General features: G+C 68.6%; 53 protein-coding genes and 1 other RNA gene (1 of these 54 only partly in view). 16 read left to right on the top strand and 38 right to left on the bottom strand.

Annotated features, from left to right (window positions below; genetic code table 11):
* Window positions 1–128: the end of a macro domain-containing protein gene (locus VNO22_14535; GenBank protein HXG62583.1), read on the top strand. 478 nt of this gene lie to the left of the window's left edge; the window shows 128 of its 606 coding nt (coding positions 479–606); its start codon lies off the left edge, out of view; the stop codon is at window positions 126–128.
* A gap of 230 nt (window positions 129–358) precedes the next feature.
* On the opposite strand, the gene groL is transcribed toward VNO22_14535, so the two are convergent.
* The 17 genes from groL to gyrA all read right to left on the bottom strand — a co-directional run bounded on the left by groL (window position 359) and on the right by gyrA (window position 20,454).
* Entirely contained in the window at window positions 359–1,996 is a 1,638-nt protein-coding gene (gene groL / locus VNO22_14530; protein HXG62582.1) for a chaperonin GroEL, read from the bottom strand.
* 16 nt (window positions 1,997–2,012) lie between these two features.
* Entirely contained in the window at window positions 2,013–2,303 is a 291-nt protein-coding gene (groES, locus tag VNO22_14525; GenBank protein ID HXG62581.1) for a co-chaperone GroES, read from the bottom strand.
* Window positions 2,304–2,466: 163 nt separating this feature from the next.
* Complete coding sequence (locus VNO22_14520; GenBank protein ID HXG62580.1) at window positions 2,467–2,811, bottom strand: hypothetical protein; 345 nt, start codon at window positions 2,809–2,811, stop codon at window positions 2,467–2,469.
* 45 nt (window positions 2,812–2,856) lie between these two features.
* The gene (locus VNO22_14515; protein HXG62579.1) at window positions 2,857–3,879 is read right to left on the bottom strand and encodes a DUF420 domain-containing protein; all 1,023 of its coding nucleotides are present in this window, start codon (window positions 3,877–3,879) and stop codon (window positions 2,857–2,859) included.
* A gap of 34 nt (window positions 3,880–3,913) precedes the next feature.
* Window positions 3,914–4,708 (bottom strand): hypothetical protein, encoded by a 795-nt coding sequence (locus tag VNO22_14510; protein ID HXG62578.1) that lies wholly within the window; start codon window positions 4,706–4,708, stop codon window positions 3,914–3,916.
* Window positions 4,709–4,910: 202 nt separating this feature from the next.
* A complete protein-coding gene (locus VNO22_14505) occupies window positions 4,911–5,648 on the bottom strand; it encodes a carboxypeptidase regulatory-like domain-containing protein (GenBank protein HXG62577.1) in 738 nt (245 codons plus the stop codon).
* A 24-nt stretch (window positions 5,649–5,672) separates the two neighbouring features.
* A complete protein-coding gene (locus VNO22_14500; protein ID HXG62576.1) occupies window positions 5,673–9,731 on the bottom strand; it encodes a c-type cytochrome in 4,059 nt (1,352 codons plus the stop codon).
* A 1-nt stretch (window position 9,732) separates the two neighbouring features.
* Complete coding sequence (locus tag VNO22_14495; GenBank protein ID HXG62575.1) at window positions 9,733–10,863, bottom strand: hypothetical protein; 1,131 nt, start codon at window positions 10,861–10,863, stop codon at window positions 9,733–9,735.
* 39 nt (window positions 10,864–10,902) lie between these two features.
* Window positions 10,903–11,697, bottom strand: a complete 795-nt coding sequence (locus VNO22_14490; protein HXG62574.1) for a cytochrome b N-terminal domain-containing protein — start codon at window positions 11,695–11,697, stop codon at window positions 10,903–10,905.
* Between the two features lie 4 nt (window positions 11,698–11,701).
* The gene (locus VNO22_14485) at window positions 11,702–12,313 is read right to left on the bottom strand and encodes a ubiquinol-cytochrome c reductase iron-sulfur subunit (protein HXG62573.1); all 612 of its coding nucleotides are present in this window, start codon (window positions 12,311–12,313) and stop codon (window positions 11,702–11,704) included.
* A 7-nt stretch (window positions 12,314–12,320) separates the two neighbouring features.
* Window positions 12,321–13,250, bottom strand: coding sequence for a HEAT repeat domain-containing protein (locus VNO22_14480; GenBank protein HXG62572.1), 930 nt, complete (start codon window positions 13,248–13,250; stop codon window positions 12,321–12,323).
* 167 nt (window positions 13,251–13,417) lie between these two features.
* Window positions 13,418–13,876: a tetratricopeptide repeat protein gene (locus VNO22_14475; GenBank protein ID HXG62571.1), complete on the bottom strand. Its 459-nt coding sequence runs from the start codon at window positions 13,874–13,876 to the stop codon at window positions 13,418–13,420.
* Between the two features lie 80 nt (window positions 13,877–13,956).
* Window positions 13,957–14,934, bottom strand: a complete 978-nt coding sequence (sppA, locus tag VNO22_14470; protein HXG62570.1) for a signal peptide peptidase SppA — start codon at window positions 14,932–14,934, stop codon at window positions 13,957–13,959.
* A gap of 72 nt (window positions 14,935–15,006) precedes the next feature.
* Window positions 15,007–16,323 (bottom strand): sigma-54 dependent transcriptional regulator, encoded by a 1,317-nt coding sequence (locus VNO22_14465; GenBank protein HXG62569.1) that lies wholly within the window; start codon window positions 16,321–16,323, stop codon window positions 15,007–15,009.
* A gap of 6 nt (window positions 16,324–16,329) precedes the next feature.
* Window positions 16,330–17,604, bottom strand: coding sequence for an ATP-binding protein (locus VNO22_14460; protein ID HXG62568.1), 1,275 nt, complete (start codon window positions 17,602–17,604; stop codon window positions 16,330–16,332).
* Window positions 17,605–17,668: 64 nt separating this feature from the next.
* Window positions 17,669–17,830, bottom strand: a complete 162-nt coding sequence (locus VNO22_14455) for a hypothetical protein (protein HXG62567.1) — start codon at window positions 17,828–17,830, stop codon at window positions 17,669–17,671.
* A gap of 62 nt (window positions 17,831–17,892) precedes the next feature.
* Window positions 17,893–20,454 carry a DNA topoisomerase (ATP-hydrolyzing) subunit A gene (gyrA, locus tag VNO22_14450; protein HXG62566.1) on the bottom strand — a complete coding sequence of 854 codons (2,562 nt, stop codon included), beginning with the start codon at window positions 20,452–20,454 and terminating at the stop codon, window positions 17,893–17,895.
* Between the two features lie 167 nt (window positions 20,455–20,621).
* Between gyrA and VNO22_14445 the strand changes: the two genes are divergently transcribed.
* The 4 genes from VNO22_14445 to pruA are packed head-to-tail and all read left to right on the top strand — an operon-like array spanning window position 20,622 to window position 24,380.
* Window positions 20,622–21,626: a trypsin-like peptidase domain-containing protein gene (locus VNO22_14445; GenBank protein HXG62565.1), complete on the top strand. Its 1,005-nt coding sequence runs from the start codon at window positions 20,622–20,624 to the stop codon at window positions 21,624–21,626.
* A 52-nt stretch (window positions 21,627–21,678) separates the two neighbouring features.
* Complete coding sequence (locus VNO22_14440; GenBank protein HXG62564.1) at window positions 21,679–22,209, top strand: NUDIX hydrolase; 531 nt, start codon at window positions 21,679–21,681, stop codon at window positions 22,207–22,209.
* A complete protein-coding gene (locus VNO22_14435) occupies window positions 22,193–22,789 on the top strand; it encodes a hypothetical protein (GenBank protein ID HXG62563.1) in 597 nt (198 codons plus the stop codon). The genes VNO22_14440 and VNO22_14435 overlap by 17 nt, the downstream gene beginning before the upstream one ends.
* 49 nt (window positions 22,790–22,838) lie before the next feature.
* Window positions 22,839–24,380, top strand: coding sequence for an L-glutamate gamma-semialdehyde dehydrogenase (gene pruA, locus VNO22_14430; GenBank protein ID HXG62562.1), 1,542 nt, complete (start codon window positions 22,839–22,841; stop codon window positions 24,378–24,380).
* Here pruA and VNO22_14425 read toward each other — a convergent pair.
* Window positions 24,361–24,780 (bottom strand): hypothetical protein, encoded by a 420-nt coding sequence (locus VNO22_14425; GenBank protein HXG62561.1) that lies wholly within the window; start codon window positions 24,778–24,780, stop codon window positions 24,361–24,363. The two genes, pruA and VNO22_14425, sit on opposite strands and share 20 nt — an antisense overlap.
* 29 nt (window positions 24,781–24,809) lie before the next feature.
* On the opposite strand from VNO22_14425, the gene pabB reads away from it, so the two are divergent.
* Both pabB and VNO22_14415 read left to right on the top strand, forming a co-directional pair.
* Entirely contained in the window at window positions 24,810–26,174 is a 1,365-nt protein-coding gene (gene pabB / locus VNO22_14420; GenBank protein HXG62560.1) for an aminodeoxychorismate synthase component I, read from the top strand.
* A complete protein-coding gene (locus VNO22_14415; GenBank protein HXG62559.1) occupies window positions 26,171–26,947 on the top strand; it encodes an aminotransferase class IV in 777 nt (258 codons plus the stop codon). The genes pabB and VNO22_14415 overlap by 4 nt, the downstream gene beginning before the upstream one ends.
* On the opposite strand, the gene VNO22_14410 is transcribed toward VNO22_14415, so the two are convergent.
* From VNO22_14410 to VNO22_14360, 11 genes are all read right to left on the bottom strand, one after another.
* Complete coding sequence (locus VNO22_14410; protein HXG62558.1) at window positions 26,922–27,191, bottom strand: hypothetical protein; 270 nt, start codon at window positions 27,189–27,191, stop codon at window positions 26,922–26,924. The genes VNO22_14415 and VNO22_14410 overlap by 26 nt on opposite strands.
* An 87-nt stretch (window positions 27,192–27,278) precedes the next feature.
* Window positions 27,279–28,439, bottom strand: a complete 1,161-nt coding sequence (locus tag VNO22_14405; protein HXG62557.1) for a trypsin-like peptidase domain-containing protein — start codon at window positions 28,437–28,439, stop codon at window positions 27,279–27,281.
* A gap of 18 nt (window positions 28,440–28,457) precedes the next feature.
* Window positions 28,458–29,216 carry a PDZ domain-containing protein gene (locus tag VNO22_14400; GenBank protein HXG62556.1) on the bottom strand — a complete coding sequence of 253 codons (759 nt, stop codon included), beginning with the start codon at window positions 29,214–29,216 and terminating at the stop codon, window positions 28,458–28,460.
* 84 nt (window positions 29,217–29,300) lie between these two features.
* Complete coding sequence (locus VNO22_14395) at window positions 29,301–30,278, bottom strand: S1C family serine protease (GenBank protein ID HXG62555.1); 978 nt, start codon at window positions 30,276–30,278, stop codon at window positions 29,301–29,303.
* 20 nt (window positions 30,279–30,298) lie between these two features.
* A complete protein-coding gene (locus tag VNO22_14390; GenBank protein HXG62554.1) occupies window positions 30,299–30,871 on the bottom strand; it encodes a zf-HC2 domain-containing protein in 573 nt (190 codons plus the stop codon).
* 50 nt (window positions 30,872–30,921) lie between these two features.
* A complete protein-coding gene (locus VNO22_14385) occupies window positions 30,922–31,506 on the bottom strand; it encodes a sigma-70 family RNA polymerase sigma factor (GenBank protein HXG62553.1) in 585 nt (194 codons plus the stop codon).
* Window positions 31,507–31,681: 175 nt separating this feature from the next.
* Window positions 31,682–32,986 (bottom strand): PDZ domain-containing protein, encoded by a 1,305-nt coding sequence (locus VNO22_14380; GenBank protein ID HXG62552.1) that lies wholly within the window; start codon window positions 32,984–32,986, stop codon window positions 31,682–31,684.
* Window positions 32,987–33,062: 76 nt separating this feature from the next.
* The gene (locus VNO22_14375; GenBank protein ID HXG62551.1) at window positions 33,063–33,689 is read right to left on the bottom strand and encodes a hypothetical protein; all 627 of its coding nucleotides are present in this window, start codon (window positions 33,687–33,689) and stop codon (window positions 33,063–33,065) included.
* A 59-nt stretch (window positions 33,690–33,748) separates the two neighbouring features.
* Window positions 33,749–34,216, bottom strand: a complete 468-nt coding sequence (locus VNO22_14370) for a PDZ domain-containing protein (protein HXG62550.1) — start codon at window positions 34,214–34,216, stop codon at window positions 33,749–33,751.
* Between the two features lie 32 nt (window positions 34,217–34,248).
* Window positions 34,249–34,769: RNase P RNA component class A (rnpB, locus tag VNO22_14365), an RNA gene on the bottom strand.
* Between the two features lie 68 nt (window positions 34,770–34,837).
* The gene (locus VNO22_14360) at window positions 34,838–35,587 is read right to left on the bottom strand and encodes a hypothetical protein (protein HXG62549.1); all 750 of its coding nucleotides are present in this window, start codon (window positions 35,585–35,587) and stop codon (window positions 34,838–34,840) included.
* 144 nt (window positions 35,588–35,731) lie between these two features.
* Here VNO22_14360 and VNO22_14355 point away from each other — a divergent pair, with 144 nt between their 5' ends.
* Window positions 35,732–38,419 (top strand): PQQ-binding-like beta-propeller repeat protein, encoded by a 2,688-nt coding sequence (locus tag VNO22_14355; GenBank protein HXG62548.1) that lies wholly within the window; start codon window positions 35,732–35,734, stop codon window positions 38,417–38,419.
* Window positions 38,420–38,447: 28 nt separating this feature from the next.
* Here VNO22_14355 and VNO22_14350 read toward each other — a convergent pair whose 3' ends face one another.
* Window positions 38,448–39,287: an aldo/keto reductase gene (locus tag VNO22_14350; protein ID HXG62547.1), complete on the bottom strand. Its 840-nt coding sequence runs from the start codon at window positions 39,285–39,287 to the stop codon at window positions 38,448–38,450.
* A gap of 85 nt (window positions 39,288–39,372) precedes the next feature.
* On the opposite strand from VNO22_14350, the gene VNO22_14345 reads away from it, so the two are divergent.
* Window positions 39,373–41,118, top strand: a complete 1,746-nt coding sequence (locus VNO22_14345; GenBank protein HXG62546.1) for a serine/threonine-protein kinase — start codon at window positions 39,373–39,375, stop codon at window positions 41,116–41,118.
* A 63-nt stretch (window positions 41,119–41,181) separates the two neighbouring features.
* Window positions 41,182–42,609, top strand: coding sequence for a class II fumarate hydratase (locus tag VNO22_14340; GenBank protein ID HXG62545.1), 1,428 nt, complete (start codon window positions 41,182–41,184; stop codon window positions 42,607–42,609).
* Here VNO22_14340 and VNO22_14335 read toward each other — a convergent pair.
* From VNO22_14335 to VNO22_14315, 5 genes are read right to left on the bottom strand one after another with little or no spacing between them, the layout of a single operon-like run.
* Complete coding sequence (locus tag VNO22_14335) at window positions 42,606–43,382, bottom strand: succinate dehydrogenase/fumarate reductase iron-sulfur subunit (GenBank protein ID HXG62544.1); 777 nt, start codon at window positions 43,380–43,382, stop codon at window positions 42,606–42,608. The two genes, VNO22_14340 and VNO22_14335, sit on opposite strands and share 4 nt — an antisense overlap.
* Window positions 43,382–45,295 carry a fumarate reductase/succinate dehydrogenase flavoprotein subunit gene (locus VNO22_14330; protein ID HXG62543.1) on the bottom strand — a complete coding sequence of 638 codons (1,914 nt, stop codon included), beginning with the start codon at window positions 45,293–45,295 and terminating at the stop codon, window positions 43,382–43,384. The genes VNO22_14335 and VNO22_14330 overlap by 1 nt, the downstream gene beginning before the upstream one ends.
* A 7-nt stretch (window positions 45,296–45,302) precedes the next feature.
* Window positions 45,303–45,962, bottom strand: a complete 660-nt coding sequence (locus VNO22_14325) for a succinate dehydrogenase cytochrome b subunit (protein ID HXG62542.1) — start codon at window positions 45,960–45,962, stop codon at window positions 45,303–45,305.
* A 46-nt stretch (window positions 45,963–46,008) separates the two neighbouring features.
* Window positions 46,009–46,821, bottom strand: coding sequence for a hypothetical protein (locus VNO22_14320; GenBank protein HXG62541.1), 813 nt, complete (start codon window positions 46,819–46,821; stop codon window positions 46,009–46,011).
* Entirely contained in the window at window positions 46,818–47,996 is a 1,179-nt protein-coding gene (locus VNO22_14315) for an amidohydrolase (GenBank protein HXG62540.1), read from the bottom strand. The genes VNO22_14320 and VNO22_14315 overlap by 4 nt, the downstream gene beginning before the upstream one ends.
* Before the next feature lie 132 nt (window positions 47,997–48,128).
* Between VNO22_14315 and VNO22_14310 the strand changes: the two genes are divergently transcribed.
* Genes VNO22_14310 through pdxA form a run of 3 tightly spaced genes read left to right on the top strand, consistent with a single transcriptional unit; the run spans window position 48,129 to window position 51,118 of the window.
* Window positions 48,129–49,514 (top strand): CAP domain-containing protein, encoded by a 1,386-nt coding sequence (locus tag VNO22_14310; protein HXG62539.1) that lies wholly within the window; start codon window positions 48,129–48,131, stop codon window positions 49,512–49,514.
* 42 nt (window positions 49,515–49,556) lie between these two features.
* Window positions 49,557–50,294: a YebC/PmpR family DNA-binding transcriptional regulator gene (locus VNO22_14305; GenBank protein ID HXG62538.1), complete on the top strand. Its 738-nt coding sequence runs from the start codon at window positions 49,557–49,559 to the stop codon at window positions 50,292–50,294.
* Window positions 50,294–51,118, top strand: a complete 825-nt coding sequence (gene pdxA, locus VNO22_14300) for a 4-hydroxythreonine-4-phosphate dehydrogenase PdxA (GenBank protein ID HXG62537.1) — start codon at window positions 50,294–50,296, stop codon at window positions 51,116–51,118. Before VNO22_14305 ends, pdxA begins: the two co-directional genes overlap by 1 nt.
* On the opposite strand, the gene VNO22_14295 is transcribed toward pdxA, so the two are convergent.
* Complete coding sequence (locus VNO22_14295; protein HXG62536.1) at window positions 51,115–52,005, bottom strand: histone deacetylase; 891 nt, start codon at window positions 52,003–52,005, stop codon at window positions 51,115–51,117. The two genes, pdxA and VNO22_14295, sit on opposite strands and share 4 nt — an antisense overlap.
* A 110-nt stretch (window positions 52,006–52,115) precedes the next feature.
* On the opposite strand from VNO22_14295, the gene VNO22_14290 reads away from it, so the two are divergent.
* The 3 genes from VNO22_14290 to VNO22_14280 are packed head-to-tail and all read left to right on the top strand — an operon-like array spanning window position 52,116 to window position 55,044.
* On the top strand, window positions 52,116–53,426 hold the full coding sequence (locus tag VNO22_14290) for a hypothetical protein (GenBank protein HXG62535.1): 1,311 nt from the start codon (window positions 52,116–52,118) through the stop codon (window positions 53,424–53,426).
* Window positions 53,423–54,415: a glycerate kinase gene (locus VNO22_14285; GenBank protein HXG62534.1), complete on the top strand. Its 993-nt coding sequence runs from the start codon at window positions 53,423–53,425 to the stop codon at window positions 54,413–54,415. Before VNO22_14290 ends, VNO22_14285 begins: the two co-directional genes overlap by 4 nt.
* 29 nt (window positions 54,416–54,444) lie before the next feature.
* Window positions 54,445–55,044, top strand: a complete 600-nt coding sequence (locus VNO22_14280) for a peptidoglycan recognition family protein (protein HXG62533.1) — start codon at window positions 54,445–54,447, stop codon at window positions 55,042–55,044.
* Window positions 55,045–55,053: 9 nt separating this feature from the next.
* On the opposite strand, the gene VNO22_14275 is transcribed toward VNO22_14280, so the two are convergent.
* Window positions 55,054–56,262 carry a tetratricopeptide repeat protein gene (locus VNO22_14275; GenBank protein ID HXG62532.1) on the bottom strand — a complete coding sequence of 403 codons (1,209 nt, stop codon included), beginning with the start codon at window positions 56,260–56,262 and terminating at the stop codon, window positions 55,054–55,056.
* Window positions 56,255–56,830, bottom strand: coding sequence for a Holliday junction branch migration protein RuvA (gene ruvA, locus VNO22_14270; protein ID HXG62531.1), 576 nt, complete (start codon window positions 56,828–56,830; stop codon window positions 56,255–56,257). Before ruvA ends, VNO22_14275 begins: the two co-directional genes overlap by 8 nt.
* Window positions 56,831–56,871: the final 41 nt, after the last annotated feature.

Raw genomic sequence — 56,871 nt, 5'->3', positions numbered from 1 at the left:
AGATCTTCGAGGAGCGTTTCAAGCAGAAGGTGCCGCCGGAGTTCGGCGGACCCGAGGCGCCTCCCCCCGCGGAGCCGCTGAGCCCCGCGGCGCCCAAGGGCGAGACGTCCCCTCCCCCGGCGCGCTGAGCGTCCCGGAGCGAAAAAAAGGCGTCTCTCCCGGTCGCCCGGAAGAGACGCCCGAAGGAACTTCCCTGGCCCAAGAACAGGGCCGGCGGCTCCGCCGCGGAGGCGGAACCCCTAACCTCCCCTCCTATCCGGGGCCCCCCGACACCGCCCGCAGGGGTCGGCGCCTGGAAAAGCGCCCCATCCGGGGGGATGGGGCGCTCTCACCGTCGTCGGAGTGCGAATCGGCCGGACTAGAACTCGTCCTCCATGCCCGCTTCACGCGGAGGCGCGGCGGGCTTCTTCTCCGGAATCTCGGCGATCACGGCGTCGGTCGTCAGCAGGAGCGACGCGACGCTCGCGGCGTTCTGGAGGGCGCTGCGGACGACCTTGGTGGGGTCGATGATGCCCATCTTGAGCATGTCGCCGTACTCCAGGGTCTCCGCGTTGAAGCCGAAGGTGGCGTCCTTGGACTCGCGCACCTTCTCGATGACGATCGCGCCGTCCACGCCCGAGTTCTGAGCGATCTGCCGGATGGGGGCCTCGCAGGCGCGGCGGATGATGTCCACGCCGACCTTCTCGTCGTCGCCCGAGGCCTTGACCTTGTCGAGCGCCTTGGCCGCGCGCACGAGGGCCACGCCGCCGCCGGGCAGGATGCCTTCCTCCACCGCGGCGCGGGTGGCGTGCAGCGCGTCCTCGACGCGGAGCTTCTTCTCCTTCATCTCCACCTCGGTGGCGGCGCAGACGTTGATCTGGGCCACCCCGCCGGCGAGCTTGGCCAGGCGCTCCTGGAGCTTCTCGCGGTCGTAGTCGGAGGTCGTCGTCTCGATCTCCTTCTTGATCTGGGCGATCCGGCCCTGGATGGCCTTGGTGTCGCCGGCGCCTTCGACGATCGTGGTGTTCTCCTTCTCGACGACGACCTTCTTGGCCCGGCCGAGGAGGGAGATATCCACCTTCTCGAGCTCGATGCCCAGATCCTCGAAGATCGCCTTGCCTCCGGTGAGGACGGCGATGTCCTCGAGCATGGCCTTGCGGCGGTCGCCGTAGCCGGGGGCCTTGACGGCGCAGACCTGGAGCGTCCCGCGCAGCTTGTTGACGACCAGCGTCGCCAGGGCGTCGCCTTCCACCTCTTCCGCGATGATGAGGAGGGGCTTGCCCGTCTTGGCGATCTTCTCGAGCAGCGGAATGAGATCCTTGACCGCCGAGATCTTCTTCTCGTGGATGAGGATGTAGCAGTCCTTCAGGGTGCACTTCATCTCCTCGGGCTCCGTCACGAAGTACGGGGAGAGGTACCCCTTGTCGAACTGCATGCCCTCGACCCACTCCACGTAGGTCTCCAGGCCCTTGCCTTCCTCGACGGTGATGACGCCGTCCTTGCCCACCTTCTGCATCGCCTCGGCGAGCATCTTTCCGATTTCCTCGTCGCCGCCGGCGGCGATGGTGCCGACGTTGCGGACCTCGGAGATGTCGTCGAGCCGGACCGGCTTGGACAGCCGCTTGAGCTCGGCGACGACGGCCTCGACCGCCTTGTCGATCCCGCGCTTGAGGGCGATCGGGTTGGCGCCGGCGGTCACGTTCTTGAGGCCCTCCTCGAAGATGGCCTCGGCCAGCACCACGGACGTCGTCGTCCCGTCGCCGGCCACGTCGTTGGTCTTGGAGGCGACCTCCTTGACCATCTGGGCGCCCATATTTTCGTAGGCGTCCTTGAGCTCGATCTCCTTGGCGACCGTGACGCCGTCGACCGAGACGACCGGGGCGCCCCACTTCTTCTCCAGGAGCACCGCGCGGCCGCGCGGGCCGAGCGTGACCTTCACGGCGCGGGCCAGCTGCCGCACGCCGCGGCGGACCGCCTCGCGCGCCTCCTGGTCGAACGCAATTCGCTTCGCAGCCATGGCTTCTCCTAAATATCTATCCGACCACCGCCAGAATCTCGTTCTCGCTCAGGATCAGGTACTCCTTGCCGTTGAGCTTCACCTCGGTCCCGGCGAACCCGCCGAAGAGCACCCGGTCCCCCTTCTTCACCTCCAGGGGCTTGACCTCGCCGTTCTCCAGAAGCCGCCCCGGCCCCACCGCGATGACCGTCCCCTGCTTGGGCTTGTCCTTGGCGGTATCGGGCAGCACGATTCCTCCCGCCGTGCGCTCCTCCGCCTCGCTGCGCTCCACCACCACCTTGTCCCGCAAAGGCTTAAGCGACGCCATCTCTAGACCTCCATCTGCAGCAATAAACGTGGACGCCTTGAGACTTGCAAACGGTATGCCAGGAGGGCCGACAAAACGCGATTATAAGATGCTTGGAATCATGATTTTACATCAATCTATCCACTGACTTTCGAAGTCCTGTTGGGTTGACAGGAGGGAGGCGTCACCTTGGCAGGCGTTCCTCGGGCGGCGGGCCGGATGTGCGCCTTTCCACGTAGAAGTCCGCCGCCCGCCACAGGGATCGGGAGTGCCTAAAAAAAAGAACGGGAAACACGACCCCGAAGATCATCAGACCCGCCACCACGCCTCGAGCATCCATCCGCGTCAATAGAAAAAGCCCCGCCGCCAGGCCGAGCGCCGCCGTTACCCCGTAATTCAAATACATCGCTCCGACATAGTATCCCGGCTCGGGTTCGAACGGCAACCCGCACGAAACGCAGGCCGCATGCATCCGAAAGGCGCGCGCGAAGAGCCGCCCCAGCCCGCAACGGGGACAGCGAAGCTTCATCCCCCGCGCCAATATCCGTGCGAAGGACAAATCCCCCACCGCCGCCTATCCGCCGACGCCGTAGAGCATCCCGTAGATCGCCACCCCCGTCACCGAGACGTACAACCACAAGGGAAGCGTCCAGCGGGCGATCCCCCGGTGACGCTCGAAGTCGCCCCGAAACGCCCGGTAGAGGGTGATCCCGGCCAGGGGCAGAATGAACGCCGCCAGAACCGAGTGACTCGCCAGAACGGCGAAATACAGCGGCCGCGTCCAATCCCGTCGCGGATACGGCGTCGAACCCAGATAGTAGTGCGCCGCCAGATACCCGGCCAGAAAGAGCGCCGAAGCCGCCAATGCCCCCACCATGCAGGCCCGGTGCGCTCCGACACGCTTCTTCCGGATGAAGACGAATCCGGATATGAGCAGAAGCGTGCTGACGGCGTTGAATCCGGCGTTCACCGCCGGCAGCTTCTGGACGGGCAGCCGGCGCTCCCCCAGCAGGCGCCGCAGATCCTGCTCCAGCCGCGCCAGCGCCGCCTCGTCCCTCCGCAGCGAAAGCCCGTCCACCACCGAGTACCAGCCGCGGATCCGCCCATAGCGGTCCACGAGGACGAACTTCTCGCTGTGCAGGATCGCCATGCGGGAGTCGGTTTCCGGGGCCCGTCCCGTCGGAAGGAGAAAGCCCCGCGCGATCCGCCCCATCTCCTCCTCCGACGCCCCCGAGAGCCAAAGCCATCCCTCGCGGGCCACGCCCATCGTCGCGGTCCACCGGGCCAGATGCTCGGGAGTGTCGTGCGACGGATCGACGGTGAAGGACACGTACCGAGCCCCCGGCACGCGCTCGGCCAGCGTCGCCATCGCGGACGTCATGGCGGGACAGGTGAGCCGGCAGCGGGTGAAGACGAAGTCCGCCACCCAGACTTCGCCGAGAAGGTCGCGCCGCGTCACCGGCCGCCCTTGCGCGTCCACGAGCGCGAACTCCGGCGCGCGGTCGCGCGCCGCCCGGCGCAACCACAGCCCCAGAACGGCCGCCACCGCGCAGGCGGCCAGGACGACGAAGAGCGCCCAGAGCGCCTTTTCCTTCATGCGTGCGCCATTATAGGCATCCGCCGCGGCGGATCTATTGCTTCCTTTTCTCCAGCACGAACTCCTCGACCCGCGATTCTCCGCCCTTGAGTTCCACGTCCCTCAGGACCGGCTCGAACGCCTCGTGCCAGACTTCCAGGACGTACCGGCCGTCGGGCAGCCCTTCGATCGCGAAGCTCCCGTCGGGACCCGTGACCGCGAAGAAGGGGTGCTCCAGCACGCCGATCCACGCGCTCATCCAGGGATGGATGTCGCATTTCATCCGGATCATGACCTCCGGCACCTGAAGCGTGATTTCGTTTTCCGTCCCCTTGCGCGGCTGACCCCAGTTCCATTCGCGGTTGGCGAACGGAAGTCCGTGCACGTTGTGCAGGAGATCGTCGCTGTTGGTGACCTTCAGCCGCTGGCCGGCGACGAGCCCGACCACGTGAGGTTCGTACCGGCAGCCGCGCTGATCGATGACCACCGGCGCGGCCGGCGGCGGATAACGGCGTCCCTCGAGACCTTTCCGGACGTAGACGAACGCCCATTGCAGGCGACCCTGCGCGTCGGCGACGATATCGTCCAGGAGAATCGGCCCGGCGTGAAGCGCCGCGCAGTCGTCGCTGGGCCGCGCCTTGCCGCGTGCCGGCGTGCCCGTCACGCGCACGACGCCCCGGATCGACGCCGTGCCCTTCGGGGCGTCGCCCGAAGGCGGCGCCGGCCGGGACTCGGCCGCGCCCGGAGCGGGGGCCGGCGAAGGGGAAGCGGCCCCCGATCCACCGGGCGTCTCGGACCGGCCGCACCCCAGAACAAAAACACTCATCAGGGTCGCCGCAAGTCGTTTCATCGCGCCCTCCTGTTTCCCGTGACCCCAAGCAAACGGCATGCCGCCCACGCCTGACGGGCGGAACTTCGACCGGCGCGCCGGAATCGGGATCGGATTGGGACATTCTGTCCCGCTTCAATTTTCCGCGCCGCAAGAGGAATAAAAAGAAGCCCCGGGCGACCTCCGCCCGGGGCTTCGCGAATTCCGTCCGAAGAGGGAACGCTTACTCCTTCTTCTCCGTCAGCTCGAAGTTGACGGTCGTGGCGGCCTTGACTTCGACCTCCTGGGAAACCGCCTTGTACTTCTCGTGCCAGACTTCGATCGTGTACTTGCCGGCGGGCAGGCCTTCGATCTTGAAGTTGCCGTCGGGACCCGTAACCGCGTGGAAGGGGTGCTCGAGAACCCCGACCCAGGCGCTCATCCACGGATGAATGTCGCACTTCACCTTGACCATGATTTCGGGCGTGGTGAACTGCTTCTTCTCCTCCATCCCCTTCTGCGGCTGCCCGAAGTTGAACTCTCGGTTGTTGAAGGGCAGCGCATGGATGTTGTGGAGCAGATCGTCGCTGTTGCGGATCAGAAGATCCTGTCCGACCATGATTCCCAGAACGTGCGGGTGATACTGGCACCCTTTCTGGTCGATCACGACCGGGGTCTTGGGCGCTTCGAACTTCTTGCCCTCGAGCCCCTTCTTCACGTAGACGAACGCCCACTGGACGTTGCCCTGGGCGTCGGCCACGACCTCCTCCGTCAACGGAGGCTCCGCGTGGAGCGCGGCGCACTTCGGATCCGCGTCCATGCGGATCTTCTTCCGCTTGGGGATGTCGCCCTTGATCTTGACGTTGCCCGTGACCGCGAAGCCGTCCTGGGCCGTCGTGCCGCCGGTCCCGGCCGACGCCCGCCGGTCGCCGGACGCGCCCAGCGCGACCGCGACGGCCGCCATCATCGCAAGCGTACGCATGTCCCTGTCACCTCCATTCTCTTTTTATTTCTTCTCCTGCGTCTCCGCGCCCTTCGCGGAGGTCAGTTTCCGGAAGTTCAACAGCGCCTCCACGGCCGCCCGGATCTCGTCGGCCTGTTTCGGATCCTGCGGGTTCGACCAGAAGGACGTCATCGTCGTGCGCGGATAGATCGAAGCCGGGACGGCCACCCACGGGTAGAGCCACCGGGGGCGGAGCCGTTCCTCCACATGGGCCAGATCCGGCGCGTGCTTGAAGGGGTCGCCGGGCGGCGCCTGGCCGGCCACCCAGTGGCAGCTTGCGCACCCCTTTTCGCGGTCCAGAATCACGCCGCGAAGAACCTTCTCGTGGATCTCCCGGCGGGCGGCCAGAAGGGCCGGGTCCCGCTCCGGGAAATTCGTGTAGGGGTAGACATCCACCCCCGGCAGATGGTCCCGGACGGCGAACCACCGCACAAGCGACGCCGCCTCCTCGTCGGACAGTCCGAACGTGGGCATCCGAATGTTGAGATCCGGCATCGTCCTGGCGCCCGGCGCCACCGGGAAAATGTTCGGCCGGATCGGCCAGGGATTCTTGAGGAAGCGGTAGAGCCAGTCGGCCTGGGTCTTGACGCCCTGGGTCCGCAGCATCGGAGGATAGCGCGCCTCGAGCTGCCCGGGGTCGCTCATGTCGCCGATGTCCTCGTCCGATTCGTCGGCGAGCTTCTTCTTGAAGGCGGCGATCTTGGGCAGGATGTCCCCTCCGTCCTGGGGGATCCTCCGGCGAATCGGCCGCTTGAGGGGCTGGCCTTTTTCGTCCGTGTCGAGGTACCACCAATCGTCCCCGTCGAAGGCCACGAACTTGTTGCCCCCGGCCACGACGCCCGGGATCCGGAGCGTGCGATGATCGGACGCCCAGTCGATCGAGTAAACCTCGTACCGGGCGAGCTGCTCCTTTTTGACGTCGCCGGAGATCAGCCCCCAGCGCCGGAGGATCGCCTCGGCGTTGTCCGCCCCCGCGCGCCCGAGGTTGCGCCCTTCGACCCACTCCCAGGTGGTCACGACCTTCTTCTGAGCCGGGTCCAATCGCGTCCACTCCGTCTCGAAGCGATCGAGGGACATCCGGTGGCAGGCCCGGCAGTTGTTGTCCCGCACAAGGCGCTCTCCGCGGTTGAGCGCCTTCTCGTCGGGGGAAAACCGCTTCTCCGCCGACGCCACCAGCCCGGCGACCCGATGGTCCGTGAAGGACAGGACGAACGTCTGAAGCAGCTCGATCTCATAGTCGGTCAGGCCGAAGTGGGGCATCCGCAGAAGCTCGTCCCAGGGCTTCGACTCCATTTTGCCGCCGTCGAAGATCCGGGGATTGCGCAGCTTCCACTCCAGCCAGTCCTGGCGGGTTTCGTGGACGCGGGCGGTGATCTCCTGACCGGTCACTCCGTGCTTGAACGTGACGCCGTGATGGTTGACCCCGTCGTCCATCGTGAAGCCGAAGTCCAGCCGGTCGTAATGCTTGGAACCGAACGGTTGCGCTCCCGTCAGCTCCACGCCGATGCCCTCGGTGTTGAGCCAGTCCGGCTCTCCGTCCTTGCGGGGCAGCCGGTGGCAGGAGTAGCAGCCGAAGTTGGCCGTCATCTTGCGCCCGAGCCACCGCACCCGGCCGTCCAGGTCCTTGAGCTCCGGATCCCCGCCCTGGAGCAACCGGCGGGCGTTGGCGTCGGAGGTCGCCTTGCGCAGCTGCTCGAAGACGAGGTCATTGACGAGCTCTTCCCGCACCGGCGGCGGGCCGGGGCGGCGCTCCCATTCCGGCTTGCGGAGCGTCATCAGGTATTCCACGACGTCCAGCGCTTCCTGTTCCGTGAGGCGCAGGCTCGGCATCGCGGAATCCGGGAAGTGCTTCTTGGGGTTGCGCACCCAGTGGTACAGCCAGGTTTTGGACTTGATCTTGCTCCCCACGCCCGCCAGCGCCGGAGCGAATTCCTCCAGGTACCGGCTCCGATCCGTCCAGGCGCGGAATTCGGATTCGGGGGTATCCTCGACCTTGTGGCAGGCGGTGCATCCCACCTGTCGGACGATGAGCTCCCCGCGTTTGGGATCGCCCTTGAGAGAAGCCGGAGGCGGGGCGTCCTCTTGGGTCTCCGACAGGCTCCAGATGTACCGCAGGATCGACCAGGCGAGGGTGCCGTCGATCTCCTCGGGCTTGTAGGGCTTCTTGCGGACTTCCCCCTTCTCGTCAAGCCCGGTGACGAAGTTTCGCGCGTTGGACTGCAGGAAGAAATGCGGCATGCGGGTGGTGGGGCGGAAGTCGCGGGGGCCCATGAGCCACTTCCAGGCCCATTCCGGCGTGACCTTGGTGTCGATCCGCGTGAGCGGCGGCCCGGGACGGCGCGCCTTGCGGTTGGGATCCAGCGAAGGATTGGCCTGATCCTTTTCCAGAACCTGGTAGGTGTCCGTGCGGTGGCAGCCGTAGCAGCCGGCGCGCTCGAAGAGCTTCATGCCGGCCACGTACTTCTCCGCCCCGTCCAGCTCCACGGCATCCACGTGGCAGCGCCGGCACGACGCCTGGACGAACTTCGAGGGGATCATCGGGAGATCCCACAGCTCCCGGTAGTTCCAGTTGTAGCGTTCCTCGCCGAAGGGAGTGCCGTGCCGGCGGCGCCAGGCGGCCGCTTCCTGGCGGTCGTCGGGCGTGTGAACGACGCGCGTGAAGTCCGTGTCCCGTCCGTCTCCCTCGTGGCAGATCGTGCAGCCGAACCGCTGCATCGGGTGGCGGGAGGAATCGGCCACGTACAGGTCCAGGCGCGGATGGGCCATGAAGGCTTTCGTGAACCGGATCGCGTCGTCCGAATCCCAGGAGCCGTGGGGCGTAAGCGGGGCGGCCATTTCCGCGTTCTTGCGCCCTTCCGGGTCGCAGACCTTGCAGTCCTTCGGCTCGAAGGGCCGGCCGTCCCTGAGGCCCCGCGCGTGGGCCACGAACTCCCGAAGGAAGGGATCCTTGAAAACGTACCGGTCCTCCTCCTTCTCCGCCGAACGATGGATGCGCACCTCGTAGACGGGATTGGCGATGCCCACGTGGCAGGTATGGCAGCGGTCCACCTTGTCGACGCGCGTGAAGTTGAGCTGATCCTTGAGGTCGGGGAGGATCACCTGCTGGACCTTGTACTGCGGGGCGAAGAAGTCCAGCATGGGAAGGTTGCGCACCCGGTTGGCGAAGCTGGGGCGTTCCTTCTGGAAGCGCGTGCGCTTGTCTTCCAGGTCGCGGGTGATGAGGGCGATCTCTTTCTGCAGCTCCGCCAGGGACGGGCGCCCCTCCCAGAGTCCCGGCACCGAGCGGCTCTCCAGGGCCGTCACGAAGTCCTCGTAGAAGGTCTTCAGCGCGTCCACCTCGTCGAACTCGCGTTTGCGGAGATCCACCTTGGCGTTCACCGCCTCCCAGGCCTTCTTGGCCTCGAGATAGGCGCGCTCGTGCTCGGGAAGCCGGGCGTCGCCGGACTTCCGGGCCTCCTCGTAATGGCGGCTCGCTTCCTCGAAGCGGTACCGGACGGCCCCCAGCTCGTCCTTGGCGAAGTTGAAAAGCTGCTGCTTGTCGTAGTGCTCCCCGCGGATCTTTTCCTGCTCGGCCAGAAGGAGCTTCTTTTTCTCCTCGTCGACGAGGACCGTGACGGTCGGCGCGGACTTGAGCCGCGCGACTTTCTCGGCGGCCTGAGGGTCGAAAAGCGTGACCGGAACCGTGCGGCCGCGGACGATCTTGAGGAAAGCCTCGATCTGGCGTTCGAGCTCGCGCTTCTTCTGGTCGTGAGCCGCCTCCGCCTTGCGCAGCTCGTTCATTTCGAACCAGAGCTTCTCGAAATCCATCTCGGCGAACTGGCGCTGGTACTCCTTCCAGGGCCGGGCGTGGTCCTTGCGGAACATGAGGAGGAACGACGCCAGCAGGCCGAGCGAAGCGGCGAAGAAGACGATATGGGTGACCTTGACGTCGTAGAAGTACTCCGCCTGGTCCGCGGGAGTTCTCTTGGGACGGCCCATGAACTTCTGGACCTGGGCCTTCCCTTCGAGCTCCTTGGGGGGCTCGTGCTTCACGGGGGCGTCGGGCTTGGCGGCGTCGGCCATATCAGATGTTGAAGAACCACTCGGGGATGAACACGACGTATTTCAGGTTCACCGTCCAGCGGAGAACCATCTTGATGACCATCCCCACCATGACGAGGAGGTGGAGGATGACGAGGTTATACCGGATGAATCCGATCTGCCGGTAAAGGCCCCGGAACACGGTGAAGGCCAGAACGGGCGGCAGAACGAACAGGTAACCCAGGACCAGCACGAAGCCCGGCGCCTCGCGCATGAAAATGTTGTTGGGAAGAGGCTGTCCGAGCCACTTGACCCAGAAATACTCCGACAGGTTCACGTTCGAAAGCGGGCTCACCTTGTGGACGTCCCACGCCTCGAAGGGACCGAAAAACTCCCAGTTAGGCCCGCGCAGGAACGTGCCCATGATGATGAGGGACACCCAGAGGATGAGGAAGCCGAACATGAAGGTCCAGACGGCGAAGGGGCGTTCCTTGAGGGTGTAATACCCCACGCCCTTGGGATTCCGGTCGCAGTAGGGGATGATGATGAGCCCCGTGATGATCATCGTGGGCAGCACCACGCCCGCGATCCAGGGGTCGAAGTAGACGAGCATTTCCTGAAGCCCCAGGAAGTACCAGGGCGCCTTCGAGGGGTTCGGGGTCTTTCCGGGGTTGGCGGGCTCCTCGAGGGGGGCGTCCAGGAACACGCCCCACAGCACGAGCACGACCGTGAAGATCACGGAGCAGATGAGTTCCGTGTAGACCAGGTCGGGCCAGCTCAGGACGCGGTCGTTGGATTCCAGGGCTTCCTGAGGCGGCAGGCCCTTTTCGATCCGCTCGTCGTTGATCGCGGCCTGGCGCAGCGCCCACCACGTGAAGAAGCCCAGCACGAAGATGAGCGCGACGATGGGAACGTTGTCGGGCTTCGTGACGATCTTCCGGAAGTTCATGTCCGGAAAGGCCACCACGAAGAAGAGGGCGACGGCGATGAGGATCCCGAGGGCGACCTTGGGGCGCGTCCAGACGCGATAGCCCACCATCATGAGCACGAACAGCACGATGCTCAGGAGGGTATAGACGACGGGGTTGAAAAGGTGGTTGAGCCAGTCCTTGAACCCTTCGGGGAGGAATCCCCCTCCTCCGCCGCCCGCCGCCACCGCCGCCAGCACGTGCATCGTTCGCCGTCCCCTCGGCTCCCCCGAAAAAAGCCCGCCCTACAGCGGGCCCGAGATGCCGCCGTCCTTGCGCACCCGCCAGAAGTGAACCGCGATCAAGAACGCCGCGATCAGCGGGAACCCCACGCAGTGCAGCACGTAGAACCGCAGGATCGCCGGCGGTCCCACGAACCGTCCGGCCAGAAGGCCGAACCGGACGTCGCTGGCCATGTGCACCACGCCGATGTCGCCGACCTTGATGAGCGCGGCGCCCGGACCCTCATGGCCCAGAAGCGGGGTCGCCCGCGCCATGTTCGTCCCCACCGTAATCGCCCACATGGCCAGCTGGTCCCACGGGAGGAGGTATCCGGTGAACGAAAGCAGCAGCGTGATCACCAGAAGCACCACCCCCACGCCCCAGTTGAACTCCCGGGGCGGCTTGTAGGCGCCGGTGAGAAACACACGCATCATGTGCAGCCAGATCGTGATCACCATCGCGTGCGCGCCCCACCGGTGAATCTCGCGCATCGTCCCCAGCGCCACGTCCGCCCGCAGGTACACGATGTCGTGGTAGGCGTATTCCGCCGTGGGGCGGTAGTAGAACATCAGGAGCAGCCCGGTGATCGTCTCGACGAGGAAGAGGAAAAAGGTCAGCCCTCCCATGCACCACGTGTACCGCACCCGCAGGCCGCTCTTGCGCAGCCGGATGGGGTGCAGATGCAGGAACACGTTCGACATGATCGCCAGCGAACGGTTCCGGGGGGTGTCCGGGTAGCCGTGGCGCATGATGGAGCGCCACACCTGCGTGTTGACGATGTAATCCCAGATTCGCCCGACGTCGCCCTTCTTCGCCATGCCGCTATGCCGTGGAAAGATCGATGAAGGAAGCCTTGTCCTCCCACTGCCCCTTTTCCTGCTGGAACTTCCGGTTCTTGTCCACGACGATCTGTCCGTCGATCGGATCGATCGAAACGGCGTACCGCTCCAGGGGACGCGGCGCCGGCCCTTCGAAATTGATGCCCGTGAACCGGAAGCCCGAGCCGTGGCAGGGGCACTTGATCTTGCTTTCGCTGAAAAGCACGTTCGGCGTGCAGCCCAGGTGGGTGCAGGTGGTGTCCAGCGCCACGAGCACCTTCTGGCGGCCGTTATAGTCCTTCGAGAGCTTCACGATCCAGGTCTTCTTGTCCTGCTTGAAGCGCTCATCCGGCTTGTCCCACTCGTAGTCCTCGGGCTTGCCTGCCTTGAAGACCTGCGGCGGCTCGAAAAGAACGTTCGGCATCATGTACCGCAGCATCGCCAGCGTCCCCACGCCCGACGCGGCGCCGAAGGCGGTCCAGGCCGCCCCCGCCCACGACATGAAAAAACTCCGCCGCGTGATCTTGGGCGGATAGTCCGCCACGAGGCTGTAGGGCTCCGGGACCTTGCGGCGAAGATCCTTCACCTGATCGCCCGTGAACTGTTCCTCGGCCATCGCGCGCTCACCTCGATTCGATCTTTTGGATCGCCTGATGGGCGATAAACCGCACGTCGGGATCCGGCTCCCGGCGGTCGTCCGCCAGCCGGCGCAGAAGCGGCAGGAAGCTCGCGTCCCGAAGGCGCGCGGCCGCGTTGCAGGCTCCGACCAGGACCCGCGCCGCCAGAATCTCCGCGTTCGGATCCTTCGGGTCGATCGTCTCCCGGAGATACGCCCGGTCGAGCATCTTCTTCAAGGTGTCCGTCCCCGAGCCGTCTTCCAGGAAGTAAGCCAGCGCCAGCGCCGCGTTCCAGCCCACGTCCGGCCGCGGGTCCGAAAGTTTCCGGCGCAGCGCTTCGACGGCGCCGGACCGATCCGGCGCGCGCTCCGCCACGGCGCCCGCGTTGAAGGCGGCGTATTTTCTAACGACGCCGTCCGGATCGTCAAGCAATTTGACGAGTTCCGGCAGCGTCTCGGGATCCTTGACCGCCCCGAGCGCGTCCAGACATGCCGCCCGCAGCTCGAGATCCTTCTCCTCCCGGACCCGCTCCAACAGGAAAGGGGACGCCTTCGGATCCCGGAGCGTCCCCAGACAGTTCACCAGATAGCGCCGAAGCTCCGTCTCGTCCGGACGACTGGAACGATAGACCTCGATGATTCCGGGCGTCAGCGACGGATCCGGCTCCTTCATCCGCCTCAGCGCCTGCGCCAGCTGAAGGGCCGCATGCGGGCGCGTGTTGGGTCCCCCGTCCCGGATGTCCTTGAGCCATTCCGCCGCCGGACGCGGGTTCGACACGAGGTAGGTCATCCCCGCCACCACCCCCACGCAAACCGCGACGATCAGGAGAGGCACGAGGAAAAACTGAAAGGCCCGCACGCCCGGGCCCGCATCCAAGGCCGACCCGGTCTGCGCCTCGGCGGCGATCTTCTGGCGGAGCTCGCGATCGTCGGTCAAGCCGTCCTCTCGGGCGTGAAGCGCCCGCTACTATAGAGAGCCCCCCGGAGGGGGTCAAGGAAAACGCCGGACGGAAGGAGCAAAGGACGTGCCGAAAGAAAAGCGGACGTGGCCGGGGGCATCGAGGGGTCATTCGGACGCGGAGTGCGCCAGAATGTCTCACTCGATCAGGGAGGGACGTCTTCGACCGCTCGGGCTTGGCGTCGAATCTCCGCCTTCACTTCCAATTCGATCGACCGCGCATAATCCGCCCGCGCTCCGGCCAGGTCGCCGAGAAACTCGCGCGAGATGCCCCGGCTCGCGTACGCTTCGGCGGCCGCCGGATCCTGCGCAAGAGCCCGATTGAATTCCTCGACCGCCCGCGCATGATCGCCGGCCGCCTGGTACAGAAGCCCGCGGCGGAAATGAGAAAGGGCTTCGGAAGGCGGCGGGGGAGGCGAACCCGACGTCTCCGGCGCCGCGTCCCGCACGGGCGGAGAAACAGCCGCCGGCGGGGCGGGCCTGGCCGCGGGACGCGCCTGCGAGGGACGCGGCGGCGCCGCCGGCAGCGGAACCTTCTGAACGATGGGATTCAGTCCGGCGCGGGCCGATCCCGACCCGCCCCGCAGACGGTCCAAGAAGCTCATGCGTTCCCCCCTCTCGCCCTGCGCCCCGCAGCCCCGTGAAAGTATAGTCCAGGACCGCCGCCGGGGAAGGACCTCCGGCCTCAGCGTCCCAGAAGATACGGCTCCCAGAGATAATAGAGCCGCACGCCGAGGAATCCGCGGGCCCATTCCAGGCTTCCGAAGGCCGGTTCCGCGTGCGCCCGGGGCTGCGAGTAAACGTTCTCCGCGGCCTGCGGATCGCGGCTGTACATGACGACCCGGGCGGCGCGGATCCCGGCCATCCCGCGCGCCTCCTCGAGCGCCTGCTCGAGATAGCCCACGCGATCCACGAGCCGCGCTTCCATCGCCTGGGGCGCGCTCAGGATCCGCCCGTCGGCCACCCGACGGACCTCCGCCTCGGTGAGGAGCCCCTTGCGGCCTTCGGTCACGACGGCCACAAACCGCTCGTGCATCTGGTCGATGAGCCGCTGCAGCACGCGCCGCTCTTCGTCTCCCAGCCCCCGGAAGGGCGAAACCATGTCCTTGAGCGGCCCGCTCTTGAGCGTTTCCACGCGGACGCCGATTTTCTCGAGCAGTCCCGCCAGCGACACGTGCAGCGCGACGACGCCGATGGAGCCCGTGACGGTGGTGGGATGGGCCACGATGCGGTCGCCCGCCACCGCCACGTAGTACCCGCCCGAGGCGGCCAGATCCATGAGCATCGCCACGACGGGCACCTTCTTGCGCGCCTTGAACTCGCGGATCTCCCGGTGGAGGATGTCGCTCGCGGTGACCCCGCCGCCGGGGCTGTCCACGCGCAGGACCACCGCCTTCACTTCCGGATCCTCCTCCGCCTTCCTGAGCTTCTCGACCACGGAGACGAGAAGGGAGTCCCTCGCCTGAAGGAGGCCCGCCTCCGCCTCGTCCGCGATGACCCCCTCGATTTCGATGAGGGCGATCTTGCCTTCCGCGTCCGGCGCCTCCGACACCGTGCGCTCCACGTAGCGGCGCAGGCGCGGCGCGAGGTTGACGTCCACGCTCGTGAAGATGAAGCAGCCCGTCAGAAGCGGCCAGAGCAGCGGAATCAGCCGGCGTGCCATGGAAGGTCCCTCCCTGCGTCGATGCACGCGATGATGATAGGAAAAGCCGCCGGGGGGCGGCAACCCCGACGATCACGCTCCGCCGTGGCGGTGCAGGTTGTACTGGTTGATCTTGCGGTGGAGGCTCCGGCGGGACATCCCCAGGATCTCGGCCGCGCGCGAGACGTTCCACTGGACGCTCTCGAGCACCCGGCGGATGTGGGCGATCTCGATCTCCTCGAGCGTGCCGCCGCGAGGCGCGGGGCGGGCGGCGGCGGAGGGGATCTCCACGGACTCGATCCTTCCGGACGGGTCGAAGAGGACGGCGCGCTCCAGGACGTTGAAAAGCTCCCGGACGTTGCCCGGCCAGTCGTGGGCCAGGAGGGCGGCGACCGCCCCGTCCGAGATCGTCCGGCCCCGCCGCAGGAGGTAGTGCCGCGCCAGGAGCGGAATGTCCTCCTTGCGCTCCCGCAGGGGCGGCAGAAGAATCGTGACGACGTCGAGCCGGTAGAAAAGATCCTCGCGGAAGCGGCCGCGGGCGACCTCGGCCCGCAGATCCTTGTTCGTGGCCGCCACCAGCCGCACGTCCGCCTTGCGCTCGCGCACGTCGCCCACGGGGCGAAACTCGCCCGTCTCGAGGACGCGCAGCAGCTTGGCCTGCACGTTGGGATGGGTCTCGGCGATTTCGTCGACGAACAGGGTTCCGCGGTCGGCGATCTCGAGGAGGCCCCGCTTGTCGGCGGCGGCCCCCGTGAACGCGCCCGCCCGGTGGCCGAAAAGCTCGCTTTCCAGGAGGTTCTCCTGCAGCGTGGCGCAGTTGACCGCCACGAAGGGGAAATCGCGCCGGACGCTGTCGAAATGCAGAGCCCGCGCGACGAGCTCCTTGCCGGTGCCGCTTTCGCCCTGGATGAGGACGGGCGAGGCGCTGTCCTTCACCTTTCGGATCAGCTCCATGACGCGCCGCATGGCCGGGCTCGTCCCGACGATCTCCGCCGCCCCCCGCTCGTGACGCAAGGTCGCGCGGAGCTGGACGTTCTCGCGCTCGAGACGCCGCCGCTGCACGGCCTGCGCGACCCGGAGCTCCACCTCCGCCAGCGAGCAGGGCTTCTGAAGATAATCCGCCGCCCCGGCCTTCATGGCCTCGACGGCGGTCTCGACCGTCCCGTGCCCCGTCAGGATCACCACGGCCACGTCGGGGCGCGCCTCGCGGATGCGCCGCAGAAGCGCCAGGCCGTCCATCCCGGGCATGAGCAGGTCCACGAGCGCCACGTCCACGCCGTCCAGGAGCGACAGCGCCTGGGCGCCCCCGGCCGCGGCCACCACGCGGTGGCCCGTCCGCGCCAGACGGTCGGCCACGAGCTGGCGGAAGCTCTCGTCGTCGTCGACCACGAGAACGGCCGGCTTGTCCATGGCTCTTCAGCGCTCCCGCGCCGGCTCGCCCGCCGGCAGCACGATCAGCACCTCGGTCCCCTGCCCCACCTCGCTGCGCACCTCGATCGAGCCGCCGAGCTGGCGGACGATCCCGTAGCTCAGGGAAAGCCCCAGGCCGGTCCCCTGGCCCGGTCCCTTGGTCGTGAAGAAGGGCTCGAAGATCTTCTTGAGATTCTCCGGCGGGATGCCGCAGCCGGTGTCGGCGATCCGGACGCGCACGTCCCGGCCGCCGGAGCTTTCCACCCGGATCGTGCCGCCCTCCGGCTCCACGGCGTCGGCCGCGTTGACGAGGACCGAAAGAAAAACCTGCAGAAGCTGGCCGGGGTCCGCCTGCACCGGAGGCGCCGGTCCCAGCTCCGTCACGATCTCCAGGCGCTCCTGGCGCTTCTTGAACCGCAGATAGTCGATCGCCTCGCGAAGAAGGGCATTGACGTCCACGGGCTGGAGGCGGAACTCGCTCTTGCGGGCGAAGTTGAGAAGGCTCCGCGTGATGGCGCGGCAGCGTTCGGTCTGCGACCGGATGACGTCGGTGTACCGGACGATCTTCTCTCCGTTGCCGCGCGAAAGCTCCGCCAGCTCCTCGGCGTAGCCGGCGATCGAGGCGAGCGGCGTGTTGAGCTCGTGGGCGATTCCGGCGGCGAGCTGCCCCAGCCCGGCGAGCTTTTCGGTCTGAAGCAGCCGTTCGTGGAAGCGGCGCATCTCCTCGTCCTTGCGGCGCAGGCCCTCCATGATGGTCGAGGCGAGATACGTGGCGATGAAGAGCGTCGAGGCCAGGACGAGCGACGAGGCGGCCACCGCGCGGGGATCGCGCCAGCCGCCCAGCCCCAGATCCGCGTGGGGCACGAGTTCCCCGTGCTCCAGAACCGCCATGGCGACATAGAACAGCGAGGCCAGCGCCGCCACGACGTACGACGTGCGCCGGGGCAGGAGGATGGCGGCGATGATGACGTGGAAGACGTAGAAGAAGACGAAAGGGTTGTCGATGCCGCCGGCCACGTGGAGGGCCAGGGTGAGGATCGCCAGATCCACCACCACCTGCCACCAGGCCAGGGCCAGGGGCGGCGCGCCGCGGCGCGCGAGCAGCCCGAAGGCGACGTTGAGCCCCCCGAGAAGGCCGGCCAAGGCCAGCAGGATGGGCCACGAGACCCCCATTCCCAGCGCGGCCACAAGGACGGCCGCCAGGACGATCCCGCCGACCGCCCACCACCTCAGGCGGACGAACCAGCGCAGCCGCTCCGCCAGCTCCGGGCCGGACGTCATGCCCCGGATTGAAACACAAACGGGGACGCCGCGGAAGCCCCTTCGCGGCGGCGCCCGGGGGCCCTCAGCGCTGCACGGCGCCGACGATCCGGGTCCAGAGGTTCAGCCCCGGATTGTCGGTGGCTTTGGCCAGAACGGCGCTTCCCCCGACCACGGCGGCCGCCAGGATCAGAACCGTCACCACCTTCTTGAGCAGGCCGCCCTTCTTTTTCTTCTCTTCGCCCATGCCTCACCTCCCTGACGGAACTCCCGACCCATCTTCCGAACCCAACCGCCCCCTCCGGCGATTCACGCGGGCGCCCCGGGGGCCGACCCCGCGGGCGGCTCCTCGGCGGACTCGCCGCCTCCGTTTTCCTCGGGCGGGGGAACCTCGACGCGCGCGATGGGCGATTCCTCGCCCTCCTCTTCCTTGGCCACGCGGGCGATCGAGACGAGCTTGTCGCCCGGCTCCAGGCGCAGGAACCGCACCCCCTGCGTGGCGCGGCCCATGATCCGGATGTCCCGCACGGCGATCCGCACGACGATCCCGTTCTGGGAGATCATGATGAGGTCGTCGTCGTCGGTGACGGCCTTCATTCCCACGACGCGCCCGTTGCGCTCCGTGGTGCGGATGTTGATGACGCCCTTGCCGCCCCGGGACTGGAGACGGTAGTCCTCCAGCGCCGAACGCTTGCCGTAGCCGTTCTCGCACGCGGTCAGGATCGATTCGCCCGGTTTCGGAATCACCATGTCCACCACGCGGTCGCCGGGCTCGAGGTCGATCCCGTAGACGCCGATCGTGGCCCGGCCCATCGGCCGCAGGTCCTTCTCGTGGAACCGGATCGCCATCCCCTCGGCCGTGCCGAGCATCACCTCGTTCTCCCCGGACGTCACCGCCGCGCCGATGAGGCGGTCGCCTTCCTCGAGCTTGATGGCGATGATGCCGCTGGGGCGCGGGTTGCCGTATTCGGCAAGCTCCGTCTTTTTGACGAGGCCCCGCTCCGTGGCCATCACGAGGTAGCCCTTCTCGAAGCTCTGGACCGCGACGGTGGCGGCCACCCGCTCCCCTTCCTTGAGCCCCAGGATCGCCGAAAGGGGCTTCCCCCGCGCCGTCCGTTCCAGCGCCGGCAGGTCGTAGACCTTCTGCCAGCGGACCCTCCCGTCCTGCGTGAAGAAGAGGATGTAGTCGTGCGTCGAGGCGATGAAGATCCGCTCGATGAAGTCCTTCTCCTTGACGTCGGCCCCGATCAGGCCCTTGCCGCCGCGGCGCTGCTTGCGGTAGCTCGTCATCGGAACCCGCTTGATGTACCCCAGGTGCGAGAGGACCACGACGACATCCTCTTCCGCGATCAGCTCCTCCTTGTCGAAGGCGCCCACCTCTTCTTGCGAGATTTCGGTGCGGCGGCGGTCCGACGTCTTGCGCAGCTCGTAAAGGTCCTCGCGGATGATGTCGTAGACGAGCGCTTCGTCCGCGAGAATCGCCTTGTACTCGGCGATTTTCTCGCGCAGCTCCTCGAGGTCGCGCAGGAGCTTTTCCCGCTCGAGATTGGTGAGCTTGGAGAGCGTCATCCGCAGGATCGCCTCGGCCTGCGGCGGGGTGAACCCGAATTCCTCGACCAGGCCCTTCTGGGCCGCCTCCGGCGAGGCGGAGCGCTTGATCAGGGCGATGACCTCGTCGATCACGTCGAGCGCCTTGACGAGCCCCTCGAGGAGGTGCGCCTCGCGCTCGGCCTGTTCCAGGAGGAACCGCGTGCGCCGCCGGATGACGTCCTTGCGGTGCTCGAGGTACGCCAGAAGCATCTGCTTGAGCGAGAGCGTCTGCGGCCGCCCGTGGACGAGCGCGATCATGATGATCGAAAAGGTCTCCTGCAGCGGCGTCAGCGCGTAGAGCTGATTGAGGATGACCTCGGCGTCCTCGCCCTTGCGCAGCTCCACCTCGATGCGCATCCCCTCCCGGCTGGACAGGTCGCGCACGTCGCTGATGCCCGTAATCTGCTCGTTCTTGACGAGCTCGGCGATCCGCTCGATGAGGTTGGTCTTGTTGACGTTGTACGGGATCTCCGTGACGACGATGAGCTTGCGGCCCCCGCGGGCCTCCTCGATCGAGACCCGGCCCCGGACGGTGATGTGCCCGCGACCGGTCTCGTAGGCTTCCCGGAGCCCCGCCGTGCCGCAGACGATGCCGCCCGTCGGAAAATCCGGGCCGGGAATGAACTTGACGAGGTCGGCCAGCGGCGCTTCCGGATGGGCGATCAGGTGAATCAGGGCGTCGCACACCTCCGCCAGGTTGTGCGGCGGAATCGAAGTCGCCATGCCGACGGCGATGCCGACCGCGCCGTTGCACAGGAGGTTCGGAAACTTCGAGGGCAGGACCACCGGCTCCTCGTACCGCTCGTCGAAGTTCGGCACGAAGTCCACCGTGGCCTTGTCGATGTCCTCGAGCATCTGGACGGCGTACTCGGTCATGCGCGCCTCGGTGTAGCGCATGGCCGCCGGAGGGTCGCCGTCGATCGTCCCGAAGTTGCCCTGCCCCTGGACGAGGAGATACCGCGTGGCGAAGTCCTGCGCCAGACGCACGAGCGTGGGATAGATCGCCGCGTCGCCGTGCGGGTGATATTTCCCCATCGTCTCGCCGACGATCGTGGCGCATTTGCGGAACTTGGCGCGCGGGCCCAGCCCCAGCTCGTTCATCGCGTACAGGATCCGCCGCTGCGAGGGCTTCAGGCCGTCCCGCACGTCCGGCAGCGCGCGCGAGACGATCACGCTCATCGCGTAGTTGAGGTAGGAATCCTTCATCTCCTCCTCGACCAGGGCCGGCACGATCGTGCCGCCCGGCGCCGGAGGCTGAGGGTCTTTTCGGTCTTCAGGCATGAGGCTCCCATTATACCGGCCCCCCCGCCGGACGCAAGCTCACGGCGCGCCGGGCACCCACATATCCCACTTTCCCCCAAGGGGTTGCTGTTAAGAGTCAAGTTCCGGGCTCCCTTTGCCGAAGACCCAAAGGAGGCTGTCGCACGAGCCCCATGGAGGATGGGCCAATGAGATGGGCGGGCGCAACCCTGGCAGGCGGGTTCCTACTGGCGCTCCTGACCGCCGTGGTCGGAGAGTTCGCCCGCGGAGTGGACGACCTGCGCGCGCGCCTGGAAGGCGCGGAGGCGGAAATGCGGCGCCTTACCGCCGAAAGCCGCGCCGGCTCCGAGCGCCTCGCCCGCGATGTCCTGCGGACCCGCGCGGACTTCGAAGCCCTCCGGGAACGCCTCGCCGCGTGCGACGTCGAACGGCTCTACCGGGACGTCCTGGCTCCCTCCGTCCAGGTCAACGCCCTGGGCGGCGTGGGCGGCGGCACCCTCCTTTTCAGCCGGCCGGGCCAGACCTACGCCATCACGGCCTTCCACGTCGTCCAGAAAGCCGTCCGGCGCGAGGAGTCCGGCGAACGTCGCCTGCCCGTCGATGTCCGCGTCTACGACGATCGCGGCCGGCCGGCCGATCTGGTGCCCGCCGACATCGTGGCCTGCGACGAGCGGCGCGACCTGGCGCTCCTGCGCCTGCGCGCGGAACGCTCCTTCCCGCACGTGGCCCGCCTGGCTTCCCGCGAAACCCTCCGCGCCGTCAAGGTCTTCACCCCCGTCTACGCCGTCGGCTGCCCCCTGGGCCACGATCCCCTGCCCACCCTCGGCGAGGTGGCCACCCTCGCCAAGGAGGTCAACGGGGAGAATTTCTGGATGATGAACGCCCCCACGATCTTCGGGAATTCCGGCGGCGGCATCTTCCACCGCGAAACCCGCGAGCTTCTGGGCGTCTCCGTCATGGTCTGCACCTACGACGGCGTGGTCTCCACGCCGGTGCCGCATCTGGGAATTCTCGTCTCGCTCGAGACCGTCTACGACTGGCTGGACGCGCTGCAGTATCGCTTCGTCTACGACCCCTCGGCCACGATCGAAGCCTGCGAAAACGCGCGCTCCGCTCCCGCCCCGGTCCCCCCGGAGGGGCCCGGAGCCCGCCCCACGGGATTCTCCGCCCCCGCCGCCGAGAACGACCCGTAGCTCCCCCTGGATACCCTTTGCATTCCCCGCCCCCGTCATTAGAATCGGGGACGTGAAATTCCGGGTGCGGAGGGCCAGGGAGATCTTCCAGGGACGCGTTCTTCGCCTGGTTCTCCGGGACGTGGATCTCCCCAACGGCCGCCGCGCGACGCTGCAGGTCGTCGAACACCCCGGGGCGGTCGCGATCCTCCCGGTCTTCGACGACGGCGACGTGCTCCTCATCCGCCAGTTCCGCCCCTCGATCGGCCGCGAACTCTACGAGATCCCGGCCGGCACGCTCGAGCCCGGCGAACGGCCGCTGGCGACGGCCCGCCGGGAAATCGTGGAGGAAACCGGGTACCGCGCGGGACGCTGGCAAAAACTGGCCGAGTTCTACACCGCCCCGGGCTTCTGCACCGAGCTCATGCACCTTTTCGTCGCGCGGGACCTCTCCCCCGCCCGGGCCCCGGGCGACGCCGACGAGATCATCCGCACGGCGCGTATGCCCCTGGCGCGCGCCCTGGAACTCGCCCGGCGCGGACGCGTCCGTGACGCCAAGAGCCTCGTCGGACTCCTCTGGTACGCCCATGAGCAGCGAGGATAAGCACCGCACGAAGGCCGACGCCCTCTTCGGGCAGATCGCCCTGCGGCTGGGCATCGTCACCCGCGCCCAGCTCGAGGAAGCCCTCGAGCTTCAGCGCTTCGCGCAGGGCCACAAGCCTCTCGGCGTCCTCCTCATGGAGCTCAAGTACGTCAGCGACAAGGACCTCGAGCGCATCCTGAAGGCCCAGCAGGAAATCCTCAGCCAGGCCTCCTCCCGCCAGCGCGCCGTCCGCGAAGACAACCTTTTCGGCAAAGTCGCCATCCGCCTGGGCTTCTGCACCGAAGAGCAGCTCGCCGAATGCCTGGCCCTCCAGGAGCAGCTCCCCCGGGACCGCTTCATGCGCCTGGGCGACATCATGGTCATCAAGGGGTACCTCACGGTCGAACAGGTCCGCAAGATCGCCGAAACGCAGAAGGGCCTCATCGTCTACTGCCCCCAGTGCGATACGCAGTACAACGTCGTGATGTTCCGCCCCGGCGCCTCCCTTCAGTGCTACAAGTGCGGCTCGCCCCTGCGGATCCCCTCCCGCTCGACCCCCGCCTCCCTCGACGAGGCGCTCTACTTTGGAGATCCCGAATGATCTTCCGGCGGGTCTTGACGCGGCGCCGGCCCTCGCCGAAGATGGCGCCGTGATCTCCGAATTCCGCAACGAACCCCTGACCGATTTCGCCCGGGACGACGCCGCCCGCCGCGCCCAGGAGGAAGCGCTCGGCGCCTTCCGCCCCGTCGATTGCCCGCTCGTCCTCGCCGGAGAACGCGTTCCGACCCGCGCGAAGATCCTCTCCTTCAACCCCTGCGCGCCGTCGCGCCTGGTGGGCCGCGCGTCCCGCGCCGGCCGAGCCCATGCGGAGCGCGCCCTTCGCGCGGCGTGGGACGCCTTCCCGGCCTGGTCGCGCACTCCCGCCGAAGAACGCGCCGAGATCCTCTTCCGCGCCGCCCGCCTCATGAGAGAGCGACGCTGGGAACTCAACGCCACGATGATCCTCGAGGTCGCCAAGACGTGGCCCGAGGCGGACGCCGACACCGCCGAGGCCGTCGATTTCTGCGAGTACTACGGACGCGAGATCCTCCGGCTGGCGGGCGAACAACCCCTCACGCCCGTCCCCGGCGAGCGCAACGCCCTCCTCTACCTTCCGCTCGGAGCGGGACTCGTGATCTCCCCCTGGAACTTCCCCTGCGCCATCCTCACGGGCATGACCGCCGCGGCGCTCGGGGCCGGAAACACGGTCGTCCTGAAGCCCTCTTCGCTCACTCCGGTCATCGCCTTCAAGGTCTTCGAAATCTTCGAGAAAGCCGGCGTGCCGCCCGGCGTCCTCAACTATCTGCCCGGCCCGGGGGGCGAGGTCGGCGATTTCCTGACGGACCATCCCCTCACGCGCTTCATCTCCTTCACAGGCTCCCGGGACGTCGGGATCCGCATCTACGAGCGCGCCGCCCGGGTCCATCCGGGACAGCGGTGGCTCAAGCGCGTGCTCGCCGAAATGGGCGGCAAGGACGCCATCGTCGTCGACGAAGACGCCGATCTCGAACAGGCCGCGGCGGGAATCACGGTCTCCGCCTTCGGGTTTCAGGGACAGAAGTGCTCCGCCTGCTCGCGCGTCGTGGCCGTCGAGCCGGTCTACGACCGGCTCCTCGAGGAGGTGCGCCGCCGAACCCAGGCCCTGCGCGTCGGGGACGCGGCCGACCCGGCCTCCCAGATGTCCGCCCTGGCCGACGAGAACCAGCTCCGAAAGGTCCTTCGCTACATCGCCCTCGGCCGCCGAGAAGGGCGCCTCGTCGCCGGCGGACGCCGGATCCCCGGCCGCGAAGGCTGGTTCGTCGAGCCCACGATCTTCGCCGACGTCTCCCCCCGCGCCCGGATCGCGCGGGAGGAGATTTTCGGCCCCGTGCTGGCCTTTCTCCGCGCCCGCGACTTCGCCCACGCCCTCGAGATCGCCAACGACAGCGAATATGCCCTGACGGGAGCCTTCTACGGCCGCGCCCGGATCGCCGAGGCCCGGCGGGAATTCCACGTGGGCAACCTTTACATCAACCGGAAGTGCACGGGCGCCCTCGTGGGCGGCCATCCCTTCGGGGGCTTCAACCTGAGCGGCACGAACGCCAAGGCGGGCGGCCCGGACTACCTGAAGCTGTTCCTGCAGGCCAAGGTGGTCAGCGAGAAGGTGTCCTGAGCGGCTCGACCGCCACCGGGCGCGCCGGAACGACCGGCAGGGGCCTGCCCCCCAGCGCAGCCCCGCATCCCACGCAGGCCGCCTCGCGGAAATCGAACACCACGCGGAAACGGCCGCCGCAGGGACACGGCTCGACCGTGGCCTCGAACGCCGCGTGCGCCTCCCGCGTCCCCTCCGGCGAAAGCCCTTCGGTCTCGCCGCGCCGCCGGGCCGTCTCGCGCACGGCGCGCACGAACTCGGCGTCCTCCCGCGCGTGGAACCAGCGCCACGCCCCGCACCCGCCGCAGCGCGCATGCCAGACGAACTCGTTGCCGCAGCATCCCTCGGGCAGAAGGAGCGTATTGGGCCGCCCGCACTCCGGACAGCCCACGTCCACGGCCAGGCGCCGAATGGCGCTCATGCCGGGGAGTGTAGTATAATCCCCCGACCGTGCTCAAGCTGGGCAAGCCGGTCCGCGCCCGAAAAACGGCGGTCGCCCCGCCGCGCGACCTTCTTTCCTGGTATCCGGCGGCCGCCCGGCACCCCTTCCCCTTCGTCCTGGAAAGCGCGGCGGGCGGACGCTTCAGCTTCCTGGGCTCCAATCCCTACGCCGTCCTCCTCGCCCGCGGCCGGCGGATCTCCCTGTGGCGCGGCGGCCGCGAGCGCTCCTGGGAGGGCGACCCGTTCGATGCCCTCCGCGAACTCCTGGCCGAACGGCCGGTCGAGTCCGATCCCGACCTTCCGTTCCCCGGCGGCGTCGTGGGCGCCTTCGGATACGATCTCGCGCGGCACCTCGAGCGCCTCCCGAGGCGCGCCCAGGACGACCTCGGGTTTCCGGATCTCGTCGCGGGCTTCTACGACCGCTTCCTCGTCGTGGACCGACAGGAACGCCGCGCCGCGATCGTGGAACTCGCCGACCGCGACACCCCGAGAGCGATGGACGCGCGCACCTACGACGAAGCGTTCGGCGCCGCCTCGGCCCCCGCCGGCCCGCGGGGCGCCAACTTCACGCGGGAGCGGTACGTCCAGGCCGTCCGCCGCGCCCTCGAGTACATCGCCGCCGGCGACGTCTACCAGGTCAACCTTTCCCAACGCTTTCACGCCCGGGTGCCGGAGCCGCCGGTCCGGATTTACGAACGGATGCGCGCGGCGACCCCCGCCCCCTATGCGGCGTGCCTCGAATTCGGCCGCCGGGCGGTCCTTTCGGCCTCCCCGGAACTCTTCCTCGAACGCCGCGGGCGCCGAATCGTCACCCGGCCCATCAAGGGCACCCGCCGCCGGGACCCCGATCCCGACGAAGACGAGCGTCTCCGGAGGGATCTCTGGTCGAGCCCCAAGGACGACGCCGAATTGGCCATGATCGTGGACCTCGAGCGCAACGACCTGGGGCGGGTCTGCGAGTACGGAACCGTCCGCGTGGCCGAACCCAAGATTCTCGAAAGCCACCCGACCGTCCATCATCTCTGCGCCTCGATCGAGGGAACCCTGCGGCGGGACGCGGGCCCCGTGGAGATCCTTCGGGCGACGTTCCCAGGAGGCTCGATCACGGGAGCGCCCAAGATCCGGGCGATGGAGATCATCGACGAACTGGAACCCACGCGGCGGGCGTTCTACACCGGCGCCCTCGGCATGATCGGCCTGGACGGCTCCCTGAATCTCTCCATCGCCATCCGCACGGTGCTCATGGACGGCGAGGACTGCTTCTTCCAGGCGGGCGGCGGAATCGTGGCCGATTCGGATCCGCAGGCCGAGTACGAGGAGACGCTGGCCAAGGCCGCCGGCCTCGCCCGGGCGCTGGGGGTTTCCCTGCCGTGAGCTGGGTCTGGCTCGACGGAACCTTCCGTCCCGAAGAGAAGGCGCTCATCCCCGCGACCGACCCCGGCCTCCTTTACGGACACGGCGTCTTCGAGGTCACGCGGGCGTACGGCGGAATTCCGTTCCGCCTGGCCGACCATCTCGAGCGGATGCGCCGCTCGGCGGCGCTCTTCAAGGTCCCCTTCCGGCTTCCGGACCTCGAACCCGTGATCGCCGAGCTGTGCCGCCGGAACCGCGCGCCGGACGCCTACGTGCGGATCACGCTGTCGGCCGGCGGACACCTCCTGGTCCTGGCGCGGCCGCGGCGCCCCCTGCCGCGGGCGTGGTACCGCAAGGGGGCCGAGGTCATGATCGCCCCGTGGCGAAGGGATCCGCGGGGCCCGCTCTGCGGGCACAAGACGCTCAACTACCTCGAAAACGTCCTGACCCACCGCGAAGCGCTCCGGCGCGGATGCGCGGACGCCCTTTTCGTGGGCCCGCGGGGAGAGCTCCTCGAAGGATGCGTGACGAACGTGTTCCTCGTCTTCGGCGGCCGACTGGTCACACCGCGCCTGGGACCCGGCATCCTTCCGGGCGTCACGCGGAAGATCGTGCTTGAAATCGAGCCCTCCGCGCGGGAGCGGACCGTGCGGCTCAAAGAATTGTGGAAGGCGGACGAAGCCTTCCTGACCAATTCGCTCATCGAAATCCTGCCCCTGGGACGGCCCGGACCGGTGACCCGCCGCGTGGCGGACGCCTACCGGGCGCTCACTCCCGCGGCGGGGGCCCGGTAGGAACGTCGTCCAGAAACTCCGGATGCTCGTCCCGAATCGCGGCCTTGCGCCGGGCCTCGGCGGAATCGGTTTCGGGAACGCCGGAGCGCGCCGCCAGCCACACCAAAGCCGCCGCGGCCAGGACCGCCGCCGCCCGCACCCAGAAGGCCGGGGTGAGCGCCGACGTTCCCGCCAGAAGGAGCGCCGCCGCGCCCATGCCGATCGCCGCGGCGACCCCCCGGGAGGAAACACCCAAAGCGCGCATCGGAAAGCGGCTCCCCACCGGAGGAGTCGGAAAGCCCCCCTCGCGTGACGCGGCGTCGTCGCGCGCTCCCGGGTCCGCGGCGTTCCCCTACCGCCGCCGGCGCAGATCGATCGGGGGACGCTCCCCGAGCTTCACCCGAAGTTCGCGCTCCCTGCGGTCCCGCAGCACCTTCACGGTCACCTCGGTTCCCGGAGAAAGCCGGGCGACTTTGAAGAGCATGTCCCCCTGACCGGCCACCCGCTCGCCGTTGAATTCGAGGATCACGTCCTTGTCCTTGAACCCCGCCTCCGCCGCCGGAGTGCCCGGCTCGACTTCGAAGACGAAGGCGCCTCGGGCCTCCTTGAGTCCCAGGTGGTCCAGCAGCTCCTCCAGCGACCCGATCCCGTACTCCTGGCGGAGCGCCTCCACGAGCTGGGCGTCCAGATCCGCCAGCTTCACGCCGAGGTAGCCGCGCCGCACGCGACCTTCGCGCTGGAGCCGTTCGGAAACCCACTTGACCAGATTCGAGCTGATCGCGAAGCCCACGCCGTCGTTGCCCCGCGTCTGGGACACGATCGCCGTGTTGATCCCGACGAGCTCTCCCTTCAGGTTCACGAGCGCCCCGCCCGAGTTGCCCGGGTTGATCGCGGCGTCGGTCTGCAGGAAATCCTGATACGGCAGCCCCAGCTGCGCGCGGCGGTGCTTCGCGCTGACGATGCCGGCCGTCACCGTGTGGTTGTACCCGAAGGGGCTCCCGATCGCCAGACACCAGTCTCCCACGCGGACCCGGTCCGAATCCGCGAACGGAATCGGCGCGAGCTTGGCTCCCCGGGCCGAAATCTTCAGAAGCGCCAGGTCGCTCTCGGGATCCGTCCCAAGCACCTTGGCCGGATACTCCTTGCCGTCCACGAACCGCACGCGCAGCGCGCGCAGGCGGTCCGCTCCGGCGTCCACGACGTGGTTGTTCGTGACGATATGGCCTTCCTCGCTCACGATGACGCCGGAGCCCACGCCCATCATGGGCTGAAAGAAGTCCCCGAGCCCGCCGCCCACCTGGGTGGTGATGTGAACGACCGAAGGCATCGCCGCTTCCGCCACCGCGTGAAACGACTCCTGAAGACTCGCCAGCACCGCCGGCGGTTCGGGACGCGCCGCCGGCGGCCGGGGCGCTTCCCCTCGAGCGTCGAACGCGCGCCCCAGCCCGACCCCCGCCGCCACGCCCGCCGCCAGGAACGCCGCCACGGCGATCGATCGCAGGATGTCCTTCATGACGATCGCTCCTCCCCGTCAATACTCCGCGCCGTCGGAGTCTCCCTTGACGCGAATCGTTTTGCGCTCGCCGGCCCGAAGCACTTCCAGCTCGAACTCGGGCTTGAGCATCGCCGCCCGCGCGTCGCGCCGAAGTTGCCAGATGTCCGTGACCGGCTTTCCGTCCACCTTCAGAAGGATATCGTCCTTCAGAAGCCCCGCCCGCGCGGCGGGCGTGCCGGGACGCACCTCGACCACCCGCAGGCCTTCGCCGGGCTTGAGCCCGAGCCGCTCGCGGAGCGGATCTTCCAGCCCCTCGACCCGCAGGCCGAACTCGCGACCGCGCGGTTCGGTCGCCTCAGGGTCACGCTCGGGCCGGGGCGGGACCGGAAACGGCCCGCGGAAGAATCGCCGGTACTCCCGGAAGAGATCTTCCTGTTCCTCCATCCATCGGCGCCACTCCTCATCCCACTCCGCCGGAGGACGGGATCGGAATTCCGGCGCCCGCGGGCGCGCCGGGCGTGAAGCCGCCGCGCCCAGGTAGCGATCCAGTCCGTGCCGGCGGACCACCTCCCCGTGCGCTTCGCGGAACGCCTCGACGCTGGGGGCCGAATACCGGCGCACTTCCCTGCGCCCCTCCGCCTCTTCGACGATCTCGACCTCCACGGCGCCGTCCTTGCGCACGCGCAGCGTCAGCCCGCGCGAGGCGTCATAGACGTAGAGCCGCACGTCCCGAAGGTCGGGAGTCCGGGGGTCCGGATCCTGAAGGGCCGCCAGCGCCGCCAGAAGGACTTCCATGGAACCTCTCCTCCATCATCGAACGGCAAATCCCGAAGGACGGGGACGCCCCGGGCCTCGGGAGTCGTCCTCCGCGACTCGATTTCACTTGAGAGGATCGATCTCCACGCGCACCTCGAGTTCGAGCCGCTCCTCCCCCCGCAGGAGGGTCACCCGCACCGGAGTCGGCTCTTCGAAACGGGCCACCTTCCACTGCAGCTCCGCCGGATTCCGGACGGGACGGCCGTCGAAGGCCACCAGAACGTCCTCCGGCGCCAGCCCCGCGCGAGCGGCGGGTCCGTCCGGATCCACGCGCAAAATCCGCACGCCCCCTTCGGGCCGCCCGGCGGCGCGGACCGTCACGCCCAGCCATCCGCGCACCATCCGTCCGTGCCGGATGATGCGGTCGGCCGAAAACTTCACCCATTCCGCCGGGACGGCGAAACCCGCTCCCGGCGCCGCGGACCGACCGGGCTCAGCCCCGTAAAGCGAGTGCACCAGCCCCACGAACCGGCCCGCCGCATCGGCCACGAATCCGCCGCAGTCGCCCGGATGCACGGGCGCGGTCACTTGGATCATGTCGTCGTACCGGCGGCCTCCCACGAGGATCGACCGGCCCGAGCCGGCAATGCTCCCGAACGAAGCCCCCGGCGCGCCGAAGGGATATCCCACCGTCACGGCAATGGCCCCCGGCTTGCACGGTTCGGAGACGAAAGCGGCCGGGACGAGCCCCCGCGCCGGAACGTGGAGAACGGCCACGCCGGTCCGCACGTCGGAGGCCACGTGCCGCGCCTTGTACACGTCCCCGGCGGCTTCCACGGACAGGTCTTCCGCGCCTTCGACGCCCGAGGCTTCCGTCACCACGTGTCCCTCGCCGCCGTAAACGACGCCCGAGAGGATCCGCCGGCGCGGCCCGAAGAGAGGATCGCTCCCGAGCATCGCGGTCACGCGAACCACGGAAGGACGGACCTTTTCGACGACGGCGGCGATGTCCCGTTCGAGCTTGCGCAGGGTGGAGTCGTCCGAAGGACGGTCCTGAACGGTGGCCGCGGCGATCGCCAGCAGGGCGCAGAGCGCGTTCATAGCCGCCTCGGCGTCGAGGACTAGAACTCCCGCTCGTCGCCGGAAAGCAGGGATTCCACGCGAGGGAGATAGGCGTCCTCGTCCGGGTTCGCTTCGGGGAGCACCATCTCGAACCGGGGCGCGCGTCTCGCGGGCCAGGGCTCCGAGCTCAGAACCCGGGCGGGTCCCGAGCCCGGCACGGAGGCGCTCACGGGTTCTCGAACGCCTTCCGGCGCCGCGGGGATCTCCTGCGGGCGATCTCCGCCCACAAGGTGCGCCCCCAGGCCGATCGCCACGCCCAGAAAAAGCGCCGCGGCGCACCGCAGGCCCGTTTCCATCCAGGACGCTCCCGCGGCGGGAACCGAACGCGGAAAAAGCTCGCCGCGAATGCCCGCCCACATCGACCGCCAGAGACCCGGCGGGACGTCCACTTCCCGGAGGACGGCCAAGTGGGTGCGGGCCTCGCGGTACTGGTCCAGCTCGCGCGCGCAGGCGCCGCAGAACCGCACGTGCTCCTCGACGGCCCCCCGGTCCTCCTCGGACGCCTCCCCGCCCACGTAGAGCGGCAGAAGTTCCCGAATCTCCCCGCAGCCCATGAAATCCTGCTTCTCCATTCACCCCTTATACGAGCCGCGGGTGGGGCTGTTAGGCGCGCGGAGGCGGGTCAGCGCTCGGACGCCTCCCCTTCGTCGCCGATCTGGACGCCCTTGCCTTCCCACACGGCCTTGAAGAGGCGCCGCGCCCGGTGGAGGCGCCAGCGAACGGTGGCGTTGGTGCAGCCGACGATCTCGGCGATCTCCTCGCAGGAAAACCCCTGAATGTCGCGCAGGGTGAGGACCGCCTTGTACTTCGGAGGCAACCGGTCCAGCGCCTGGTGCACCCGGCGGCGCGTTTCGGCCCTTTCCCCGCTTTCGGAAGGATCGCGGCGCGCGGGATCCGCCAGCCCGCCTACGCCGTCGAGATCCACCGTCCGCGCGTGCGAAGCCTTCCGGACGTGGTCGATCGAAAGATTGACGACGATCTGGTAGAGCCAGGTGTAGAAGTTCTTCCGCACGTCGAACCGGCGGATGTTGCGGAAGACGCGCACGAAGGCTTCCTGAGAGATCTCCCGGGCCGTCTCCTGGTTGCCGACCATGTTGTAGGCGATCCAGAAGGTGCGCCGCTGATAGCGTTCGACCAATTCCCGGAAGGCGTCTTCCCGTCCTTCCTGGCAGCGCTGAATCAGGGCGATTTCGGCGGCGTCCGGCATATCCAGGGGGAGCCCTCGCGCGACGAGGGCCCAACCATTATAACGACCGGGAAGGCCCGAAGGAACGACGCTCCCGGCCGAAATCCGGGGTCGCCGGCCGGGCCTCCAGGAAAGGAGACGCGCCGCCGCGCGCCGACCTTTCAGGAATTCGGGCGGCGGAGAAAACGAAGGGGGGCTATTCGCCCTTTCGCTCGCCGAGTTTGACCTTGAGGACCTGCTCCTTGCCGCGGCGCAGAATCGTCAGCGCCGCCTCCTGGCCCGGCTTGGCCGCCTCCATGAATTTGGCCAGCCCCTCCTCGCCCCGGACGGGTTGCCCGTCGATCTTGAGGAGGATGTCGTTCTTCCGGAGTCCCGCCTGCTCCGCCGGACTTCCGGAGACGACGTCGGCCACGAGAAGCCCGACGCCGTCCTCAATCTCAAGCTGAGCCCGGAGTTGTTCCGCCGGTTCCTCCGGCTGGATCCCCAGCCAGGCCCGCGGCGCCGCAGGCGCGGGAGCTTCCTTGCGGGGCTCGACCTTGGGGGCCGGGCGGGCGGGAGGCTTCGCGCGGGGGGCGGGCGCCTCCTTGCCCGGCAGAAGGTCGCGGAACTTCTCGAGGTCCAGGCCGCGGAACATTTCCCGCAGATCGCGGTTGAGCCTCCACTTGCCGTCCTTGCCCTGCTCGAAAAACTGCTCCGGATCCATTCCGAGCTGCTCGAAGACGGCCCGGAGCTGCTCGAAGACCTCGTCCTCCAGGGCGAAGAAATCGAGTCCCTCGTCGTCGCCACGAGCGCCGCGCTCCGGGCCCCGGGGCTCTTCCTGTTTGCGCTCCCCTTCGCGCGGCTCGAGGAACTTCTTGACGCGCTCCCGGAGCTCCTCCTTCTTGGGCTCCTCCTTCCGCGGTTCCGCGCGGGGAGGTTCGGCGGGCCGCGGCTCCTCCTTCTTCGGGGCCGCCTCCGCCCCCGCGGCGTCCATCGGGTGGCGCCCCAGCGTCACCTCGGCGGTGGAACGGCGCCCGTCTCGAAGGTACTCCACCTTGATGCGGGCGCCCTCTCCGAGATTCTGGATCAGGGCGGGAATCTCCTGGGGCGACTCGATGGGTTTCCCGTCGATGGCGACCAGGACGTCGTCCGCCTTGAGGCCGGCCTTGGCCGCCGGGCCTCCTTCGACAACCTCGAAAATCCGGATCCCGTTCTTGATTCCGAGATCCTTTTTCTCTTCGTCGCTCAGGTCTCCGGGCCGGATCCCCAGGTACCCGCGCGCCTTGCGCGGCGGAGCGGGAGGCTTGGATTCCGGAGGCGGCGCCTTTCGGACCCCGGAAAGTTCCTCCTCGAGCATCTTTTCGATGTCTTTGAGAAGGCGTTCTTCTTCCTGCCGGAGGCGGCGCTCGACGTCCTCCAGGATCTTCTTCTTGAGCGCTTCCTTGTCCTGATCCTGGGCCGCCGCCGGCACGGCCGCCGCCAGAATCCCGAGCCCCGCCAGGAATGTCCGCAGGAACTTCATAAAGCCTCCCTCGGGAACCGTTCGATCGCCTCCGTTCAGAGGTAATACGTCCCGCCGGCAACCCCGTTGGGGAGCGCTACCGCAGCGGGCCGCGGGGAGGAGGCGTGACCCCGCCTCCGCCCTTGAGGCCGAACCGGGCCCGCACGGCCTCCACCAGGGGAGTGACTCCGCGGTCCGTCGATACGATTAGATCCGCGGGGACCGCCTGAAGTTGCGCGGCGACTTCGGGGGTGCTGGCGAAATGGGGAGCGTAGTTGTGATAGAGGATGACGTAGGTCTTGTGAACCCGGCGCGCCCGCTCCAGGCTGGGCCCCACCGGGTCCTTCCCGCGCGTCGTGGCCGCGGCGTGGACGCAGATGACGTCCGGCTGGATCTCGTCCGCCAGGAACGCCACCTCCCGCTCCGTGGTGGCCACGCGCACCTCGAAGCCCTGGCGCCCCAGCTCCATCCGCACGATGTCCTGCACCTTGGGATCCCGATCGACCAGGATGATCCGGCGGGTCAGGATCTTCTGGATCGTCTTGAAATCCTTGGTGGCCTTGAGGAAGGCCAGAAGGTCGTTGTGGGTGATGACGTAGTTGGCGATGTTGGCCATGTACTGGCCGTTGAGCTGCCCGGACTTGATGTAATCGACGACTTCCTGCTCGGAGCAGCCGAGCACTTGAGCGGCCTGCACCGGCGTATAGAAGCTTTGCGTCACCATCGGCGCCCCCATTATATCGGCCGAACGGCGCGTCCGCTACAACGCAATCCCTCCCCCCTCTACTCGGCGCGCTCCCCCAACCGGAGGTTCAGCGTTTCCCGGCGCCGATCTCTCAGCACCGTGACCGCCACGCGGTCTCCAGGACGGTACCGCCCCAGGATCCCGGCGATGCGCTCCTCGCTGACCGGAACCCCATCGACCTCGAGCAGGATGTCTCCCGGCCGGACGCCCGCCTCGCGGGCCGGGCCGCGCACCTCGGCGATCTTGATGCCTCCCGGAATTCCGAGCGCGCGGCGCTCGTCGTCTCCCAGATCGCCGGCGACGATGCCCAGGTAGGCGCGCCGGGGAGCCGCCGCGCGCGCCCGCTCGATCTCCGAACGGATGAGCGCGCGAAGCTCGTGGCGCAGGCGGAGGTAGGATTCGCGGACCTCGCGCTCGACGCGCTCGAGAATCCGCCGATGCGCGGCGTCCTGATCCTCCTGAACGGGGGTCCCGAGAAGCGCCGCCGCGAGGCACGCGATCGCCATCGCCCGATCCCCTCCTTGCCGTGGCGGGCGGAGGGAGACGGGGCGCTGTAAGCCGGGTTCTGGTCTCCCGTCCCGGGGTTTCCGGGCCGGAAGCGGCGGTCATCAATCTGGGCGACGGCTTGCGCCGGCGCTCGAACGGCCTACCCATGGCGCGCCCCCTCCCTGTGCGGGAAGGCTTCCGGCGGGCCACCGTCGATCGCCAGGATGGCGCGCGTCTATTCGGCCTTTCTCCGGGTGGGGTTTTCCGTGTCCTCCTCGGCGGCCTTCCGGCCGCTGGGGAGGATCCGCCGCGGCGCCGCGGCCGAAACCGGACGCGACGGCGGACCCCCGGCGTCGCCGCCGGGGCGGCGGGCTCTTACCCCGCCTTTTCACCCTTGCCTGATTCCTCTCGAACGCCCTTCGGCGTGCGGGAAGACCATCGGCGGTATCTTCTCTGTGGCACTCTCCATCGGCCCCTGGCGGGGCCGTGTCGCCGTTAGCGACCACCCTGCCCTCGGGAGCCCGGACTTTGCCTCGGCCGCCTCTCGGCGACCGCGACCGCCCGCGCCCCGTCTCCTTCCGCCCGAATTTCAGAGAACCGACCGACATTATAGGGTACGGCGGAGAACGAAGCAACCCGGTTCACGGACCGGCGAATCGCTTCCGGAATTCCTCAAGCGCCGCCGGATCCACCTCCGGAGAGCCGGCCGCCGCGCGGCAGAGCTCGTCCGGCCGCGCCGCCGCTTCTTCCGCCACCCACCGCGCCGCACGGATGAAGTACCCGGACTTCTCGCGAACCTTGTCCTCGACGAGTCCCCGCAGCCCCTTGGCCAGGCCCGAATAAAACGGCGTCTCCACCCGCACGTAGACGACCGCGTCGGTCCAGACCTCCTCTCCTTGCGGAATCGTCCTCATCACCACCACGGTACTCCCCCGCAAGGCCGGCAGAATCCCCATCGGGAAAACCCCCTCCGACACGTACAGCCGCCGCGACGGTTCCCGCCAGACCAGCTCGAATCTCAGGCTCATCCCGTCCGCGTCCAGAACGTGGAAGACGTTTCGCTCCGGTCGCTCGGGATCCCGGAAGATTTTCCAGTCCCCCCGCCCGAGCGCCCGCACGACGCCGCCGGTGAAGGGCATCTCGTCCAACAGGAAGTCATAAATTTCCGGCCGGCTCTTCACCCGGCCTCCTTCCAGGGACACCACCGCCGCGACATCGGACAGAACCGCTTCGACCTTGGCCCGATGCGCCTCGGAAAGCCTCTCGAGAGGAAAGGAATGCGGATCAATGGGGATCGCCGAGCACCCGCCCGCCGCCGCGATCAGGACCGCGAACGCGCATCGCGCGATTCGTCGAAGAGCGCTCCGGCGACACCCCAGGCGCACGTTCATCAAGCCACATTGTAGTTCCGCAAGAGAACGGCGTACAGCCGAGCCGCCGCCCGATCTGCGGACCGGGCGTAATACTACTGAGACCTCCGTCCGGACGACCGGCGCCGGCGGCAGGGGCGAGCAAAGACAAGGAGACGGCCGACGATGATCCTCCTCTGGACGATTTTCCTGGCGGTCGCTCCTTCGCCCTCACGCGCGGGCGACGGGCCGGCGGGCGGATCCCCGGAGCCCTCATCCCGGGCCGACGACTGGCCCCAGCTCAAGTTCGACGCGCGGCGCTCCGGAAACGCGCCCGACCGGGAGGTCCGACCCCCGCTCGGCCTCGTGGGCGCGGTGCCTCTCACCGACGCGATCCAGACCTCGCCCGTGGTCGCCGACGGCCGCGTCCATGTCGTCGACGGCTCGGGCGTCGCCTTCGCCCTCGACGCGCGCACGCTCGAGGTCGTCTGGAAAACTCCCACCCGCGGAGGCGCGGGGAACGTCAACAACGTCTCGTCCCCCGCTGTGATCGGCCCGTACCTTCACTTCGGAACCTCCGCCGGGTACTACTACGTTCTCGACCGCGCCACCGGCCGCATCGTGCGGGAAATCGATTGCGGGGATGCGATCTTTTCGAGTCCCGCCGTCGGCAACGGGCGTGCGTACTTCGTCACCCTGGGTTCCACGGTTTACGCGGTCGAGCCGGACGGTACCCTCGCCTGGACGTGGGACTTCGTGCGCGAGGTCCTCCGATTCGAGGGCGACCGCTGGAGCGGAGCCGACTGGCTCAAGCACAAGCAGGGCCGCGTCACGTGGAGGGAGCACTTCGTGACCTCACGGGACCTGTCGCTCTACGGCCGCACGGTCCTCATCCCGGCGGGCGGCCGGACGGTCTTTTTGGAAGATGCCGGAGGCCGGGCGGAGCTCCGCAGGATCGGAGAGATCCCCGCCTACGACGGACGCGAGTATCCCGCCTGCTTCGGGCAGAGCGTGGGCGAGGAGGGCGAGGTCTACGTGCAGTGGCATCGCCGCGACAACGCCGGTCGCGTCGAGATCCTCCGGCCGAAAGGCGGCGCGATCGAAACCGACTTCGTCAAAGGCACTCAGACGGCGATTCACCTTCCGGGGCTTCTGAGCTTCGCGTCGGTCAGCATCCGCGGCAAGGACGTCTACCGGTGCCGGCCGGAGGAAGGCTTCGGGCTCGCGCGGCACGCCGCCGGCCGCGAAGATCCCGAAGTTCTGGCCCCAACCGGAGCGATCGCTTCTCCGATTCTCCTTCGCGACACGGCCGTCTACGGAGGACTCGACGGCGCCCTCTATGTCGTCCCCCTGGGCGGAGGCCCCGCGTGGTCGTTCCGGACGCCCTGGGGGGCGCCGATCACGGCTTCGCCGGCGGTTTCCGGCGGCCGCATCTATTTCGGAAGCGAAGACGGCTACCTGTACGTGCTGGGACCGGACGGGACGGCGCCGCCGCCGACCCGCGACCTCGAGGTGTGGAAAATCCGCCGGCCGCTGGCCGGTCCCTGGGCGGCCGCCCGCTACGACTGGTACACGAACTACGGCGACTTCGCCTGCACCAACGCCAACGCCCAGGGGCTCAAACTGCCCCTCAAGGTGCGATGGGTCCGGCGCGTCGAAGGGACCGTCAAGCACATCCCGGTCTGCGGCGGAGGACGGCTCTATACGCACACCGCCGAGGGACAGGTGATCGCCGTCGAGCAGGATACCGGACGTCTTCTCTGGAGACGCTGGTGGCCGGGGGTGTATCTTTCGTTCACCTCGCCGCTTTACCATCAGGAGCGGCTCTACGTGCCTCAGGCGGGCCTCCGGCGATCCTTCGTGCGGTGCCTCGACGCGGCGACCGGGAAGCTCCTCTGGGAAGCTCCTTTTACCGGCTCGCCGAGCTGGAGCCGGCAGTTCCCGCCGGTCCTGTACGGACGGCGGCGGGTCATTTACGCCTCCGGCTCCGGCACGTACGCGCCCCAGGGCTCGGAGAAGCCCTTCACCTTCAAGGCCGAACCGGAACACTTCCCCGGCGGAAAGGAGGTCATGAGCTGGATTTACTCCAACGACAACCCCTACTACCCGTCGGACAACCGGCCTCTGATCTGGGCGTGGGATCTCGAAACCGGACGCCTCGTGTGGCAGAAGGATTTTTCCGAGTACGGCCGGGGCGGAAACGACTGCGGCCTGGCCCTCATGGACGGCAGGCTCTATTACTCCACGTTCTTCGGGTACGCCGCGGAGCTGCGGCGCCGCCGCGGCCAGCCCGCCGAAGCGAACGGACTGACGGCATGCCTGGATCCCGAAACGGGCGACGTCCATTGGCTGACCACCCGGTACTACGTCACGTCCAAGTGCACGGTCAGCGCCCGGGATGGACGGATCTATCTGGGCGGCAACAACCGCCCGCACGAACGGACCGAGGATCGCTTCATCACGTGCCTCAACGCCGCCGACGGTTCGCTCGTCTGGCAATCCGAACCGGTGAAATCCGCCCTCAACGTCATCACCGTGGGCGAACGTTACATCTTCTCGATGGCGCTCCGGGGCAACGGTCACATCCTCGACCGCCACACGGGCAAAATCCTCAGCACGATCACCCACAACTACGCCTGCTGCCGGTTCACGATGTCGGAGCCGTACCTCCTCGGAGCCAACGTGGACATCGTGGATCTGTCCGACGGCAACAGGCTCGTCTCCACGGGGCCGGCCGTGGATTCGCGCGAGTGCCTGGGGGCGGTCGTCTCGAACGGCCGCGTCTTCTACACGTCCCAGGCGAGCGGGTTTCAGCTTTCTCTGGTCGGAGCGGACGAGGCCCGCGAGCTGGGCCCCCCCTGGGAACGCCGGTGACGGCCGTTCCGGAAAAGGACCGCGTGGCTCAGAGCACCGGGAGGGGCCGCGGCCGTCCGCGGGGAAAGGCCCGGTCGATCTTCGCCGCGTCCTCGGGACCCAGCTTCACCGCCGCGGCGCCGGCGTTCTCCTCGAGATGCTCCGGTCGCGACGCCTTGGGAATGACGAACACGCGCGGATTCCGCAGCAGAAACGCCAGCGCGACCTGGCGCGGCGTGGCGCCGAGGGCACGGGCCACCTCCTCCAGGGCGCGCCCCCCCTCCGAGCGGGGATCCGGGAACGCCCCCTGGCCGTACGGGCTGTAGGCGACCAGCGCCATCCCCAGCGCCGCGCACCGAGGAAGCACCCGGTGCTCGATCGCCCGCTCGCCCAGATGGTAGAGAACCTGGTTGCAGGCGATGCGACCGGGGCCGGCGATGCGGACGGCCTCGTCGAGTTCGTCCGCGTCGAAGTTGCTCACGCCGTAAGCGAGGATCTTGCCTTCCCGCTTCAGACGCTCGAAGGCGCGGACGGTCTCCTCGAAAGGATGCCGTCCCGGCCAGTGGAGCAGGTAGAGATCCAGGCGGTCCGTCCCGAGCCGCGCCAGGCTCCGCTCGCAGGCCCGAAGCGTTCCCTCGTAGGAGGCGTTCGAGGGAAGGACCTTCGAAACCAGGAAGACCTCGTCGCGCCGTCCCCGGATCGCCCGGCCCACGATCTCTTCGACCCGCCCGTCGCCGTACATTTCGGCCGTGTCGATGTGCGTCATCCCCAGGTCCAGACCGCGGCGCAGCGCCGCCACGGCGGATGCCGGCGCGAGCTCCATCCTCCAGGTTCCCTGGCCCACGACGGGCACGTCCCGACCGGTGGGACCGAACGGGCGCAGATCCATCATCTCCCTCCAGCGTAGCCGAACCGCCGTCCGGCGTCACGTGCCCATTGACGCCGCGCGAAGGCGTCGGATAATCCGTTCCACGGTGGCCCATCTGACGTGCGTGTCCTGCGGCCAACCCTGCGATCTCCCGCCGGCCGGGAGCCCTCCGCCGCGGCGCTGCGCGGCCTGCGGGGGACTTCTCGTCGTGGCGGCGGATTCCTCGCGGCCCGCGCCGCCGCCTCCGGCGGACGAGAAGCTTCCGCCGCTGGGCGTCTTCGGCAAGTATCGCCTCGACCGCATCGTGGGACGCGGCGGCATGGCCGTGGTCTACGACGCGCGGGATCTCACCCTGGACCGCCGCGTGGCCCTCAAGGTGCTGTTCAACCGCAAGACCGAGCGCCCCAGGCAGGCTCTGCAGGAATGGCAGCGCTTCGTGCAGGAGGCGCGGGTGGGGGCGAACCTCCCCAAGCATCCCGCCATCTGCACGCTCTACGAAGCCGGCGTCATCGAGGACCGCCGCTATCTGGCCATGGAGTTCGTCGAGGGGCGCCCGTTCGGGGACTGGCGGCACGCCGGCGCGCCCCTGCGCGAACAGGTGCGCGTCCTGCGGGACGTCGCCCTCGCCGTCCACTCGGCTCACGAGCAGGGGGTCCTCCACCGGGACCTCAAGCCCGCCAACATCCTCGTCGACTCCGCCGGGCGGCCCTTCATCACGGATTTCGGCCTGGCCAAGAACCTCGAGGCCAGCGGGGCCATCTCGCTGACGCCCTCGGGATTCGTCGTGGGATCCCCCGCCTACATGAGTCCGGAGCAGGCCCGCGGGCGGGACGATCTCGACCGCCGGACGGACGTCTACGCCCTGGGGGCGATCCTCTACGAGGTCCTCACCGGGCGGCCGCCGGTCGAGGGCAAGGGGCCCGTCGAAATGCTCTCGAAGGTGGTGGACGGGGCGATCGACCCGCCGTCGGAGCGGGCGCGCAAGCTGGGGCTTCCGCCGCCCGATCCCGGGCTCGAGGCGATCTGCCGGAAGGCCATGGCCCCGGATCCCGAAAAACGCTACGCGACGGCGGAGGCGATGGCGGCCGACTTGGGGCGCTGGCTCGGGGAATCTCCCTCCCCCTCGCGGAGGCGCGGAAGCCGGGCGGCCTGGGCGGCGGCCGCCGGAGCGCTGGCCCTCCTGGCCGCGCTCGTCCCGCTTCTTCCTTCCTCCTCGCCCCACGCGCGCCGGCACGCGCTCCTCGTGGTCGGCGCGTCCGCCCGCATGAACGCTCCCGATACGGCGATCCGCACGCGCCTCAACGGTCTCGGGTTCGCCGTCACGGTGGTCGATGCGGGCCTCCTGGTCCCCGCCGACGTCGAGGAGAAGGGGTTGATCGCGCTCGCCCCCTCGCTCCCGGGGAAGGACTTCGCGGAGGCGGAGCGGTTCGCCGCCCTTCCGGTTCCGATCCTGTGCGCCGGCCCCGATCTGTGGGACGCCCTCGGGATGACGCTTGGGGCGGCCGAGGCGGAGCGGAACGACGCCGAGCGTCCGACGGAGGTGGAGATCCGGACGCCCGGGGGACATCCGCTGGGGGCGGGTCTTTCCGGCCCCGTGCGATTCTTCCGGCGTCCCGTTGCCGTCCGGCGGGTCCGGCCTGCGGAAGGCGCTCTCGTTGTGGCCTCGGTTCCGGGCGATCCGACCCGGCCGCTCGTCTTCGCTTATCCGAAGGGAGCGGCCATGAGACGCCGGACGGCGCCCGCGCCGCGGGTGGGATTTCTTTTCCCCGAGGATCCCGAGGTTCCCCTCGACGAGGCCGGCTGGGCGCTCTTCGACGCGGCGGTGCGCTGGTGCCTGTCGCCGGAACCGTAGGACAAACCCTTTGTTTCAGGCTTCGGTCCCTATAGAATCCTCGCCGTTCCGGAGGAGAAACCCGTGAGCGAATTCCGCGTCGAAAAGGACACCATGGGCGAGGTCCGCGTCCCCGCGCGGGCCTACTGGGGCGCTCAGACGCAGCGGGCGGTCGAGAACTTCCCCGTCAGCGGCCGCCGGTTCGGACGATCGTTCATCCTGGCGATCGCTCACGTCAAGAGCGCCTGCGCGGAGGCGAACCTGGCCTTGAAACCCGGCCGGATGACTCCGGAGATCGCCCGGGCGATCCAGGACGCCTGCGCGGAGGTGGCCGCCGGACGCCACGACGACCAGTTCCCCGTGGACGTCTTCCAGACGGGCTCCGGGACCTCCTCGAACATGAACGCCAACGAGGTGATCGCCAACCTCGCCAACGAGAAGCTGGGCGGGGCGCGGGGCGCCTACCGGCCCGTGCATCCCAACGACCACGTCAACATGAGCCAGTCGTCCAACGACGTCATTCCCACCGTGGCGCATCTGGCGGCGCTTCTGGCCCTGCGGGACGAGCTCTATCCGGCGCTGGACCGCCTGCGGGAGGCGCTCGAGAAGAAGGCCCGGGACTTCGACGGGGTGGTCAAGCTCGGCCGCACGCACCTCATGGACGCGATGCCGGTGCGCCTCGGCCAGGAGTTCGGGGGGTACGCCGCGCAAATCGCCAAGAGCCGGGAGCAGATCGAGCGGGCCGCGCAGGGACTTCTCGAGCTGGCGATCGGAGGCACGGCGGTCGGAACGGGGATCAACGCCCACCGCGAGTTCGGCGGGCGCGTCGCGGCGATCCTGTCGAAGGCGCTGGGGCTCCCCGTCCGGGAGGCGCGCAATCACTTCGAAGCGCAGGGAGCGCGGGACGACCTCGTGATGGTGTCGGGTGCCCTGAAGGGCCTGGCCTGCGCGCTCATCAAGATCGCCAACGACGTGCGCTGGATGGGGTCGGGCCCGATCGGCGGCCTCGGGGAGCTTTTCCTTCCGGACCTCCAGCCGGGCTCCTCGATCATGCCCGGGAAGGTCAACCCGGTCATGAGCGAGATGCTCCTTCAGGTGGCCGCGCAGGCGATCGGCCACGATCTGGCGGTGACGCTGGGCGGACAGAGCGGGAACTTCGAGCTCAACGTCATGATTCCCGTCATGATCCATAACGTGCTCGAATCGATTTCGCTGCTGGCGGCGGGATGCCGGCTCTTCGCGGCCAAGTGCGTGGACGGCCTGCGGCCGAACGAGGAGCGGTGCGCCGAGCTGCTGGAGAAGAATCCCATTTCGGCGACGGTGCTCAATCCGCTCATCGGCTACGAGCGGGCGGCCAAACTCGTCAAGGAGGCGCTCGCCCGCCGCGCCAGCGTGAAGAAGCTGGCCGTGGAGCAGGGTCTGGTGCGGCCGGAGGAAGCCGACCGGATCTTCGACTTCCGGAAGATGACCGAGCCGGGGGAGACGGCCGGCGGAGGCGGAGGCGGCGGTTAGCCCGTCCCGCCTTCGGCCGCCTGGGCGGGCGCGCCGCGGAGCCGTGCGCGGAGGTAGTCCCGGTTCATGTGGGCGATGACCTCGAGGGGAATCTCCTTGGGGCAGACCTCGCTGCACTCGCCCGCGTTGGTGCAGTGGCCGAACCCCTCCGCGTCCATCGCCTCCACCATGCGGACCGCGCGGTCCCAGCGCTCCGGCTGCCCGTGCGGAAGCACCCCCAGATGCGTGATCTTGGCGCCCGCGAAGAGCATCGCCGCGGCGTTCGGACAGGCCGCCACGCAGGCGCCGCATCCGATGCAGGCCGCCGCGTTCATCGCGCGCTCCTGGACGGGTTTGGGAACCGGAATCGTGTTGGCCTCGGGGGCGCTCCCCGTGTTCACGCTGATGTAGCCGCCCGCCTGGAGGATCCGGTCGAAGGCGCTCCGGTCCACCACGAGGTCCTTGAGCACCGGAAACGCCGCCGCACGGAAAGGCTCGATCACGATCGTGTCGCCGTCCTTGAACGCCCGCATGTGCAGCTGGCAGGTTGTCGTGGCCTTCCAGGGACCGTGCGGCCGCCCGTTGATCACCACGCCGCACGTCCCGCAAATCCCTTCGCGGCAGTCGTGATCGAACGCCACGGGATCCTCTCCCTTCCGGATCAGATCCTCGTTGAGGACGTCCAGCATCTCCAGGAACGACATGTGCGGCGTGATGTCCCGCACCTCGTAGGTCACGAAGCGTCCCGCGTCCCGGCGGTCCTTCTGGCGCCAGATTCTGAGGGTGAGATTCATTACTTGTAGCTCCGCTGGGTGGGCTTGACGTACTCGAACGTCAGGGGCTCCACATGGCGCGCCGGCGGGCGGTCCGGTCCCCGATATTCCCAGGCGGCCACGTGGCAGAAACGCTCGTCGTCCCGGAGCGCCTCCCCCTCGGGCGTCTGGTGCTCTTCCCGGAAATGGCCCCCGCAGGATTCGTCCCGCTCCAGGGCGTCCAGGCACATGAGTTCCGCCAGCTCGAAGAAATCCGCCACGCGGCCGGCCTTCTCGAGCGCGGCGTTGAGTTCCTCGCCCCCGCCGACGACCTTGACGTCCCGCCAGAATTCCTCGCGCAGGGCCGGGATCCGGCGGAGCGCCTCCCGCAGGCCTTTCTCGTTGCGGCTCATGCCGCAATAGTCCCACACGATCTTCCCCAGCTCCCGGTGGAACGAATCCACCGTGCGGCGCCCCTGGATGGAAAGAAGTTTCCGCAGGCGCTCCCCCACCTCCCCTTCGACCCGCCGGAACTCGGCATGGTCCGGCCCGATCTTCTCGAGCTTCGTCTGCGCGAGATAATTCGCCAGCGTGGAGGGAACGATGAAATAGCCGTCCGCCAGCCCCTGCATGAGGGCGCTCGCCCCCAGACGGTTGGCCCCGTGATCGGAGAAGTTGGCCTCGCCGATGACGAAGAGGCCGGGAATCGTGCTCATGAGGTTGTAGTCCACCCACAGCCCGCCCATCGTGTAGTGGACCGCGGGATAGATCCGCATGGGGACCTTCATGGGATCTTCGTCGGTGATCCGCTGGTACATGTCGAGCAGGTTCCCGTACTTCTCCCGGATCGCCTGAGGCCCCAGGCGGCGGATCGCGTCGGCCAGATCCAGGTAGACGCCGAGTCCCCCCGGGCCGACGCCGCGCCCCTCGTCGCAGACCGCCTTGGCGGCCCGGGAGGCCACGTCCCGCGGAACGAGGTTCCCGAACGCCGGGTAGCGCCGCTCCAGGTAGTAGTCCCGCTCCTCCTCGGGAATCTGGTGCGGCGGGCGGGTGTCTCCCTTCTTCTTCGGCACCCAGATGCGCCCGTCGTTGCGGAGCGACTCGCTCATGAGGGTGAGCTTCGACTGATAGTCGCCCGTGACCGGAATGCAGGTCGGGTGGATCTGCGTGAAGCAGGGATTCGCGAAGAGCGCGCCGCGCTTGTACGCGCGCCAGATGGCGGTGGCGTTGGACCCTTTGGCGTTGGTCGAAAGATAGTAGACGTTTCCGTAGCCGCCCGTGGCCAGAACGACCGCGTCGCCCGCGTGGGACTCGACCCTTCCCGTCACGAGATCGCGCGTCACGATGCCCCGCGCCCGGCCGTCCACGACGACGAGATCCAGCATCTCGGTCCGGGAATGCATCCGCACCGTGCCGCGGTCCACCTGTCGAAGGAGCGCCTGATACGCCCCGAGCAGAAGCTGCTGGCCCGTCTGCCCCCGCGCGTAGAACGTCCGGGCCACCTGAGTTCCGCCGAAGGAGCGGTTGACGAGATAACCGCCGTACTCCCGCGCGAAGGGCACCCCCTGGGCCACGCAGTGATCGATGATCTGAACGCTGATCTGGGCGAGGCGATAGACGTTGCGCTCCCGCGCGCGGAAATCCCCGCCCTTGATCGTGTCGTAGAAGAGCCGGTAGACGCTGTCGCCGTCGTTGGAATAATTCTTCGCCGCGTTGATGCCGCCCTGGGCGGCGATCGAGTGAGCGCGCCGGGGGCTGTCCTGGATGCAGAAGCACCGCACCTGATAGCCGAGCTCCCCGAGCGTGGCCGCCGCCGACGCCCCCGCCAGGCCCGACCCGACCACCAGCACGGTGTACTTGCGGCGGTTGGCGGGGTTGACGAGCTTCATGTCGAAGCGATGGCGGTCCCACGCCGTCTCGATCGGCCCCGAGGGAGCGTTGGCGCGAAGTTCCATGGCCGCCTCAGCGCACCCACCCGGCCAGGACGGAAACCGGCACCGCGATGAAGCCGCCGGCCACAAGAACCGCGAAGACGATCGCCGCCGCCCTCAGCGGCCGGTCCCACGCGGGCCGGTTGATCCCCACCGTCTGAAGCATGCTCCACACCCCGTGCGACAGATGCAGCGCCAGGGACAGCATCGCTCCGATGTAGGCCAGGGACACCGGCCAGCGCCGGAAACCGCTGACGAGGTTGTGATACACGTCGTCGCGGAAGTCGGGGTGCACCGTGCCGGTCGTCAGGTGCAGAATATGGTAGATGACGAAGAACGCCAGGATCGGGCCGCTCCAGAACATCGTGCGGGAGGCGTAGCTGGAACCCGGCCAGCGCTTGACCGCATAGCCGACGGGGCGCGCGTCGGACTTGAGCCGGGCCAGCCGGATCGAGGCGCCGATGTGCACGGCGAAGGAGACCAGCAGCAGCGCCCGGGTCCCCCAGAGCAGCAGCGGACTCTCGTGGAGGAACTTCGAATACGCGTTGATGCGCTCCCGTCCGGCGAAGATGAGCATGTTGCCGGCCACGTGACCGATCGTGTAGCCGAAAAGGATCACGCCCGTGACGGCCATCAGGACCTTCATCCCGATGGTGGAGCGGAGAAACCGGCCCATCCAGGAACCGTGCATGGCGCGGGAGCCGAGGGAGGTCCCCGGCGCTGAGAGAGATAGCATATCAGAGCCCGTAGACCAAGGAATAAACGATGATCCGGGAAGCGGCCATGGCCAGGGGAGAATCGTCGGTGGAGGAGGACGCGGTGGCCAGCCCCTGACCGGCGCGGCCGGTGGCGGCGTCCACGTTGAGCGCCGCGGTGATCGCGTGGACCTCTTCCGGCGCGCGGAAGAGCGTCTGGTCGAAGACCGCCCCGTAATAGGACGCCAGGTGCTCGGCCAGCTTCTGCATCCGCGCCGCCCCGGAAAGGGTGCCCAGCGTCTGAAGCCAGGCATACTCGAACCGGGTGCCCGCGATCTCGAGAATCGTGTGCGGATCTTCGGAATACAGGTGAATGAACGGCTCCTGCACCTGACTGCGGCTGGTCGTCGTCACGGCCATCTTGGACCGGCCTCCGTCGCGGTGCATCGTCGTCTGCGTGTAGTACCCCAGGACCACGGCGCGGACCAGCCCCTTGGGCTGCGGCAGCTCGAACGTGCGGGCCGTCACCTCCCCCGGCGCCGGCGCCGTCTCGATCGTGAAGACGAGCCCGGAAGGATCCTCGACCGCCTTGAGCGCCTTGAACACCTTGGGCAGCCGCGAAAAACGCGCCTTGTCCACGACGAACGCGGCGATGCCCGCCTGCCGGAGGGCCAGGGCCTGCATCTCGGCGTCCTCCTGCCTGGCGAAGGCCGCCACCTTCCGCGGGCCGGGAGCCCCCAGCATGATCTTCGCGTCGTAGAGGGACACCTTGAGCGCGTCCGCCAGGGCGCGGATCTTGGCGTCGTCCCGCTTGATCCCGCCGGGGATGAAGACGAACCAGCCGGGGCCGATCATGAGCCGTTCCCCCCCAAGTACCGGAGCGCCAGTCGAACCCAGATCTCGACTCCGGCGGCCAGGGCCGCCTCGTCGAAATCGAAACGCGCGGAGTGGTGCGGATGGCGGAGTCCGCGACGCGGGTTGGCGGAACCCAGGAAAAAATAGCAGCCCGGCACCTCGCGCAGGACCAGGGACATGTCCTCCGCCCCCATCGTGGGCCGGCACTCGAACGCCCCGCCCGGACCCAGAACCTCGCGGGCCGCTTCTCGCACGCGGCGCGTCATCTCCGGGTCGTTCACCGTGGCGGGATAGCCCGGGCGGTACGTGTACCGGAGCCCCGCCCCCATCGCCGCCGCCGCGCGCCGCGCCACCCGCGGGACCTCCCGCGCCAACAGGCGCCGCACGGACTCCTCGAAGGAACGCAGCGTCCCCGTCAGCCGCACCGAATCGGGGATGATGTTGTGCCGCGTCCCGCCGTGAATCTCTCCGAAGGTGACCACCGCGCTCGAGACGGGATCCACCCGGCGGCTCACAATCGTCTGGCAGGCCGCCACCACCTGCGCCGCCGCCACCACGGGATCCACCGTCTGATGCGGCGCCGCTCCGTGGCCCCCCCGCCCTTCCACCACCATCTCGAACTCGTCGGCCGCCGCGAACACCGGTCCCGGGCGAATCCCCGCCTTGCCCACCGGAATCTCGTTCCAGAGATGAAGCGCAAACGCCGCCTCCACCTTGGGACGGCGGAGCACCCCCGCCTCAAGCATCGGCCCCGCGCCCCCCGGCCCCTCCTCGGCCGGCTGGAACATGAACTTCACGTTCCCCGCCAGGCGGTGGCGCAGGGACTGAAGCACCCGGGCCGCCCCCAGCGCGATCGCCACGTGGCCGTCGTGTCCGCACGCGTGCATGAGACCCGGGACCCGGGACGCGTAGGGAACCCGGTTTTCCTCCTGCACGGGAAGAGCGTCCATGTCCGCCCGAATGAGGATCGTGGGGCCCGGCCGCGCGCCGCGGACGAGGGCCACCGTCCCCGTTCCGCAGACCGCCCGGTGCTCCACCCCGAACGCCCGGAGCCTCGACCGGATGAGGGCCGCCGTGCGCTCTTCCCGGAAGCCCAGTTCGGGATGCCGATGAACCGCGCGCCGGAGAGACACGACCTCCGCCCGGGTCCGGACCACCTCCGGGGAGAGCTTCATGGCCCCGACACTATAGCCGCGCCGGAGGACCCGCGCAAGGCCGGGACACCCGAACCGCCCCTTGACGGCGCCGAAAGAGTTCGTCAAAATCCCAACAGAAAGTCCCGTTCCCAAGCTCCACGGGAGGGGTGCATGCGGATCGCGATGGCCGTCCCGGCCTTGCTCCTGGTCGCCTTCTCCCGCCCCCAGGACTCCGGGCGGGTTTACCAGGCGCCGGACCCGGAACCCACGCCGGAAGAAACGCTCGCTCTCGAGCACATGAACGCCATGCGGGCGAATCCCGCCCCCTTCGCCGAGCGCATCGCGGCGTACGCCAAGACGGATTCCACAGGTCAATGGAACCTCGTGGACTGGAAGATGTTCATGGACGAAATCCGCGCGCTCAAGCCCGCCCCGCCGCTGATCTTCAACCTCGATCTTCTCGACGCGGCCCGCAAGCACAGCCACTACATCACCGTCAACGACCAACTGGGCCATGATGAAACCCCCTCCAAGCCCGGATTCACGGGAGCCCGTCCCGCCGACCGGGTGGCCGCGGCCGGCTACGCGGGTCTTTACACCGCCGAGAATGCCGGCACCGGCCATCGGAACGGCTGGGACAGTCACTGTCGCTTCATCATCGACGCCGGGCCCGGCGGCACCGGCGGCATGCAGCCCGAACGGGGACACCGGCGCAACATGATGTCCCCCCGGCACCGCGAAATCGGTCTGGGCATGGTCCCCGACGGCCGCGGCACGTACACCACGACGCACGACTTCGGCCGCCGGGACCCGCGGATGGCCGGCGGCGTCTTCTTCGTGGACTGGAACGGCAACTCCTTCTACGACGTGGGCGAAGGGGTCGGCTCGGTCGCCGTCACCTCGAGCGACGGCGCCTCGACCCTGAGCTGGAAAAGCGGAGCCTACGCTCTCGACCTCAAGGGGACCGGGACGGTGACGCTCACGGCCCTCTTCGACGGCGAGCGGTTCGCCAGGACGTTCCCCGCCGGAACGGACAACATCAAGTTCGACTGGATCATCCCGGCCGAAGTCGTCCAGCGCCGGGCCGACCGGTACCTCCAGGCGCTCGAGAAGGCCGGGGATCCGGCGTCGGCGCCCTATCAGAAAGCGCTGGTCAGCCTCTACGTCCACACCCGCACGCTCTGCCTGGACCCCGAACGCCGCCGCCGGATCGCCGAACTGACGGCTCCGGTGGCCGCCGACCTCGAAGCCCGCCAGGCCGCGGTCCTCAAGGCCGTCCGGGACGACGCGCCGGACGCCCCGAAGATCCTGGAAGAGCAGCGCAAACCCTACAAGGGCACCGAGGCCGACCCCTGGTTCGAGGACGCGGAGACGGCGCTTCGGCTGAAGCGGGTCGCCCAGGCCTTCCTCCGCAAGCCCAAGCCCGCGCCGCAGGAGCGGCGCCAGCTCGCCGCCACGCTCGAGGACTCCGCGCGCCGGATGAAAACGGAAGCGTTTCGATCCGAAGTGGAAGCCCTGGCCGCGAAGATCCGCGGCGCTTCCGACGCCGCGCGCTGAGCCCGTTTGACACCCCCCGGCGGCGCCCCTATAATCGAATTCATGGCCGGCCATTCCCATTGGGCCTCCATCAAACACAAGAAGGGCGCCGCGGACGCCAAGAAGGGCAAGCTCTTTTCCAAGCTCGCCCGCGCCCTCCAGATCGCCGCCAAGGAAGGCGGCGGCAACCCCGACAGCAACCTCAAGCTCCAGTACGCGATCGAGGAGGCCCGCGCCGCCAACATGCCCCGCGAGAACATCGAGCGGGCGATCAAGCGCGGAACGGGAGAAATCGCCGGCGTCACCTACGAGTCGGTCACCTACGAGGGATACGGCCCCGGCGGAGTGGCCGTCATGGTCGAGTGCCTCACGGACAACAAGAACCGCACCGCTCATGAGATCCGCAAGATCTTCGAGAACAACGGAGGCAACCTCGGCGCCAGCGGCTGCGTCGCCTACCTCTTCCAGCGCAAAGGGGCCATCACGATCCCGCTCTCGGCCGCCGGTGAAGACCAGATGATGGCCGACGCCCTCGAGGCCGGCGCCGAGAACATGGAAGTCTCCGGAGACGCCTATCTCATCACGTGCGTCCCCCAGGACTTCGAGGCCGTCAAGAAGGCCCTCGGCGCCAAGTATCCCCTCCGCAGCAGCGAGCTGACGCTCCTGCCCAAGGACTACGTGAAGGTGGACGAGGAGACGGGCCGCAAGGTGCTCGCCCTCATGGACGCCCTCGACGACAGCGACGACGTCCAGAAGGTGCACACGAACTTCGAACTGCCCGAGACCCTCGTCAAGTCGTAGTGGTCAAGCTCGCCGTCACGCTCGGAGACCCCGCCGGCATCGGCCCCGAAGTCGTCGACAAGGCCCTCCGCGAACCGTACGACGCCGAGATCGTCACGGTCGGCCGCCGCTCGGGCGGCGCCCGCGAGGCGCTGGACGCCATCGACGAGGCGGCCGACCTGGCGCTCTCCGGCAAGGTGGACGGCATCGTCACCGCCCCCGTCTCCAAGGAGCGCATCGCCCGCCTGGGCGTTCCCTTCGTGGGGCACACCGAGTACCTCGCCGCCCGCGCGGGCGTCCGCCTCCCGGTCATGTGTTTCGTCTCGGACCGCTTCCGCGTGGCGCTCGTGACCACCCACGTCTCCCTCCGGAAGCTCCCGGGACTCCTCACGGCGGAACGGATCCTGGGCGTCCTGCGGGAAACCGACCGCGCCTTGCGCGAGTTCTTCGGCGTCGCCGAGCCGCGTCTGGCGGTCTGCGGACTCAATCCCCACGCCGGCGAGGGCGGCCAGTTCGGGCGCGAGGAGATCGAAGTGATCGCGCCGGCCCTCGACATCGCCCGCCGGGAGGGCCTCCGTGCCGAAGGCCCCTACGCCGCCGACACCGTCTGGAGACGCCCCGCCGACGCGATCGTGGCGATGTATCACGACCAGGGGCTCGGCCCCGTGAAGGCGCTCGACCCGAACGCGGTCAACGTGACGTTGGGGCTCCCCTTCGTCCGGACGTCTCCCGATCACGGCACCGCGTTCGACATCGCCGGGCGGGGCATCGCCGACCCGGCCCCCATGATCGCCGCGATCCGCCGGGCCGTCCAGATGTGCCGCGCCCGCCGCGGGCTCCTTTAATCCAGAAGCCCCAGGACGTGCTGCTCGGCGCACGCGCCGAGCGCGTCCAGCGCATAGCCCCCCTCGAGCGCCGACACGACCGGCGTCCCCAGTTCGCGGACCGCTTCGGTCATCCCCCGGTAGTCCTCGGGCTCCAGTCCCAGCCCCCCGATCGGATCCCCCGCGAAGGCGTCGAAACCGCAGGAGACGAGAACCCATTCCGGCCGGAACTCGCGGCCGACGCGGCGCACCTCCCGGACGAAGCGATCGAGGAACGTCCGCCGCGAGGTGCCGAATTCGAACGGAAGATTGACGATGTTCCCCGCCGCGCCCCGTTCGTCCTCCCTTCCGGTCCCGGGATAAAAGGGAAACCGGTGCGTCGAAAGATACACGACCGACGGATCCGCCCAGAATATCTCCTGCGTGCCGTTGCCGTGATGCACGTCCCAGTCCACGATGAAAACGCGCCGTCTCAGAAACCGCGCCGCGATCGCCACGTTGTTGAAGAGGCAGAACCCCATGGCGCGATCCGGCAGCGCATGGTGTCCCGGCGGACGCACCAGACAGAACGCCGTCCGGTCCCGCCCGTCCCGCACCGCCTCCACCGCGGCCAGAACCCCGCCCGCCGCCCGCACGGCCGCCGCGTACGAGCGCTCGTTGACGTACGTGTCCGGATCGAGCCATCCCCCGCCCCGCTCCGAGGCCCGGCGGATGAACTCGACGTACGCGCGATCGTGGACGAGCGTCAGCTCCTCCTCCCGGGCGTCGCGCGCGGCCAGGGCGTTCAGCCGCGCCAGCAGGCCCCGACCGCGGAAGTGCTCGAGAATCGCCTGAATCCGCTCCGGACGCTCCACATGGCCCGGCGCGCGATGCTCCAGGTAGAGGGGATCCGTCACCAGAAGCGTCACGCCCCGGAGTATAGCGGCGGCCTCCGCGCGGCAAAAGGGTTCTTCTTGAAGGCGTCTTCCGAGCCGCCCTATAATCCCGCGATACGGGGCGATCCTGAGGAGATTAGGGTATGGCCAGGCTGATCCGCTGTCCGCGCTGCCCGTCCCAGATCGACGTCACCCGCGTCGCCGGCGGCGCCTCCGTCCGCTGTCCCGACTGCGGCGCCTCCGTCCGCGTCCCCACGGGCCAGACGGGCCAGTACCCCAAGGTCGCCGCCGCCCCCTCCGCTCCGGCTCCGGCGCCGGCCGCCGCCGGCTCCTCCGGCCGAGGCAAGACCACGGCGCTTTACCGCAAGATGGCGACCGCCACGGCGCCCGGCGTTTCGGATCGTCCGACCGGACGCATCGCCAAAGAATCCCGTTCCGCCACCCGCATCCGGCGCCGCCCCGGATCCGGCGTGGCCCTGCTGGTCGGCTCGGTGGCGGGGTTCCTGGTCCTTGTGGTGCTCCTCATCGTCATGCTCAACAACCAGAGCGCCCGCCGCGAGGCCGAGGCCGCCGCGCGGAAGGCCCGCGAAGAGGAGCGTCGCAAGAAAGCCGAGGAACTCGCCCGCAAGGCGCGCGAGGAAGAAGCCGCGGCCGAAGCCGAGTATCAGCGGCAGCTCGCCGCCCGCAAGGACGCCTCCGCCAAGCCCGCCTCCCTCACCCGCAAAGGCGGCAGCTACCAGGCCCCGGCCACCTTCGAACCCGGAGCCCGAAAGTACGTCCCGGGGGCTCCGGCGGCCCTCGGAGGAGACGCGGAGCTGACCCGGGAATTCGAAAAGCTCGTCTCCGCGGACCGCATCGACGAGATCGTCAAGGACGATCCCCGCTGGCTGCCCTACGTCCTGGACGGCATGCTCAGCGACGACGAGAAGATCGCGCGGGGCGCGTTCCGTGCCATGCACGACATCTGCGTCAAGCACCGGATCGCGACCGAATCGGGCAAGAATCCGGTCAGTCTCGAATACGTCAACTCGGCCTACTACCGCGGCAACGAGTTCGCCTACTGGCTGGAATGGTACCAGCGCAACCGTCAGGAGATCGCCGAGCGGGGCGGCAAGGGCGGCGGAGCCGAGAACGCCCGCATCGTCGGCGAGGATCCCGCCCGCGCCGACTGGGCCAAGATCATGGAAATGCTCCGGCCCGGCGGAGGGTTCGACGACCCCAAGCGGCCCGAGGGTCTCGCCTTCGCCAAGGTCAAGGCCATGGGCCCGGCGGCCTATCCTTACCTCGTCCGGCACATCGACGACGCGGACATCATGATCGCCCGCGCGGCGGTGCGAGTCCTCAACGAGCTGACCGGCCAGAACCGCCCTCTTCCCAACGAAGCCACGAAGGCCCAGTCCAAACAGGAGTGGGAGGTCTGGCTCAAACGCGAGGAGCAGAAAGAAGGCAAGTGAGCGCCGCCCCCTCCCGCCCCCGCATCGTCGTCGCCCCGAACGCCTTCAAGGAAACCTTTTCGCCGCGACAGGCGGCCCGTCTCATCGCCCGCGGACTCCGCCGGGCCCTGCCCCGCGCGCGGCTGGAACTCGTGCCCGTCGCCGACGGCGGGGACGGAACGCTCGAGGCCCTCCGCGCGGCCCTCGGAGGGCGCCTCATCTCCGTGCGGGTCACCGGTCCCCTGGGCCGCCCCGTGCGCGCCTCGTATCTCCGGTCGGGCCGGACCGCCGTCATCGAGATGGCCCGCGCCAGCGGCCTCCGGCTCGTCCCCCCGGACCGGCGCGACCCGCTCGTGACGACGACCCGGGGAACCGGAGAGCTCATCGCCCACGCGTTCGCCCAAGGCGCCCGGCGCATCCTCGTGGGCGTGGGCGGCAGCGCCACCGTCGACGGAGGCGCGGGCGCCCTGGAGGTCCTCACGCCCGCGATCGTGCGCCGCGTGACGGTCCTCTGCGACGTCGAGAACCCCCTTCTGGGTCCCCGGGGAGCGGCGCCCGTCTTCGGGCCCCAGAAGGGCGCCACGCCGGAAAAGGTCCGGATCCTGGAGCGCCGCCTGCGCGACTGGGCCCGGGAGCTGCGTCGGCGAACCGGCGCCGACGTCTCCCGGATCCGGCACGGCGGCGCCGCCGGGGGGCTTTCGGCCGGCCTGGCGGCCTACGGCGCGCGCCTCGTTCCGGGCGCGGAGTTCATCCTGCGCCTGGCCGGATTCCCCCGCCCGTGCGACTTCGTCGTCACCGGCGAAGGATGCGTGGACCGCACGTCCCTGGGCGGAAAGGCGGTGGGAACCGTGATGCGCCTCTCTCCGGCGCCCGTGGTGCTCGTCTGCGGCCGCTGCGAGCTGCCGAACCGGACGGCGTTCGAAACGGGCGACCGGTCGGCGGAAGCGCTCGTGCGCGCCGCGGAACGCGCGGGACGCTGGATTAAAGCCCGGCTCGACGACGGCCGATAAGATCTTTCGGCGCGATCCGGAACCTCGAGATGAAGCCTCTGGACATCCTGCTTTTCTCCGTGGCGACGGGGCTTTCCCTTTTCACCGTGTACGCGTTCTGCGCGGGAGAATCGGAGGCCGTTCTCCCCGAGCCGCCGCCCCATGAGCCGCAGGCCCCCCGGAATCCCTCCTTCCGGTCGATCGTCCTGCACCATTCGGCCACCCATGGGGGCAGCGCCGCCGCGTTCGAACGCGACCACCGCCCCCGCCTGGGCGGACTGGCGTACCACTTCATCGTCGGCAACGGCTCGGGTTCCCCCGACGGCGGCATCGAGGCGGGATACCGCTGGAGGGACCAGATCCCCGGTCCCCACACGAAGAACTCCGAAGTCAACGCGCAGTCGATCGCCGTGTGCCTCGTGGGCGACCTCCGGAGCGCCCCGCCCACGGAAAAGCAGCTGGCCGCGCTTCTGGATCTCCTGGAACGGCTCTGCCGCGAGTACGGCATCCCGGCCGAGCGCGTCCGATCCCACCGGGAAGTGGACGCCGAAACCCTCTGCCCGGGCCGGGGGTTGCCGATGGACGAGCTCCGGGCGGTTCTGGGCCGCCGGCTCGGCCCGCGCGCGGAGTCGCCCGCCGCCGCGCGGTGACGGGCCGCCTCAGGGATGTTCCGAAACCATCCAGCGCCCGCCCACCTTCTGCCATCGCAGGAGCAGCTCGGTCTCCGGACGCACACCCTTCCGCGTCACCAGATCGCACACCACGCCGACGCTCCCCTGCGCCCCCGCCACCGCGATCGATGTGAAGCGCACCTTGGTGTACTGAGTGCCCTCCTCCACCTTGCGGCGGAGCGTTCGGCGGACGGCTTCCTCTTCGCCCCCCCGGGGGGCCACCTGGGCCAGAATCTGGTCGAGAGCGCCCCGGTTGAAGAGATCCAGATACTCGGCGCAGCGACGGCGGAGCTCCATCTCCTCCGGCCCCAGCCGCGTCAGGACGAACGACTTGAGCATCCCTTCGAGCGCAAGCAGCTCCCGCGTGACTTGCGCCAGGTCCCGCTCGTCCTCCGCGGATCGGGGCGATTTCGTCTGCAGAAGATCGCGCCGCCGCTCGAGATCCTCCTGATAAACCAGGAGAATGCTCCGGACGTCCTCGATTTCCCGCTCGAGCTGCCGCAGCGCCGCTTCCTTGCGCTTTTTCTCCTCGTCCGTCTCGGCCGGCCGGTCCACCCAGACGTTGAACATCTTCTCCTGCGCCTCGTGGAAGATCTGAAGGTGATACCGCCCCTCGTCCATCTTCCCCGCGGCGAAGAGCGCCAGCCCCAGGTAGCGGTGCACCTGGTAGAGCTGATGCGCCCCCCGCTCGACGACGAGCTTGAACTCCCGGATCGCCGCGTCCCGCTCGCGGCGCCGGTTCTCCTTGTCGTCCACCGGATAGGGGAAAGGAAACGGCGTCACCGCGCGCTGGTAGAAAAGCTGGCCCAGCCCGTAATGCGGCAGCATGTCGTCGGGTTGCCGCTCGATCGCCGTCCGGAAGAACCGCTCGGCCTCGACGTGGTTCTCGTTGGCCTCCTGGAACATCTTGCGCGCCTGGTCCACCTTGCCCTGCTCGACGAGCGCGTGGGCGGCCCGGAAGAGTTCGTTGCCGTATTCCCGGCTGGCGTTGGCCAGCCCCACGAGGGCGTCGTAATCGTTCGGGCAGTTCTCCAGCGCCCGGATGTAGAGCGTCTTGGCCTGGTCGAACTTCCCGTTCTGGTAATTGAAGTACGCCAGCTCGAACGCCAGCTCCGCCGCGCGATGATCCGGACAGGTGTGGCATCCCGAAACGGCCGCCGCCGCCACGGCGGCCAGGAGAACCGCGGCCCTAGACATGCGCCAGACTCCTCTTGATGACTTCCTCGACCGGAGCGCCCGCCCCCAGCTCCTTCTGCGCCCGCCGCACCGCCTCCTCGGCCTGCCGGCGGTCGTACCCCAGGGCTACGAGCGCCCCCACGGCATCCTTAGTTAGGGACGCGCCGTCGCCCTCCTTCCCTCCCGGCTCCGGCAACTTCCCGCGCAGCTCCACGACCAGACGGTTGGCGATCTTTTCCCCCACGCCGCGGATGTTCTTCAGGAAGGCCACGTCCCCTTCCTCGATCGCGCGCCGCAGATCCTCGGGCGTGCAGCTCGAAAGAATGCTCACCGCCTTCGAAGGCCCCAGCTGTTGAACCCCCTCGACGAGCCGGAGAAAAATCTCGCGCTCGGTTTCCGTGGCGAAGCCGTAAAGCCGGTGGCCGTCCTCGCTGACCCGCAGGTAGGTGAAAAGCCGGACCGTGCCCTCGCGGGGCAGGCGCTCGTAGGTCGAAAGAGGAATGTCCACGCGGTACCCGACGCCGTTCACATCCACCACCGCGTAGGAGGGCTTCCGGACGACCAGACGCCCCGTCAGGTACTCGTACACGGCGCGGGATTATAGCCGTCCTCCCGCCGGTTGTACAGGCG

It is taken from the genome of Planctomycetota bacterium, assembly GCA_035574235.1.
Classification (GTDB): domain Bacteria; phylum Planctomycetota; class MHYJ01; order MHYJ01; family JACPRB01; genus DATLZA01.
The sequence above is the reverse complement of the archived record's forward strand: the minus strand, read 5'-3'. Positions and strand labels throughout refer to the sequence as shown.

Bases quoted from the DNA above. Each gene is read 5' to 3' on its own strand.
- groL (HXG62582.1), bottom strand. From the start codon at position 1,996: ATGGCTGCGAAGCGAATTGCGTTCGACCAGGAGGCGCGCGAGGCGGTC.
- groES (HXG62581.1), bottom strand. From the start codon at position 2,303: ATGGCGTCGCTTAAGCCTTTGCGGGACAAGGTGGTGGTGGAGCGCAGC.
- VNO22_14520 (HXG62580.1), bottom strand. From the start codon at position 2,811: ATGAAGCTTCGCTGTCCCCGTTGCGGGCTGGGGCGGCTCTTCGCGCGC.
- VNO22_14515 (HXG62579.1), bottom strand. From the start codon at position 3,879: ATGAAGGAAAAGGCGCTCTGGGCGCTCTTCGTCGTCCTGGCCGCCTGC.
- VNO22_14510 (HXG62578.1), bottom strand. From the start codon at position 4,708: ATGAAACGACTTGCGGCGACCCTGATGAGTGTTTTTGTTCTGGGGTGC.
- VNO22_14505 (HXG62577.1), bottom strand. From the start codon at position 5,648: ATGCGTACGCTTGCGATGATGGCGGCCGTCGCGGTCGCGCTGGGCGCG.
- VNO22_14500 (HXG62576.1), bottom strand. From the start codon at position 9,731: ATGGCCGACGCCGCCAAGCCCGACGCCCCCGTGAAGCACGAGCCCCCC.
- VNO22_14495 (HXG62575.1), bottom strand. From the start codon at position 10,863: ATGCACGTGCTGGCGGCGGTGGCGGCGGGCGGCGGAGGAGGGGGATTC.
- VNO22_14490 (HXG62574.1), bottom strand. From the start codon at position 11,697: ATGGCGAAGAAGGGCGACGTCGGGCGAATCTGGGATTACATCGTCAAC.
- VNO22_14485 (HXG62573.1), bottom strand. From the start codon at position 12,313: ATGGCCGAGGAACAGTTCACGGGCGATCAGGTGAAGGATCTTCGCCGC.
- VNO22_14475 (HXG62571.1), bottom strand. From the start codon at position 13,876: ATGAGCTTCTTGGACCGTCTGCGGGGCGGGTCGGGATCGGCCCGCGCC.
- sppA (HXG62570.1), bottom strand. From the start codon at position 14,934: ATGGCACGCCGGCTGATTCCGCTGCTCTGGCCGCTTCTGACGGGCTGC.
- VNO22_14465 (HXG62569.1), bottom strand. From the start codon at position 16,323: ATGGACAAGCCGGCCGTTCTCGTGGTCGACGACGACGAGAGCTTCCGC.
- VNO22_14460 (HXG62568.1), bottom strand. From the start codon at position 17,604: ATGACGTCCGGCCCGGAGCTGGCGGAGCGGCTGCGCTGGTTCGTCCGC.
- VNO22_14455 (HXG62567.1), bottom strand. From the start codon at position 17,830: ATGGGCGAAGAGAAGAAAAAGAAGGGCGGCCTGCTCAAGAAGGTGGTG.
- gyrA (HXG62566.1), bottom strand. From the start codon at position 20,454: ATGCCTGAAGACCGAAAAGACCCTCAGCCTCCGGCGCCGGGCGGCACG.
- VNO22_14445 (HXG62565.1), top strand. From the start codon at position 20,622: ATGAGATGGGCGGGCGCAACCCTGGCAGGCGGGTTCCTACTGGCGCTC.
- VNO22_14435 (HXG62563.1), top strand. From the start codon at position 22,193: ATGAGCAGCGAGGATAAGCACCGCACGAAGGCCGACGCCCTCTTCGGG.
- VNO22_14425 (HXG62561.1), bottom strand. From the start codon at position 24,780: ATGAGCGCCATTCGGCGCCTGGCCGTGGACGTGGGCTGTCCGGAGTGC.
- VNO22_14410 (HXG62558.1), bottom strand. From the start codon at position 27,191: ATGCGCGCTTTGGGTGTTTCCTCCCGGGGGGTCGCCGCGGCGATCGGC.
- VNO22_14405 (HXG62557.1), bottom strand. From the start codon at position 28,439: ATGAAGGACATCCTGCGATCGATCGCCGTGGCGGCGTTCCTGGCGGCG.
- VNO22_14400 (HXG62556.1), bottom strand. From the start codon at position 29,216: ATGGAAGTCCTTCTGGCGGCGCTGGCGGCCCTTCAGGATCCGGACCCC.
- VNO22_14395 (HXG62555.1), bottom strand. From the start codon at position 30,278: ATGAACGCGCTCTGCGCCCTGCTGGCGATCGCCGCGGCCACCGTTCAG.
- VNO22_14390 (HXG62554.1), bottom strand. From the start codon at position 30,871: ATGGAGAAGCAGGATTTCATGGGCTGCGGGGAGATTCGGGAACTTCTG.
- VNO22_14385 (HXG62553.1), bottom strand. From the start codon at position 31,506: ATGCCGGACGCCGCCGAAATCGCCCTGATTCAGCGCTGCCAGGAAGGA.
- VNO22_14380 (HXG62552.1), bottom strand. From the start codon at position 32,986: ATGAAGTTCCTGCGGACATTCCTGGCGGGGCTCGGGATTCTGGCGGCG.
- VNO22_14375 (HXG62551.1), bottom strand. From the start codon at position 33,689: ATGGTGACGCAAAGCTTCTATACGCCGGTGCAGGCCGCTCAAGTGCTC.
- VNO22_14370 (HXG62550.1), bottom strand. From the start codon at position 34,216: ATGGCGATCGCGTGCCTCGCGGCGGCGCTTCTCGGGACCCCCGTTCAG.
- VNO22_14360 (HXG62549.1), bottom strand. From the start codon at position 35,587: ATGAACGTGCGCCTGGGGTGTCGCCGGAGCGCTCTTCGACGAATCGCG.
- VNO22_14355 (HXG62548.1), top strand. From the start codon at position 35,732: ATGATCCTCCTCTGGACGATTTTCCTGGCGGTCGCTCCTTCGCCCTCA.
- VNO22_14350 (HXG62547.1), bottom strand. From the start codon at position 39,287: ATGGATCTGCGCCCGTTCGGTCCCACCGGTCGGGACGTGCCCGTCGTG.
- VNO22_14335 (HXG62544.1), bottom strand. From the start codon at position 43,382: ATGAATCTCACCCTCAGAATCTGGCGCCAGAAGGACCGCCGGGACGCG.
- VNO22_14330 (HXG62543.1), bottom strand. From the start codon at position 45,295: ATGGAACTTCGCGCCAACGCTCCCTCGGGGCCGATCGAGACGGCGTGG.
- VNO22_14325 (HXG62542.1), bottom strand. From the start codon at position 45,962: ATGCACGGTTCCTGGATGGGCCGGTTTCTCCGCTCCACCATCGGGATG.
- VNO22_14320 (HXG62541.1), bottom strand. From the start codon at position 46,821: ATGATCGGCCCCGGCTGGTTCGTCTTCATCCCCGGCGGGATCAAGCGG.
- VNO22_14315 (HXG62540.1), bottom strand. From the start codon at position 47,996: ATGAAGCTCTCCCCGGAGGTGGTCCGGACCCGGGCGGAGGTCGTGTCT.
- VNO22_14310 (HXG62539.1), top strand. From the start codon at position 48,129: ATGCGGATCGCGATGGCCGTCCCGGCCTTGCTCCTGGTCGCCTTCTCC.
- VNO22_14305 (HXG62538.1), top strand. From the start codon at position 49,557: ATGGCCGGCCATTCCCATTGGGCCTCCATCAAACACAAGAAGGGCGCC.
- VNO22_14290 (HXG62535.1), top strand. From the start codon at position 52,116: ATGGCCAGGCTGATCCGCTGTCCGCGCTGCCCGTCCCAGATCGACGTC.
- VNO22_14280 (HXG62533.1), top strand. From the start codon at position 54,445: ATGAAGCCTCTGGACATCCTGCTTTTCTCCGTGGCGACGGGGCTTTCC.
- VNO22_14275 (HXG62532.1), bottom strand. From the start codon at position 56,262: ATGTCTAGGGCCGCGGTTCTCCTGGCCGCCGTGGCGGCGGCGGCCGTT.